The 56482-nt window shown below is 71.7% G+C and carries 50 protein-coding genes (2 of these 50 cut by a window edge); 21 read left to right on the forward strand and 29 right to left on the reverse strand.

From position 1 onward, the window contains the following. On the reverse strand, window positions 1-81 hold the 5' portion of the coding sequence (locus tag MNY62_RS04755) for a GFA family protein (protein ID WP_242342960.1). The gene continues 348 nt to the left of window position 1, outside the view; 81 of the gene's 429 nt are visible here — the first part of the coding sequence; the start codon lies at window positions 79-81; its stop codon lies off the left edge, out of view. 441 nt (window positions 82-522) lie between these two features. On the opposite strand from MNY62_RS04755, the gene MNY62_RS04760 reads away from it, so the two are divergent. Further along, window positions 523-852, forward strand: coding sequence for a hypothetical protein (locus MNY62_RS04760; RefSeq protein ID WP_242342961.1), 330 nt, complete (start codon window positions 523-525; stop codon window positions 850-852). Window positions 853-914: 62 nt separating this feature from the next. After that, window positions 915-1541, forward strand: a complete 627-nt coding sequence (locus MNY62_RS04765; protein ID WP_242342962.1) for a hypothetical protein — start codon at window positions 915-917, stop codon at window positions 1539-1541. Between the two features lie 119 nt (window positions 1542-1660). On the opposite strand, the gene MNY62_RS04770 is transcribed toward MNY62_RS04765, so the two are convergent. After that, on the reverse strand, window positions 1661-1885 hold the full coding sequence (locus tag MNY62_RS04770; RefSeq protein ID WP_242342963.1) for a hypothetical protein: 225 nt from the start codon (window positions 1883-1885) through the stop codon (window positions 1661-1663). Between the two features lie 98 nt (window positions 1886-1983). After that, entirely contained in the window at window positions 1984-2175 is a 192-nt protein-coding gene (locus MNY62_RS04775; protein WP_242342964.1) for a hypothetical protein, read from the reverse strand. Between the two features lie 266 nt (window positions 2176-2441). Here MNY62_RS04775 and MNY62_RS04780 point away from each other — a divergent pair, with 266 nt between their 5' ends. Then, window positions 2442-3539, forward strand: a complete 1098-nt coding sequence (locus MNY62_RS04780) for a sensor histidine kinase (protein ID WP_242342965.1) — start codon at window positions 2442-2444, stop codon at window positions 3537-3539. 94 nt (window positions 3540-3633) lie between these two features. Here the strand turns inward: MNY62_RS04780 and MNY62_RS04785 are convergent, their stop codons facing one another. The 3 genes from MNY62_RS04785 to MNY62_RS04795 all read right to left on the reverse strand — a co-directional run bounded on the left by MNY62_RS04785 (window position 3634) and on the right by MNY62_RS04795 (window position 5729). Beyond that, the gene (locus MNY62_RS04785) at window positions 3634-4746 is read right to left on the reverse strand and encodes a fatty acid desaturase family protein (RefSeq protein ID WP_242342966.1); all 1113 of its coding nucleotides are present in this window, start codon (window positions 4744-4746) and stop codon (window positions 3634-3636) included. Window positions 4747-5023: 277 nt separating this feature from the next. Next, window positions 5024-5326: a PRC-barrel domain-containing protein gene (locus tag MNY62_RS04790; protein WP_242342967.1), complete on the reverse strand. Its 303-nt coding sequence runs from the start codon at window positions 5324-5326 to the stop codon at window positions 5024-5026. Between the two features lie 103 nt (window positions 5327-5429). Next, the gene (locus MNY62_RS04795; protein ID WP_242342968.1) at window positions 5430-5729 is read right to left on the reverse strand and encodes an AtpZ/AtpI family protein; all 300 of its coding nucleotides are present in this window, start codon (window positions 5727-5729) and stop codon (window positions 5430-5432) included. A gap of 270 nt (window positions 5730-5999) precedes the next feature. Between MNY62_RS04795 and MNY62_RS04800 the strand changes: the two genes are divergently transcribed. Both MNY62_RS04800 and MNY62_RS04805 read left to right on the forward strand, forming a co-directional pair. Further along, window positions 6000-9737 carry a chemotaxis protein CheB gene (locus MNY62_RS04800; RefSeq protein ID WP_242342969.1) on the forward strand — a complete coding sequence of 1246 codons (3738 nt, stop codon included), beginning with the start codon at window positions 6000-6002 and terminating at the stop codon, window positions 9735-9737. 143 nt (window positions 9738-9880) lie between these two features. After that, window positions 9881-11443, forward strand: a complete 1563-nt coding sequence (locus tag MNY62_RS04805; protein WP_242342970.1) for a B12-binding domain-containing radical SAM protein — start codon at window positions 9881-9883, stop codon at window positions 11441-11443. Between the two features lie 25 nt (window positions 11444-11468). Here MNY62_RS04805 and MNY62_RS04810 read toward each other — a convergent pair whose 3' ends face one another. Together MNY62_RS04810 and MNY62_RS04815 are read right to left on the reverse strand one after the other, a co-directional pair. Further along, a complete protein-coding gene (locus MNY62_RS04810; protein WP_242342971.1) occupies window positions 11469-12605 on the reverse strand; it encodes a fatty acid desaturase family protein in 1137 nt (378 codons plus the stop codon). 284 nt (window positions 12606-12889) lie between these two features. Continuing rightward, window positions 12890-13096, reverse strand: coding sequence for a cold-shock protein (locus MNY62_RS04815; RefSeq protein ID WP_242336721.1), 207 nt, complete (start codon window positions 13094-13096; stop codon window positions 12890-12892). A 346-nt stretch (window positions 13097-13442) separates the two neighbouring features. On the opposite strand from MNY62_RS04815, the gene MNY62_RS04820 reads away from it, so the two are divergent. Together MNY62_RS04820 and MNY62_RS04825 are read left to right on the forward strand one after the other, a co-directional pair. After that, window positions 13443-14390, forward strand: coding sequence for a hypothetical protein (locus MNY62_RS04820; protein WP_242342972.1), 948 nt, complete (start codon window positions 13443-13445; stop codon window positions 14388-14390). Window positions 14391-14427: 37 nt separating this feature from the next. Continuing rightward, on the forward strand, window positions 14428-14670 hold the full coding sequence (locus MNY62_RS04825) for a hypothetical protein (protein ID WP_242342973.1): 243 nt from the start codon (window positions 14428-14430) through the stop codon (window positions 14668-14670). Between the two features lie 123 nt (window positions 14671-14793). On the opposite strand, the gene MNY62_RS04830 is transcribed toward MNY62_RS04825, so the two are convergent. Beyond that, on the reverse strand, window positions 14794-15981 hold the full coding sequence (locus MNY62_RS04830) for a thiolase family protein (RefSeq protein ID WP_242342974.1): 1188 nt from the start codon (window positions 15979-15981) through the stop codon (window positions 14794-14796). Window positions 15982-16460: 479 nt separating this feature from the next. On the opposite strand from MNY62_RS04830, the gene MNY62_RS04835 reads away from it, so the two are divergent. The 8 genes from MNY62_RS04835 to MNY62_RS04870 all read left to right on the forward strand — a co-directional run bounded on the left by MNY62_RS04835 (window position 16461) and on the right by MNY62_RS04870 (window position 27717). Further along, window positions 16461-17222 carry an ABC transporter substrate-binding protein gene (locus MNY62_RS04835; protein WP_242342975.1) on the forward strand — a complete coding sequence of 254 codons (762 nt, stop codon included), beginning with the start codon at window positions 16461-16463 and terminating at the stop codon, window positions 17220-17222. Window positions 17223-17255: 33 nt separating this feature from the next. Further along, window positions 17256-18047, forward strand: a complete 792-nt coding sequence (locus MNY62_RS04840; RefSeq protein ID WP_242342976.1) for an amino acid ABC transporter permease — start codon at window positions 17256-17258, stop codon at window positions 18045-18047. 12 nt (window positions 18048-18059) lie between these two features. After that, complete coding sequence (locus MNY62_RS04845; protein ID WP_242342977.1) at window positions 18060-18860, forward strand: amino acid ABC transporter ATP-binding protein; 801 nt, start codon at window positions 18060-18062, stop codon at window positions 18858-18860. Between the two features lie 37 nt (window positions 18861-18897). Beyond that, window positions 18898-20358: a DcaP family trimeric outer membrane transporter gene (locus MNY62_RS04850; protein ID WP_242342978.1), complete on the forward strand. Its 1461-nt coding sequence runs from the start codon at window positions 18898-18900 to the stop codon at window positions 20356-20358. A gap of 256 nt (window positions 20359-20614) precedes the next feature. Beyond that, window positions 20615-21595 (forward strand): arginase, encoded by a 981-nt coding sequence (rocF, locus tag MNY62_RS04855; protein ID WP_242342979.1) that lies wholly within the window; start codon window positions 20615-20617, stop codon window positions 21593-21595. A gap of 158 nt (window positions 21596-21753) precedes the next feature. Continuing rightward, on the forward strand, window positions 21754-22989 hold the full coding sequence (gene rocD / locus MNY62_RS04860; protein ID WP_242342980.1) for an ornithine--oxo-acid transaminase: 1236 nt from the start codon (window positions 21754-21756) through the stop codon (window positions 22987-22989). Window positions 22990-23122: 133 nt separating this feature from the next. After that, window positions 23123-24760, forward strand: coding sequence for an L-glutamate gamma-semialdehyde dehydrogenase (gene pruA, locus MNY62_RS04865; RefSeq protein WP_242342981.1), 1638 nt, complete (start codon window positions 23123-23125; stop codon window positions 24758-24760). Between the two features lie 2 nt (window positions 24761-24762). Next, window positions 24763-27717 carry an NAD-glutamate dehydrogenase domain-containing protein gene (locus MNY62_RS04870; RefSeq protein ID WP_242342982.1) on the forward strand — a complete coding sequence of 985 codons (2955 nt, stop codon included), beginning with the start codon at window positions 24763-24765 and terminating at the stop codon, window positions 27715-27717. Window positions 27718-27784: 67 nt separating this feature from the next. Here MNY62_RS04870 and MNY62_RS04875 read toward each other — a convergent pair whose 3' ends face one another. From MNY62_RS04875 to MNY62_RS04900, 6 genes are all read right to left on the reverse strand, one after another. Next, window positions 27785-28285 carry an Lrp/AsnC family transcriptional regulator gene (locus MNY62_RS04875; RefSeq protein ID WP_242342983.1) on the reverse strand — a complete coding sequence of 167 codons (501 nt, stop codon included), beginning with the start codon at window positions 28283-28285 and terminating at the stop codon, window positions 27785-27787. Further along, window positions 28278-29633: an aminotransferase family protein gene (locus tag MNY62_RS04880; protein ID WP_242342984.1), complete on the reverse strand. Its 1356-nt coding sequence runs from the start codon at window positions 29631-29633 to the stop codon at window positions 28278-28280. The genes MNY62_RS04875 and MNY62_RS04880 overlap by 8 nt, the downstream gene beginning before the upstream one ends. After that, entirely contained in the window at window positions 29630-30397 is a 768-nt protein-coding gene (locus MNY62_RS04885) for a CoA-transferase subunit beta (protein WP_242342985.1), read from the reverse strand. The genes MNY62_RS04880 and MNY62_RS04885 overlap by 4 nt, the downstream gene beginning before the upstream one ends. Beyond that, the gene (locus tag MNY62_RS04890) at window positions 30387-31292 is read right to left on the reverse strand and encodes a CoA transferase subunit A (RefSeq protein WP_242342986.1); all 906 of its coding nucleotides are present in this window, start codon (window positions 31290-31292) and stop codon (window positions 30387-30389) included. Before MNY62_RS04890 ends, MNY62_RS04885 begins: the two co-directional genes overlap by 11 nt. A gap of 51 nt (window positions 31293-31343) precedes the next feature. Continuing rightward, entirely contained in the window at window positions 31344-32012 is a 669-nt protein-coding gene (locus tag MNY62_RS04895) for a GntR family transcriptional regulator (protein WP_242342987.1), read from the reverse strand. Between the two features lie 86 nt (window positions 32013-32098). Next, window positions 32099-33688: an aldehyde dehydrogenase family protein gene (locus MNY62_RS04900; protein WP_242342988.1), complete on the reverse strand. Its 1590-nt coding sequence runs from the start codon at window positions 33686-33688 to the stop codon at window positions 32099-32101. A gap of 111 nt (window positions 33689-33799) precedes the next feature. Between MNY62_RS04900 and MNY62_RS04905 the strand changes: the two genes are divergently transcribed. From MNY62_RS04905 to MNY62_RS04920, 4 genes are all read left to right on the forward strand, one after another. After that, a complete protein-coding gene (locus MNY62_RS04905) occupies window positions 33800-35206 on the forward strand; it encodes a KamA family radical SAM protein (protein WP_242342989.1) in 1407 nt (468 codons plus the stop codon). Between the two features lie 9 nt (window positions 35207-35215). Then, a complete protein-coding gene (locus tag MNY62_RS04910; RefSeq protein WP_242342990.1) occupies window positions 35216-36541 on the forward strand; it encodes an acetyl ornithine aminotransferase family protein in 1326 nt (441 codons plus the stop codon). A 170-nt stretch (window positions 36542-36711) separates the two neighbouring features. Beyond that, on the forward strand, window positions 36712-36966 hold the full coding sequence (locus MNY62_RS04915; RefSeq protein WP_242342991.1) for a TIGR04563 family protein: 255 nt from the start codon (window positions 36712-36714) through the stop codon (window positions 36964-36966). Window positions 36967-36973: 7 nt separating this feature from the next. After that, complete coding sequence (locus tag MNY62_RS04920) at window positions 36974-37897, forward strand: lysophospholipid acyltransferase family protein (RefSeq protein ID WP_242342992.1); 924 nt, start codon at window positions 36974-36976, stop codon at window positions 37895-37897. A gap of 11 nt (window positions 37898-37908) precedes the next feature. Here MNY62_RS04920 and MNY62_RS04925 read toward each other — a convergent pair whose 3' ends face one another. The 5 genes from MNY62_RS04925 to MNY62_RS04945 all read right to left on the reverse strand — a co-directional run bounded on the left by MNY62_RS04925 (window position 37909) and on the right by MNY62_RS04945 (window position 42254). Then, a complete protein-coding gene (locus MNY62_RS04925) occupies window positions 37909-38208 on the reverse strand; it encodes a hypothetical protein (RefSeq protein WP_242342993.1) in 300 nt (99 codons plus the stop codon). 99 nt (window positions 38209-38307) lie between these two features. Next, complete coding sequence (locus tag MNY62_RS04930) at window positions 38308-39768, reverse strand: DegQ family serine endoprotease (protein WP_242342994.1); 1461 nt, start codon at window positions 39766-39768, stop codon at window positions 38308-38310. A 73-nt stretch (window positions 39769-39841) separates the two neighbouring features. After that, the gene (locus MNY62_RS04935; protein WP_242342995.1) at window positions 39842-41215 is read right to left on the reverse strand and encodes an ATP-binding protein; all 1374 of its coding nucleotides are present in this window, start codon (window positions 41213-41215) and stop codon (window positions 39842-39844) included. Then, window positions 41212-41874, reverse strand: a complete 663-nt coding sequence (locus MNY62_RS04940; RefSeq protein ID WP_242342996.1) for a response regulator — start codon at window positions 41872-41874, stop codon at window positions 41212-41214. The genes MNY62_RS04935 and MNY62_RS04940 overlap by 4 nt, the downstream gene beginning before the upstream one ends. Before the next feature lie 50 nt (window positions 41875-41924). After that, the gene (locus MNY62_RS04945; protein WP_242342997.1) at window positions 41925-42254 is read right to left on the reverse strand and encodes a DUF2917 domain-containing protein; all 330 of its coding nucleotides are present in this window, start codon (window positions 42252-42254) and stop codon (window positions 41925-41927) included. Window positions 42255-42414: 160 nt separating this feature from the next. Between MNY62_RS04945 and MNY62_RS04950 the strand changes: the two genes are divergently transcribed. Together MNY62_RS04950 and MNY62_RS04955 are read left to right on the forward strand one after the other, a co-directional pair. Continuing rightward, complete coding sequence (locus MNY62_RS04950) at window positions 42415-42891, forward strand: Lrp/AsnC family transcriptional regulator (RefSeq protein WP_242342998.1); 477 nt, start codon at window positions 42415-42417, stop codon at window positions 42889-42891. 143 nt (window positions 42892-43034) lie between these two features. After that, window positions 43035-44711: a sensor histidine kinase gene (locus tag MNY62_RS04955; protein WP_242342999.1), complete on the forward strand. Its 1677-nt coding sequence runs from the start codon at window positions 43035-43037 to the stop codon at window positions 44709-44711. Here the strand turns inward: MNY62_RS04955 and MNY62_RS04960 are convergent. From MNY62_RS04960 to MNY62_RS05000, 9 genes are all read right to left on the reverse strand, one after another. Then, the gene (locus MNY62_RS04960; protein WP_242343000.1) at window positions 44669-45937 is read right to left on the reverse strand and encodes an MFS transporter; all 1269 of its coding nucleotides are present in this window, start codon (window positions 45935-45937) and stop codon (window positions 44669-44671) included. The genes MNY62_RS04955 and MNY62_RS04960 overlap by 43 nt on opposite strands. Window positions 45938-46073: 136 nt before the next feature. Beyond that, complete coding sequence (locus MNY62_RS04965; RefSeq protein ID WP_242343001.1) at window positions 46074-46877, reverse strand: polyphosphate kinase 2 family protein; 804 nt, start codon at window positions 46875-46877, stop codon at window positions 46074-46076. 56 nt (window positions 46878-46933) lie between these two features. After that, complete coding sequence (locus MNY62_RS04970; protein ID WP_242343002.1) at window positions 46934-47911, reverse strand: ATP-binding protein; 978 nt, start codon at window positions 47909-47911, stop codon at window positions 46934-46936. Window positions 47912-48028: 117 nt separating this feature from the next. Continuing rightward, window positions 48029-51211, reverse strand: a complete 3183-nt coding sequence (locus MNY62_RS04975) for an efflux RND transporter permease subunit (RefSeq protein ID WP_242343003.1) — start codon at window positions 51209-51211, stop codon at window positions 48029-48031. A gap of 15 nt (window positions 51212-51226) precedes the next feature. Further along, window positions 51227-52363 carry an efflux RND transporter periplasmic adaptor subunit gene (locus MNY62_RS04980; RefSeq protein WP_242343004.1) on the reverse strand — a complete coding sequence of 379 codons (1137 nt, stop codon included), beginning with the start codon at window positions 52361-52363 and terminating at the stop codon, window positions 51227-51229. Between the two features lie 164 nt (window positions 52364-52527). Further along, window positions 52528-53832: a TolC family protein gene (locus MNY62_RS04985; RefSeq protein WP_242343005.1), complete on the reverse strand. Its 1305-nt coding sequence runs from the start codon at window positions 53830-53832 to the stop codon at window positions 52528-52530. A 214-nt stretch (window positions 53833-54046) separates the two neighbouring features. Beyond that, window positions 54047-54667 carry a hypothetical protein gene (locus tag MNY62_RS04990; protein WP_242343006.1) on the reverse strand — a complete coding sequence of 207 codons (621 nt, stop codon included), beginning with the start codon at window positions 54665-54667 and terminating at the stop codon, window positions 54047-54049. 324 nt (window positions 54668-54991) lie between these two features. Further along, window positions 54992-55561, reverse strand: coding sequence for a hypothetical protein (locus tag MNY62_RS04995; protein WP_242343007.1), 570 nt, complete (start codon window positions 55559-55561; stop codon window positions 54992-54994). Between the two features lie 167 nt (window positions 55562-55728). Then, window positions 55729-56482 carry the 3' portion of a sigma-54-dependent transcriptional regulator gene (locus tag MNY62_RS05000; protein ID WP_242343008.1) on the reverse strand. It continues 671 nt past the right edge of the window, so 754 of the gene's 1425 nt are visible here — the last part of the coding sequence; its start codon lies beyond the right edge, outside the window — the gene reads right to left on this strand; it ends in the stop codon at window positions 55729-55731.

Genomic DNA, 56482 nt, shown 5'->3' on the forward strand with positions numbered 1-56482 from the left:
CAGCACGAGCGCCTCGGGCCGCTGCGACGTGTGGAACGTGACCTCGAGATTTCCGCAGTGACATCGTCCTTCGAATCGCATGAGCTCGGTCATAGAAGATTCCGCCGTGTCGCGCACGGCGGCGCGAGCTCCGGACCGGCCCGGGGGCGCGAAGGAGTAGAAGAGGCAGGCCTGCTCACGCGCTGAGCGACCCGTCCGCCGTCGCCGCTCACGCGTTGCGTATGAGTTGTCATCGGGTCACTATCCGTGTAGGTTTCAATTTCTTGTAGTGCGGCAGCGGCCTCGCTGCGCACGACCCACTCCAGGGGGGAACCGGACATGACACGTGCAACCGGAACCGCGGTCCTCATCGCGTCACTCGTGCTTGCGGGATGCGGCGGGGGCGACTCGAGCAGTTCACCCACGGACTACTCGGGTATCTTCGTGGGGAGGTGGGAGGGCCTGTCGAGCTTCACGTTCGGGGGCCAGAGCAGCTCGTCGCAGACCTACATTCCGATCACGTCCGCTGGTACGAACTCCGTCGTGCTCCGTGAGTTCTGCGGAGACGGCACCGGCCCGCGCGCCGAGATCCTCTCGAGCAGCTCGTTGCACATCCAGGGGCTGACGTGCCCCGCCCAGGCAATCGGAACCTGCGCAGCCGTCACGTTCGTGGTGAATCCGGGCGGGACGGGAAACCTCGCGAATGGTCAGCTGGCGATCCGCTTCTCCGGGTCGGCGACGGGTTGCGGACAGACGTTCTCGTACACGTCGACGTTCGACGGTCAAAGAACGTCTACCAATCCCCAGGCGCTCACGGCTGAGCTCGGGACGGTCGGCGCCGCACTCGAGTCGGAGCTCGCGCGTTCGTTCTGATCGACGGGAGACCCTCGCGACCCGGCTGCGCGTCCCGAGATCTTCGGAGACGTGTAGGGCCAATGACACGGAGCCAGCCCCAGGTGACGAACGGCACGACCCGGACCATGATGGCGGCCACGTTCGCGGTCGTCATCCTGGCCTCGTTCCCCCTGCACGAGCTCGGGCACTGGGTCGGCTTCTCGCTCGCCGGCATCCCGGCCGCGATCTCGCTCAACCACACGTACTTCACCGAGCGCTGGGAGCCGTCGCTCGCAGGTGCCGCGGGCGGGCCCGTCGCCACGATCGCCCTCGCCTGGATCGGGGTGTACCTCGTCCTTCGGCGTGGCCGACTGCAGCCGCTGGGCTTCGCCTTGGCCGTCGTGATGCCGTTCACGCGTCTCGCGACGTACGCGATCTGCGCAGCCATCCCCCGCGCCATGGCCATCAACGACGAGGGCGTCATGGCCCTGGACTGCGGCTGGCCGACCTGGAGCTGGGTCTGGATCCTGTTGCCGTTCCTCGTCGCGCCCTGGGTGGTCGCCTGGCGCGCCGCGCCGGGATCACCGGTCCGTAAGCTCGGCCGCTTCGGCGGAACGGCCGTCGCCTGGGTGGTCCTCGGCCTCGTCCTCGAGGCCGGCGTGCTCGATCCCCGGCTCTTCCCGGACGCGGCCGCGCGCGAGCTGGTGATGCCGCACGCGCCGCGGTGAGGCGCCCACGTGCGCCGCGAGCACGGGACTGGGATCCTGCGTACGCCCGCACCCTCGAGCCTGCGCGGTGATCGTTCGGCCCTTCGACGGAGTCTGCGTCCGTGCCCGCCAGCGCCCGCTCAGCGCGCGTGAGGCCGGCGACGCAGATCCACCAGCTCCTTGCCGGCCATGACGAGCAGGAGCCCGCCGATCGCCAGGAGCACGACGGCGATCACGATGACCAGGGTCTCCGGAGTTGCGGCGCCGCCCGGTGACCCGCCCGCTACACCTGGCAATGCACGCCGGACGTCGAGCAGCATCGCGCTTCCCAGGAAGGCGACCACGGCGGCCAGCGAGAACGCCATCGCGCTCCTCGTCTCCCGCGTCGGGTGCCACATGACGCCCTCCCTGGCGTGTCAGCCTCTACGACCCAAGGAGCGGCCTCGCGCGACGAACGTCCACGTCACGCCTTCTTCCGCGTCGGGGTCCGCACCCTGCGCAGCACCTCGTCCGTGAGCGCGGTCAGCGCGCCCGCCGCGGCGGTCAACGTCGTGCTCGCCGCGTTGAGCAGCGTGCGCGCAAGCTCCAGGAACGCACCCCGGACGGCCTTGAGCTCGTCGAGCGCCGTGGACTCGCGCTTCGTCCTGGTTGCCATGGATCGACCTCCCCCTGTGCATATATGCGGACGCCGTCCCGGCAGACCGAGGCGTTCAGGGCTGACACGAAGGAGCCTGCCGCCCGAGCGCACGCGCGCCGGCGCACGGCTGACGCAAACGGAGCGTCCGCGCGCGATGTTGCGGGAGAGCGCGATCGCGAGCGTTCGCTCGTGTTCCAGGCGTCGGTCCCCAGCCCTCCCAGCCAGGCGGGGCTCCTGGCACGATGCCGAAGCGCTCCAGCGGCCGCGCCTTAACACTTGGGAGCATGCTCTTTGAGTTCCTGCAGGAGCACCGCGCCGCGATCGTGGAGCGAGCCCGCGCGAGGGTCGCCTCGAGGCGCGTGCCTCTCGCCTCGCCGGCGGAGGTCGCCGACGGCGTCCCGCTGTTCCTCACGCACCTCACCGATCTGCTGCGCGAAGAGCACCGGGAGGCGCCACACCCGCTGGTGCCCACGACGGACGAGCGGGTCAACGAGGCGCTCGGGCTGAACGCAGACCAGCGCGGCGACGAGATGCTGCGCGAAGGCCTGACCGTCGCGCAGGTCATCGAGGGCTACGGTGACGTCTGCCAGGCGATCACCGAACACGCCGTCCACCAGAACGTGAACATCACCGCCGACGAGTACCGTACGCTGAACCTGTGCCTCGACGTCGCGACCGCGAGGGCGGTGACCGCGTTCTCGCTCGGGCGCGACCGTTCGATGAACAGGCAGAGCACCGAACGTCTGGGGATGCTCGCGCACGAGCTGCGGAACCTCCTCTCGACCGCGTTCCTGTCCTTCGAGGCGATGAAGCGAGGGACCGTCGGCACCGAGAGCCGCACCGGCGCCTTGCTCGGACGGAGCCTTCAAGGCCTTCGAGATGTCATCGACCGATCGCTGGCCGAGGTCCGCCTCGCGGCCACCCTCAACAGCCCGCAACGCGTCGTCCTCGCCCAGCTCATCGAGGACATCGAGGTCGGTGCCGCCCTCGACGCGAAAGCCCGAGACGTGGAGCTGAGCGCACCGGCCGTCGACTACGCTCTCGCAGTCGTCGTGGATCGTCCGCTCCTCGCGTCCGCGGTGGCAAACCTGCTCCAGAACGCCATCAAGTTCACCCCTCCCGGCGGTCGCGTCTCGCTCACCACCCGGCGTGCGTCGGGGCACGTCCTCATCGAGGTCGCGGACCAGTGTGGCGGCCTCCCGCCCGGCAAGGCGGAGGAGTTGTTCCGGCCGTTCGAGCGCCACGGCGCGGATCGGACGGGGCTCGGTCTCGGCCTCAAGATCAGCCTCGATGCCGTGAGGGCGAACGGCGGCGAAATCCGGGTCCGCAACCTCCCCGGCGAGGGCTGCGTCTTCACCATCGAGCTGCCGGTGGCTTCCTAGGCTCGTACATCGCTCACCGCCGCGCGCGAGAGCGAGTCGTCGACCCCTGCATCGTCCTCCGACCTGGAGCCCGTGATTTGCGCCGCCTCGCGCGTCACGCCGCGCTGGCGGCGGCCTCGGTCCCGCCGCCACGCTCCGCGCCGCGCGGGATGGCGAACCGGACGAGCCGGCGCATCGCGCTCGCGAACTGCGATGCCAGCGAGCCGGTCGTGTACGGGACCCCGTGGCGCTCGCAGATCGCGCGCACGCGAGGGGCCATCTCCGGATAGCGCCAGGCCGGGATGTTCGGAAAGAGGTGGTGCTCGATCTGGAACCCCAGGTGACCGCTGAGCACGTGGCCGAGCCTTCCGGTCTCGAAGTTGCTGCTGCCCATGACCTGACGGACGTACCACCCGGCGCGATCCTCGCCCGCGAGATCCTCCTCGCGGAACGTCGCCGTCCGCTCCGTGAGGTGGCCGCAGTAGATGACGGCGTACGCCCAGCCGTTTCGCAGCGTGTTCGCGAGCACGTTCCCGGCGAGGACCTTCACCCCAAGCGGACCCGCGAGGGCGGGATAGAACACGTACTCGACGAACCCCTTCCGCGCGGCCTTTCGCGCGAAGGCCCAGAGATCGCGGGCCACCTCGCGACGAGGACGCCGCCTTCTGGCCGCTTCGCTCGACGCCGGGCCGAGCCCATCGAGGAGGCCGAGGTCGTAGGCGCCGATGGAGTACTCGAAGAAGAGTCCGCTGAGCGGGCTCACCAGCGGCTGGAGCAGGTGGATCGGCTTCCAGGGCACCTCACCGGAGAAGCGGAAGGCGTTGTAGCCGAAGTCGCGATCTCGCCCGATGACGTTGGTGAAGACGTGGTGCGTGGCGTTGTGGGCCCGCTTCCAGCTCTTCGCCGTGCCGACCATGTCCCACTCGTAGGTCGCCGAGCTGAGCGATGGGTCGTGCATGAAGTCGTACTGACCGTGCAGCACGTTGTGGCCGATCTCCATGTTCTCGAGCACCTTGTAGGTGCCGAGCGCGCAGACGCCGGCCGCCCAGCTGATCGGCTCCAGGCTGAAGTGGATGAGGAGGCGCCCCGCGACGCGGGAGATGCGCGCGACCGCCCTGACGGTCCGGATGTAGTCGGCGTCGCGCGCGCCGATCTTCGCCACGTACTCCTGCCGGAGCGCATCGAGCTCCGCACGCAAGGACTGCGACTGCTTTGCTGACAAGGTCACCCGTTCCCCCATCCCCGCGGTGCCGCCGCGAGCCTCGTGATCTGTGCGCTCGTTGTCATGAGCGGGTCACGAAGGCTTCCGGGCGAAGCCGGCGGTGTGCGGGAGGAGCGCGGCGCGCGGGAGCTCGCGCCGTTATGTCCTGCTTGCAGAGGCGGCCGTTCCAGTCGATGACTGGAGACTTCCAGTCGGGCTCGAGTGACCCGTTGGACGCGCCCGCCAGCGGACCCTCGGCCACCTGGGCCAACGCCCCGGTGACCGACAGCCCGTGTACTCGGGCTCAGTGGGCGGAAGCGGACTCGCCCTCGCCAGGCAGCACCTCGCGGAGCCCGTCGACCGGTACCGAGAGCACGACGGCGTCGCCGACCGACTGGATGAGTCGGATCGGGATCTCGACCGTCCCGGCGTGGAACATCGTCCGCGACGCGCCCAGCTGGTCGGCGACGTCCTTTCGCAGCTTCACCCGGAGCGACTCCACGCTCCACGCGTCGCTGTCCAGGAAGAGCGCTGCGATCTCGCCGACCGCCCGCCCGTCCGCGCCGATGACCGTCCGTCCCCGCAGGTTCTCGTCAGATAGCCGCATGCCGCTGCTCTCTTTCCAGTTTCCTGGAAGGTAAGGCTCCCCTGGCGAGCAGACGGCGCCGACTACGGGGCTCGCGTGACGGCTCGGCCTCGTCGACCTGTCCTCACGTACGATGGTCGGCGCGCGTCGCTGCCGCGATCTTCGTGAAGAAGGCGGTGAACCCCACCGCGATGCCGACCACCGCCCCCACGACGAGCATCCACTGCACCGAGTGCCCCAGCCAGCGGTCGAGCCCATAGCCGAGGAGCGTGAAGACCGCGACGGAGGCGAGCAGCGTGCTCGACGCGGCCATGTACGGCTCGGCCTTCCGGTACCCCGCCGCGAGGCTCGAGAGCCCGTGCGCGGGGTCCGCCGCACCACCACCGCCCGGCTCGCCGGTCGGCTCGCGCGCTCGCTGTGCCATTCGGCTCTCCCCTCTCGACCCTTTCGACGTGGACGTCGGCGGAGCGGTTCAGAGGCGCGGAGTCGGACGCGGCTCGGCGCAGGAGCCGGATCGCCGAGGAGGACGTCACCGCTCGGTCGAGAAGAACGTAACGGGCGCGACCTTCCCGCGCGCGATTGTCCCGCCCCATCGCTCCGACGAACCCGACGATCGCACGGCCTGTCTAACGCCCCTCGGGTCCAATAGAGGGCCCGGGGCATCCGAACCTGCTACACAGCCGGTAGAGGTTCCATGCCCGACCGCAAGTCCGTACCGCCCCATCCGAGCGACGAGCATGAAGCCGACTGGCGCGCTCGGGAAGGCGAGCGTCTCCTCATCGTGGGCGTCGGCGCCTCGGCAGGCGGCCTCGAGGCGTTCGAGCGCTTCCTCGGCCAGCTCCCGTCGGACAGCGGGCTGGCGTACGTCCTCGTCCAGCACCTCTCTCCCGAGCACGAGAGCAGCCTCGTCGACATCCTGTCCCGCGCCACGAAGCTTCCGGTGGAGACCGCGCGCGAAGGGCAGCGCATCGAGCGCGACCACGTGTACGTCATCCCACCGGGGACGGGCCTCAGCGTCGAGGGCGGCGCCCTGCGCCTCGTCCCGGCGGAGTCGAAGGGCACTCGCCTGCTGGTGAACGCGTTCCTGACGTCGCTCGCGGAGGACCAGCGTGAGAACGCCGTCGGCGTCGTGCTCTCCGGAACCGGCTCCGACGGCGCGCTCGGCATCGCCGCCGTGAGGCGACACGGGGGCAGGACGTTCGCGCAGCTCCCCGGCGACGCGCGGTACGAGAGCATGCCTGCCGCCGCGATCGCGACGGGGATGGTGGAGCAGGTCCTCCCAGCGAGCGAGATCCCGGCGGCGCTCGCCGAGCTCGCCGCCGAGCGACGGCGCCACCCGCCCGAGAGCGTGCGGGGCGAGGCGGAGGGGCTCCACCGGGCCCTCGAGGTGATCGGGCGGACGACCGGCCACGACTTCAGCCGGTACAAGCGCAGCACGATCCTCCGCCGGTTCCACCGGCGCATGGGAGCGACCGGGACTGCCACCGTCCGTGACTACGCCACCCTGCTCGAGGGCAACGCCGACGAGGTCCGCCGCCTCGCCGAGGACCTGACCATCAACGTGACGAGCTTCTTCCGCGACGAGGGGCCGTTCCGGATCCTCGAGCAGATCGTGGTCCCCGACCTCCTGAAGCGGCGTGCCGCCGACGGGATCCGCGTCTGGGTGCCGGCCTGCTCCTCCGGAGAGGAGGCCTACTCGCTCGCGATGCTGCTCTGCGAGGGCTGCGGCGAGCTCCAGCGTCCGCCGCAGCTCCAGGTCTTCGCGACGGACATCGACGCGTCCGCCCTCGCGGAGGCGCGGCGAGGCCAGTACACGAGCGTCGTCGAGCGGCAGGTGAGCCCCGCGCGGCTGGAGCGGTTCTTCACGAGGCGCGGGGACTCGTACACGGTCACGAAGCCCCTCCGCGACCTCTGCATCTTCACGGAGCACGATCTCGTCAAGGATCCGCCGTTCTCGCGGATGGACCTCGTGTCCTGCCGCAACCTGCTCATCTACCTGGAGCCCGACCTCCAGAAGCGAATCATCGGGCTCCTCCACTACGCGCTCCGGCCGGGCGGCTACCTGCTCCTCGGCAAGGCCGAGATGATCGACGCGCGCGAGCTGGAGCTGTTCGAGGCCGTGGACAAGACGGAGCGCGTGTTCCGGCGGCGCGAGGTGGATCGGCGTCCGGCGATCCTGCCTCCCGGGCGGCGGGCGCCTCCCCTCGAGCTGGCGCCGCCCGGCCGGCGGGTCGATCCCGAGGTGAAGAGCGCCGCCGATCGCTCGCGAAGGATCGTGCTCGAGGAGTACGCGCCGGCGTCGGTGGTGGTCGATGCGCGCGGCGAGATCCGGTACTACTGGGGGACGAAGCTGTCAGTCTTCCTGCCGCCCCGCGCCGGCGCACCCGCGACGAACCTGATGCACCTCGCCCGGCGTGAGCTCCGGGTCGAGCTCTCCGCCGCCCTCCACAACGCGGCGCGCCACGGGAAGGCGGTCACGTACAAGGACGTGGTGGTCGAGGCGGAGGGCGTCCAGCGTCGCCTGAACCTCGTCGTCCGGCCGCTCCCGCCCACGGACCAGGATCCGGACGCGCTGTTCCTCGTCGTCTTCGAGGAGCTGCAGGCCTCTCCCATCGCGCACGGCACGCCGCTCGACGCGCCGACCCTGGAGCGCCACCGGCAGCTGCAGCGCGATCTCGAGAGCACCCAGGAGCGGCTCCAGGTCACCATCGAGGAGCTCGAGAACGCGAACGAGGCGCTCCGCACGTCCAACGAGCAGCTGCAGTCCATGAACGAGGAGATGCACTCGTCCAACGAGGAGCTGCAGACCTCGCAGGAGGAGCTGCAGTCGGTGAACGAGGAGCTCAACACGCTGAACAATGAGCTCAGCAAGAAGGTGGACGAGCTCGAGCTGCTCTACGGCGACCTCCAGAACCTGTTCCAGAGCACGCAGATCGCGACCATCTTCCTCGATCGCGAGTCCCGGATCTCGCGTTTCACGCCGGCGGCGACATCGGTCTTCCGGCTCGCCGACGGCGACGTGGGGAGGCCGCTCTCGGACTTCGCCGCGCTGTTCGACGCCCAGGACGTGCCCCAGGAGGTGCAGCGGGTCCTCGCGACGCTCGAGCCCGTCGAGCGCACGGTGGGCCTCGCGGAGGGAGGGCGCTGGTTCCTCATGCGCATGAACCCGTACCGCACGCCGTCCAACGTCATCGCGGGCGTGGTGGTCTCCTTCATCGACGTCACGAGGCTGAAGGAGGCGGAGGCGGCCCTGCGGCAGGCCGTGGGGGAGCGGGAGCGAGCCGAGGCGGCCCTGCGGGACGCGGACCGACGGAAGGACGAGTTCCTCGCCGTCCTGTCCCACGAGCTGCGGAACCCGCTCGCGCCCATCCGGAGCAGCCTCCACGTCCTCGAGCGCGCGCCCGCGGACACGGACGCGGCGGCGCGAGCGCACCAGATCATCGCTCGCCAGGTGGCGCACCTCGCGCGGCTCGTCGACGACCTGCTCGACGTGACGCGCATCGCGAACGGCAAGCTCCAGGTCGAACGCCGGCCGGTGGACCTCCGGGGCCTCTCGCAGCGCACGGCCGACGACCACCGGAGCCTCTTCACCTCGCGCGAGGTCGCGCTGGAGGTCGCGCTCCCGGACGAGCCCCTGTGGGTCGAAGGCGACGCGACGCGCCTCGCGCAGGCGATCGGGAACCTGCTCCAGAACTCGGCCAAGTTCACCTCCGGCGGCGACTCGGTCCGGCTGTCACTCGACGCGGTGGATGGCTTTGCGGTGCTGCGCGTGCGTGACAACGGCATCGGCATCGAGCCTGCGATGGTCCCGCGCCTCTTCCAGCCGTTCGCGCAGGCCGACGCGACCCTCAATCGCCGCCTCGGCGGGCTCGGTCTCGGTCTCGCGCTCGTGAAGGGACTCGTCGAGACGCACGGCGGCACGGTCGAGGCGAGGAGCGGCGGCAAGGGCGCAGGCACCGAGTTCATCGTGCGGCTGCCGCTCTCGGTGGCGCCCGCGAAGATCGAGGTCGCGCCGGCGCCACCTCCGCGCCCGCGCCGTGTGCTCGTCATCGAGGACAACCTCGACGCCGCCGAGAGCCTGCAGCTCGCGCTGGAGATGGAGGGCCACGAGGTCTTCCTGGCGCACGACGGTCCGAAGGGGGTCGAGCGAGCCCGGGAGCTCACGCCCGACGTGGTGCTCTGCGACGTCGGGCTCCCGGGCATGGACGGCTACGCGGTGGCGAGGGCGCTCCGAGGCGAACCCGGCCTGCGGGACACCTTCGTCGTCGCGCTCACGGGATACGCCCTTCCAGAGGATCAGCGGCGCGCCGCGGAGGCGGGGTTCGACGCGCACCTGACCAAGCCCGCGACGGTCGAGGACCTCCAGGAGGCGATGGACCGTGCGCCGCGCCGGACGCCCCCGCGCGGCGCCGGCCCGGTCGCGACGAGGTGACGCCGGTCACCGCAGCTCGCGCCCCGAACGTTGCGCACCCACCGTGTTCGACGATGTGCGCGGCGCGCGACTCGATCGAGGCACCCTGCCGCGCCCCACGCGCGATGACGACGCCGTGACCGGGGGCGGCGCAGGATCGCGCCATGCGCGCACTGCTCGTGCAGGCCCGCTCGCCGCGCAGCTACTGGAGCTTCGAGCGAAGCCTTCCCTTCATCCGCAAGGCGGCGACGATGCCGCCGCTCGGGCTGGCCACGCTCGCGGCGCACCTGCCGCAGCACTGGGAGCTCCGGCTGCGGGACCTCGAGGTCGCCCCGCTCGACGACGCCGACCTGCGCTGGGCGGACGCCGTCCTCGTGTCCGGGATGCTCGTGCAGGCGGAGTCGATGCGCGCGGTGCTCCTCCGGGCCCGCGCCCTCGGCCGGCGCACGGTCGCCGGTGGCGCGGGGCCGAGCCTCGTGCCCGAGCGCTTCCCGGAGGCCGATCACGTCTTCCGCGGAGAGGCCGAGGGTCGCCTGGAGCTCCTCGCGCGCGTCCTAGAAGGACGGGAGAAACCGGCGCCTCGACTCCTCTCGCCCGAGGGCGACGACCGGCCCGACCTCGAGCTCGCGCGCGTGCCCCGCTTCGATCTCCTCGACCTCCCACGCTACGCCAATCACGCCCTGCAGTACTCGCGCGGCTGCCCGTTCCGCTGCGAGTTCTGCGACATCATCGAGCTGTTCGGGCGCGTGCCGCGGGTGAAGTCGCCGGAGCAGGTCGTGGCGGAGCTCGACGCGCTCTACGCGCGCGGGGCACGCGGGGCGCTCTTCTTCGTGGACGACAACTTCGTCGGCAACCGGCGCGAGGTGGCCCGCCTGCTCCCGGTGCTCCGCGCCTGGCAGGAGCGGCACGGGTTCCCGTTCCAGCTCTGCACGGAGGCGAGCCTCGACCTCGCCAGCGCTCCGGAGCTCGTGGCCGAGATGGTCGCGGCCGGCTTCCAGGAGGTGTTCCTCGGGATCGAGACGCCCTCCGCCGCCGCGCTCGCGGAGACCGGCAAGAGCCAGAACCTCCGCATGCCCGCGGCCCGCGCCGTCGAGACGCTCACGCGCGCCGGGCTCGAGGTGTTCTCCGGCTTCATCGTGGGCTTCGACAGCGAGGGGCCGGACATCTTCGATCGACAGCTCGAGCTCATCTCCGGGCTCCCGGTCCCCAGGGCGATGGTCGGGCTGCTCGTCGCGATGCCAGGCACGCGCCTCTGGCGGCGCCTCGAGCAGGAGGGCCGGCTGCGCGGCGACGGGAGCGGCGACGCCTTCGAGCGGCCGAACTTCGTGCCTGCCCAGGACGAGCGGGTCCTGCTCGCGGGATACCGCCGCCTCGTGGCGGCGCTCTACGCGCCGGAGCGCTACTACGCGCGGTGCGCCCTCGCCATCGACCAGCTGCCGCTCCGCCCCCGCGCCGCCGCGGACGCCGGCGCCGCCGAGGGCTCGCTCGCTGCGGTCGCACGGATCGCGTGGGGCATCGGCGTCCGCAGCCCGCGCCGCCTCCAGTTCTGGCGTCTCGTCGGACACGCGCTGCGGCGGGGCGCAGGCGCCCTCCCGCGCGCGCTGGCGCTCGCGGTGATCGGCGAGAGCCTCATCCCGTACACGTACGACGTGGTCCTGCCGCGCCTCGACCGGTCACTCGCCGAGCTCGCGGCGGGCGACGCGACGCGCCCCTCCGCATCCGCCTAGGGACTCCGGTCGCCCTCTCCTCGCCTCACGACGAAGAGGGAGCAGCCAGGACGGCCAGGCGTGAGCCCGAGGCCGCCTCCGCGCCGCGCCGGCCGAGCGCGCGCAGGAACCGGTAGTGAGCCGCGATCGCGGCGCGGAGCGTCGGGTGCGTGTGGTGAGGCACGCCGTGCGCGCGGCACGCCGCCTCGACGCTCGCGACGAGCGCCGGATAGTGCACGTGGCACACGTCCGGGAGGAGGTGGTGCTCGATCTGGAAGTTGAGCCCGCCGACGTACCAGCCGAGGAGCCGGTTCGAGGGCGCGAAGTCCACGGTGGCGCGCACCTGGTGCTCCGCCCAGCCGGTCGGCATCCGCTGGTCGCCGGACCGGGCGGCGTGGAACTCCGCCTCCGGCACCGCGTGCGCGAGCTGGAACACCGTCGACAGCACCACCCCCAGGGTGAGCGCGCCGAGCAGGAACAGGGGCGCGACCCAGCCGCTGCGGAAGACGAGCACCGGGACGACCACCGCCCAGGCGAGGAACACCGCCTTGCCGACGAGGAACGCGGCGAGCTCGCCGCGCCGCGGGCGCGGGAACGGGAGCTGCCCGATGCGGCCACGCGCGAGGTCGAGCACGTCGTCCACGAACCACCACTTCACCGCCAGCACGCCGTAGAGCAGCCAGCCATAGAGGTGCTGGTAGCGATGGAACGGGCGGAGCCGCTGCGACGGCGCGAGCCGGAGGAACGGCTCGGCGTCGATGTCCGCGTCCATCCCGTCGACGTTGGCGTAGGTGTGGTGGTGCACGTTGTGCTTGAAGCGCCAGAGGTACGAGCTCGCCCCGACGAAATCCAGCGCGAGCCCCCACGCACGGTTCACGCGCGCGGAGCGCGCGTAGGCGCCGTGGTTGGCGTCGTGCATGACGGAGAAGCCGATCCCCGCGGTCGCGAGCGCCACCGACACCGTCAGCGCCACCGCCAGCACGGGAGACGTGCCGCCGAGGAGCAGGAGCAGCGCGTAGGAGGCCGCGAACCAGCCCAGGATGACGCCCGTCTTCGCGTGCATCGCGCTGCCGCCCCAGCGTGCCAGGCCCGTGGCCTCGAGGTGCGCGCCGGCGCGGCGCTTCACCTCGGCGTGAAAGCCGTCGTCGCGGGGAAACCGGACGCGGGGAGGCGTGGAGTTCATGCCCAGGATGTAGGCACCCCGAATCACGAAGATGTCACCGCGGACGGTGCAACCCGGAAATCGCCCGCGACCGACCGCAGGGGTCGAGGGCGAGGGCGGGTCCGGTCGAGGTCGCCGGCCCGCGAAGCGTGCTCACGGCGCGCGGGCGCGTGGACGGCGCGCGGGCGCGTGGGACGAGGCTGACGATCCCCCGGGGTGCGCCGTTCGGCGCCGGCCTCCGGAACGTGAAAAGCCCGGCCTCGAGGAGGCCGGGCTCTCATTGCCTGAGGGTCGCGACGACGCGACTAGGCGACCGGGCGGACGTTCGCCGCCTGCAGGCCCTTCGGGCCCTTCGTCACTTCGAACTCCACCTTCTGACCCTCGGCGAGGGAGCGGAACCCATCCGTCTGGATCGCGGTGTGGTGGCAGAAGACATCCTCGCCCCCGTCCGCCTGGGTGATGAAGCCGAAGCCCTTCGCGTCGTTGAACCACTTCACGGTACCGGCTGCCATTTGCTGTAGGTGCTCTTTTCTCTCTGTGAACGCGCGGCAGTGAGTGCCGCGCGAACCTTCTTCCCTCCCGGAGCGGGAGAGAAGGGATGTTGGTAGTCGAATCGCGCGAAGAAGTCGAGCCCGGGGCCCACAATGCCCGCGGCAGCCTGACGAGCGCGCGCGGGTGCGCGGTGATATACGATGGTTACCCGGCGAACGCGGCCGGCCCTCCACGCCGCCGTGAGCGACACGGCGGGATCTCACCCGCGCCACCCTTTCGTCCCCCGACGTGCCCCCTGCGCGCCCCCTCGTGCGCGTGTCGCGAGGCGTGTGCGAGCGCGTGGACCTCGACTGGAAAGAGCCGAACATGAGCAGTCTCGAGAACGGAATGCTGGTGCAGCACGCCTCGCTGGGGGTCGGCAAGATCGTCGCGCTCGAGCAGAAGGCGGTGCATGTGTTCTTCGCGACGAGCGACGCGCGGTTCGCGACGAAGCTGAGGCTGCCGATGGCCCTGCCGCTCCTCACCCCCGCCACGAGCCCGAACGCCTGGCTCTCCGCGCTGTCCGGCTTCGCGCTCGACGCGAAGACCGGCCGGTACGGCCGCGCCGGCGCGTGGCTCTCCCACGCCGACGCCGTGGCGCGCTTCGTCGAGTCGTTCCCGCAGGGGTTCGCGGACCCGAAGTACGTCGGGGCCGGCAAGGAGCGGGGAGAGCCGCGTGCGAGCAAATGGCGCCGGGCCCACGAGATGTTCGTCGAGACGCTCGGGAACGGCGAAGGTGAGCGGCTCCTCGCGGCGGGCGACCTCGGCGGACTCGTCGAGCGGACGCTCCGGATCGAGCGGCACGTGCGCACGCTGCACCGGGACACGGAGAGGACGTCGCTCGAGGAGGGCCTGAAGGATCCGGCCGCGGCGCACGCGTTCTTCGCTGCGCTGTTCGAGCTCCTGGCGACGGCCACGCCCGAGCAGTCCCGGTTCGAGGCGCTCGCCGCCGCGGTCGCGACGCTCGTGCCGGGCGCGGCGCAGGAGTCCCTCTGGCCGATCGTCACGCTCCTGCCGTTCGTCGCGCGGCCGGATCTCCACATGCTGCTCCGCCCCCGCTTCGCCTGCGACGTGGCGCAGCGGCTCGGGCTCGAGCTCGCCTACGACGCCGTGCCCAACTGGTCCACCTACTCCGCCCTCCTCGGCTCGGCCGAACTGCTCCTCGAGAAGCTCCGGCCGCTCGGCGCGCGCGACCACGTCGACGTCGAGGCGTTCATGCACGTGAGCACGGCGAAGCCACCCCGCCCGCGCGCGCAGCCGGAGCTCGTGACGTGAGCGGCCGAACGGACCCGGGTCGAAGGGAGTCGAGATCATGAAGGTGACGGCGTTCCTCGCTGCGGTGCAGAGACAGCTCGTCGATGCGTTCCGGACGGGCGCGCCCTGGACGCGGTCGGCGTGGTGCCGCAGCCAGCGGCGCCACCTGAGCGTCCCCGGCGGCTCGGTGGTGTGGGTCCGCGGCGACGCGCTGCCGTGGGCGGAGTGGGGCGCCCGCCGCGGCTACTTCGAGGTCCAGTACATGGACGGGCTGCCCTACCTCCGCGCCCGCGGAGCCTGAGCCGCGATCGATCGGCGGCCGCGGCCTGCAGCGAACCCATCCTGCTCGTGACCGGGGTCTCGCTGCCGGCGGCCGCCTCAGCGTGAACAGGGGCCCGACGCCGCCCTCCTCGCGGAGCCCGTTCTAGCGCTCCACCACCATCGCGATCCCCTGCCCCACGCCGATGCACATCGACGCGAGCCCGAGCTGCTTTCCGGTGCGGCGCAGGCCGTGCGCCAGCGTCGTGAGGATCCGCGCCCCGGAGCAGCCGAGCGGGTGACCGAGCGCGATCGCGCCGCCGCTCGCGTTGACGCGGGGGTCCTCCGCGTCGAGCCCCCAGCCGGCGAGCACCGCGAGCGACTGCGCCGCGAACGCCTCGTTCAGCTCGATGAGCTCGACGTCGCGCATCGTCGCCCGGGCGCGCTCGAGCGCCTTGCGCGCGGCCGGCACCGGGCCGATGCCCATGACCCGCGGCGGGACGCCCGCGACCGCTACGGAGCGTACGCGGACGAGAGGCTCGAGCCCGTGCGCCTGCGCGTACTCGCGAGACGTGACGAGGACCGCGGCGGCGCCGTCGTTGAGCGGGCTCGAGTTCCCCGCCGTGACGGTCCCGCCGGCGCGGAAGGCGGGCGCGAGGCCCGAGAGCCGCTCGAGCGAAGTGTCGCGCCGGGGACACTCGTCCGCCTCCGCGGCGCCTCTCCCGAGTGGCACCGCCACGAGCTCCGCCCGGAAGTGGCCCGCGTCGATCGCGGCCACCGCCTTGCGGTGGCTCGCGAGCGCGAAGCGGTCCTGGGCGTCGCGCCCGATTGAGAGCTCGGAGGCGAGGTTCTCGGCGGTCTGACCGAGCGACTCCGTGTGCCCGAGCGCCTCCATGCGCGGGTTCACGAAGCGCCAGCCGAGCGCGGTGTCGTACGCGGTGACGTTGCCGCGCGGCAGCGCCCGCTCCGGCTTGGGCATCGCCCACGGGGCTCGCGACATCGACTCGACGCCGCCGCCGACGTAGACGTGGGCCTCTCCCGCGAGCACCGCCCGCACCGAAGCAGCGATCGCCTCGAGGCCGGACCCGCACAGCCGGTTCACGGTGCAGCCGGCGACGTGGTCCGGAAAGCCCGCGAGCAGCGCGCTCATGCGGGCGACGTTGCGGTTGTCCTCGCCCGCCTGGTTCGCGCAGCCGAGGTAGACGTCCTCGACCTCCGTGGCCGGCACGCCGGTGCGCGCGACGAGCGCCTTCAGGACGACGGCGGCGAGGTCGTCGGGACGGACCGCGCCGAGCATGCCGCCGTGCCGGCCGATCGGCGTGCGGACCGCATCGATGATCCAGGCTTCCGTCATGTCGATCTCCTCGCTGCCTCGCAGCCGAGGCCTCTCGGCCGATCGAGCCGGAGGCGTGGTTGGGTGCTCATCTACATCGATCCGCGCGGCGGGAGCGAGCGCCGCTCCGCGCCCTCGGGTGATACCTCGTTTCAGCCCGCGGTTCGTTCCTTGATCCAGGTCGACCGACGACAGACTCGGCTGCGCGCCGGCGCGCAGCCTCGTTCCATTGGCTGAGGCGCGCGCAAATTTCAACCGCAAATGTCGCGCATGCGCGGGTAAAGTTTGCGCCAACAACGAGAGAGCAGAACCAATCATATTTCCGAGCGGTAGGGGACTTCGACCTGGCCGGGCTTTCCCGGACCGCGATGGACGGCTGTATCCAGACGAGGCCGTCGGCGACCGGGCCAGGCTCGCCGGCCCACCTCGCGCAGGAGCGGGCTCGCAAGCCCGTCGAGACCGTGTCGCAGTAATAGTTCCTTAATTGCCTGAGGATTGACATGAGACCGTCACGCCTGCTGCTCGCCTCGATGCTCGTGCTCCTCGCCTCCTCCGCCGAGGCTCGGACCCTCGATGACATCAAGAAGAACGGCAAGATCGTCATCGCGACCGAAGGCGCGTTCCCGCCCTTCAACTTCTTCCGCGGGCCCGTCCTCACCGGGTTCGAGGTGGACCTGGCAGAGGCGATGGCGAAGAGGATGGGGGTCGCCATCGAATGGCGGGCGCTCTCGTTCGACGCGCTGCTGGCCGGACTCCGCCAGGACCGCTGGGACCTCGTCATCGCGTCCTTCGGCATCACCGAGGAGCGATCGAAGGCGGTCACCTTCACGAACCCTCACTACTGCTCTGGCGGGATCGTGGTGTCGAAGGATCCCGCCATTCGCACGCCGGCCGACCTCGTCGGGAAGACCGTCGCCGTCCAGACGGGGAGCACCTACCTCGAGAACGTGTCGAAGCTCACGGGCCTGAAGGAGGTGAAGAACTTTCCCAAGGACACGGACTGCCGCTCGGCGCTCGTGAACGGCCGGGTCGACGCGTGGGTCACCGACCGGTTCGTCGCCAAGGCAGCGCTCGCCTCGAGCGCCTCGGCGGGCCTCAGGGCGGGCGACTTCGTCTTCGTGGAGCGCATCGCCTGTGCGGTGAAGCAGGGGAACGCCTCGCTTGCACAGGCCGTGAATGAGGCCCTCGCGGGGCTCATGGCCGACGGCACCTACGAGGCGATCTCGAGGAAGTGGATGAACGAGGACATCCGCTGCCGGTGACCCGGCTTCTTCGCCGCCTGCCGGAGCCCCGCCATGACGTCCCTCGTCCTCGCCGCCTGGCCGGATAGCTGGTCGCGTGAGCAGCGGTGCAGCGCGACCATGATCGCCGCGGGCGTCGTGCTCGTGCTCTTCATGTGGCTCCTCGCGACTCCGCTCGCGGCGATGCCCGAGCCGGTCGGCCCCGCGGCCCAGCAGTTCGCGGAGGGCTCCCGGGTCACCGTCGAGCTCACGCTCGTCTCGGGGCTGCTCGGCGTCCTCTTCGGCGTGCTGGCCGCGGTCGGGAAGCTGGCGCGCTTCGCGCCCCTGCGCTGGGCCGCCAGCTTCTACATCTGGGCGATCCGCGGCACGCCGCTCCTCGTCCAGATGCTGTTCGTGTTTCTCGCGCTGCCGATGATCGCGCCGGGCCTGGCGCTGTCGGACTTCAACTCCGCGGCGCTCGCGCTCGCCTTCAACGTGGGCGCGTACAACGCGGAGGCGATCCGGGCCGGGATCCTGGCGGTGCCGAAGGGGCAGACGGAGGCGTCGAGATCGCTGGGGCTCTCGCCGTTCCAGACCTTCCGAGACGTGGTGTTCCCGCAGAGCTTCAAGATCGCGCTGCCCCCGCTCGTGAACAACATCGTCGCGCTGCTCAAGGACTCGTCGCTCGCGTACGTCATCGGCGTGGTCGAGCTCTCCAACGTCGGCAACCGGGTGCAGGCGGCGACGTTCCAGCCGGTCCCGGTGTTCGTCGCGACGGCCAGCATCTACCTCATCCTCACCACCGTGCTGACGCAGATCTCGGGCGCGATCGAGGCCCGGCTCGACGTCGAGCAGCGGCAGCACTGACCCGAGCGAACGATGTCACACTCAACCCCGCAGGCAATCGGCGCGGTGCGCGCGCCGCTCCCCAACCCCGCTCTGGTCCGCGAGCCGCTCATCCGCGCGGAGGGCGTGAACAAGCACTTCGGCGTGGCGCACGTCCTCCGGGACGTGACCACCCGCTTCTTCCAGAGCGAGGTGGCGGTGATCATCGGCGCCTCCGGCTCGGGCAAGTCCACCTTCCTGCGCACCCTGAATCGGCTCGAGGCGCACGACTCGGGGCGGATCGTGGTCGACGGGATCGAGCTGAACGACGCGGTGACGAACCTCGACGCCATCCGACGCGAGGTGGGGATGGTATTCCAGCAGTTCAACCTCTTCCCGCACCTCACGGTGCTCGACAACGTCACGCTCGCGCCGCGCCGCGTGCGCGGGGTGAGGCGTGAAGAGGCAGACGCGGCGGCGATGGAGCTGCTCACGCGGGTGGGCCTGGAGGACCACGCGCACAAGCACCCCTTCGCGCTCTCGGGCGGCCAGCAGCAGCGCGTCGCGATCGCGCGGTCGCTGGCGATGAGCCCGCGAGTGCTGCTCTTCGACGAGCCCACGAGCGCGCTCGACCCCGAGATGATCGGAGAGGTCCTGGACGTGATGAAGGACCTCGCCCGCTCCGGCATGACGATGATCGTGGTCACCCACGAGATGAGCTTCGCGCGTGAGGTGGGCGACCGGATCGTGTTCTTCGACCACGGGCGCATCCTGCAGGAGGCGCCACCTGACCAGTTCTTCGAAGGGCAGCAGAACGAGCGGATCCGGGCCTTTCTCGGCCAGATCGTGCACTGACTGCGCGCGGCGGCGCGCGCGAGAGGAGACGAGCCACATGAATCGCATCGTTATCGGTGTCACCGCAGCGGCGCTGCTGCTCGCCGGCGGATCGGCCTCGGCCCAGGCGAAGGTGAGCGAGACGGAGGAGCTGCGCGCCGAGGTGAAGCGGCTCTCGGACGAGGTCGCCGCGATGAAGGCGAAGCTGGCGAAGGGCGCGGCCGTGCCGGCCTCGTTGACCGTGGCCCCTGCGGCGGCCGCGACGGCGGCGGCCACCGAGGCGGTCGCCGAGCGGATCGAGCTCCTCGAGATCAAGCAGAAGGACGCGGTGGTCGCGGGCGACATCCCGGGAGCCTTCCGCGTCCCCGGGACCGAGCTCTCGCTGCGCCTGTACGGGTTCGCCGAGCTGAACTGGGTGCACGACTTCGGCGCCGACAACTCGGACCAGGACTACTCGACCTTCGCGCCGTACATGCCGCTCGAGGGCACGGCGGAGGGCAACCGCAAGAACCGCGACTACCTCACTGGGCGCACCTCGCGGCTCGGCATCGAGGCGGCCACGCCGACCCGGTTCGGCGCACTAGGCGTGAAGCTCGAAGGCGACTTCAACAACGAGCCGCGCACCGGCAACTCCGCCACGTACGGCGACGCGCGCAACGTCTTCACGCAGCAGTCGACCAACAGCTATGGCTTCCGCCTGCGCCACCTGTACGGCCAGGTCGGCGGGCTCCTCGTCGGGCAGACGTGGTCGACCTTCATGGACGTCGACAACTACCCCGAAACGACCGACTTCAACGGGCCAATCGGCGCGACCTTCATCCGCCAGCCGCAGATCCGGTTCGCGTACGGGACGGCGGGCTGGGGCACCTTCACGGCCGCGCTCGAGAACTCGTCGTCGTACGTGCTCGACGAGACCGGCGCGGTGTTCGGCTCGAGCCTCTCGCGCGTTCCGGACGCGATCGTTCGCTGGGACAAGGGGTTCGACTGGGGCGCGGTGAGCCTCCGCGGGATCACGCAGGAGCTGCGGTTCGACGACGGCGACGGCACGAAGGCGGCCAAGCGCGGGTGGGGCGCCGCGGCGAGCGCGTCGTTCAAGGTGCGGGGGGCCGACTTTCTCGCGCTGCAGGTCACGGGCGGCGACGGCATCGGCCGCTACCTGAACTACATCGAGGGCGCCATCTACGACAGCGCGACCGACGCGATCCGCGTCGAGCGCGCGGTCGGCGCGATCGCCGGCTACCAGCTCAAGGCGACCGACTGGGTCCGCGTGAACTTCGTCTACGGCATGACCCGGAACTTCGACAACGCCTACACGCGGCTCGCCGCCGCGAGCGGTCTCGACGCGGGCCGCTTCGGCGTGAACCGCACCGTCCAGCAGGCGCACGTGGGCCCGATCTTCACGCCGGTGAAGGGCATCGACCTCGGCCTCGAGGGCATCTGGGCGCAGCGGAAGACGCTCGCGGGCGAGAAGGGCGAGGACGTACGCGTGAACTTCTCCGCGAAGTACTACATCAACTGAGACGAGCAGCCCGCGCGGGGAGCGGTCGGCGGGGGCGGGGCGGCGCGGCGCCTCGCCCCCGCTCCGTTTCGCGACGTCGGGCGCGCCCGCTGGAGCGGCGCGGCAGATTCGGCTTCAGCGCGCGCGGGAGGCCGGGTGTCGTGCTGCGAGCGCGCCAATCTTCGACCGTACGTGTCGTCGCTCCCCGGCTATCCATTGGTCACGTCCGGCCGGCCGGGTGCCAATCGACGATTGGTCGGCCGATGGAGAGGAATCGATGAGATCGGTTGCAGGCGGGCCAAGTGCCCATGAGCCCGTCCACGCCGCTCGCCGCGGGTCGCTCGTGGAGTTCTCCCGGGTCGCCCTCATCGGGGCTCCGACCGACGTGGGCGCCGGCGCGCGCGGCGGCTCGATGGGCCCCGAGGCCCTCCGCGTCGCGGGGCTGCAGGACGCGCTGGAGTCGCTCGGGCTCACCGTCGTCGATCGCGGGGACGTGGCCGGCCCGAGGAACCCGGTGAAGCCGCCGAGGGAGGGCTACCGTCACCTCGACGAGGTGGCGGCGTGGTGCCATGCGGTCCGTGAGGCGGTCGGCGCGGCGCTCGACATGGGCGAGCTACCGCTCGTCCTCGGCGGCGATCACTCGCTCGCCATCGGCTCCATCGCCGCCGTGGCCCGGTGGTGCCGGCGCCGCGGGAAGGGGCTGTACGTGCTGTGGCTCGACGCGCACGCCGACTACAACGTCCCGGCCACCTCACCGTCGGGGAACATCCACGGGATGCCCGCCGCGGTCATCTCGGGGCACGGGCACCCGAAGCTCCTGGCCCTCGGCGACGCGTGTCCCATCGTTGCGCCCGCCTCGATCGTGCAGATCGGCGTGCGCTCGGTGGACGCCCACGAGAAGGCGCTCGTCGTCCGGAACGGCTCGGTGACGTTCGACATGCGCCAGGTCGACGAGCTCGGGATGCGGCGGATCATGGAGCGCGCGCTCGAGCGCGTGGTCCGCGAGGACGCCCACCTGCACGTCAGCTTCGACGTCGACTTCCTCGACCCGGCCATCGCTCCTGGCGTCGCCACGGTGGTGCCGGGCGGCCCGAATTACCGCGAGGCGCAGCTCTGCATGGAGATGCTGCACGACTCGGGGCGGGTGGGCTCCGTCGACGTGGTCGAGCTGAACCCCGCGGCGGACGAGAAGAACCGCTCCGCACGGCTCGCGGTCGAGCTCGTGCAGAGCCTCTTCGGCAAGCGGATCCTGGCGTGACGCCCCTTCGCGAGACGCCACGCCGCGGCGCGCGACAGATTCGGCTCGGATTGCCGCCGACGCGAGTGTGATTGGCTGCGCTGGAGGCAATCTTCGACAGCCGATGCCGGCGCGTTTTCGATAGTCATTGCCGAGACCGTCTCAAGAGGAGGACGCGGATGAAGCCCATGGAGCTCGAGAAGCGGTACTGCCCCCAGAACTACCGTCCGTTGCCCGTGACGCTCGTGCGGGGCGAGGGCGCGTGGGTGTGGGACGACGGCGGCCGGAAGTACCTGGACATGATGAGCGCCTACTCCGCGGTGAGCCACGGCCACTCGCATCCCCGGCTGGTGAAGGTCCTCCAGGAGCAGGCGGCGAAGCTCGCCATCGTCTCGCGCGCCTTCCACTCGGACACGCTCGGCCCCTTCCTCGCGACCCTGTGCGCCCGTACCGGGTTCGAGCAGGCGTTGCCGATGAACACCGGAGCCGAGGCGGTGGAGACCGCGATCAAGGCCGCGCGGCGCTGGGGACACCAGGTGAAGGGCATCCCGGAGGGCGAGGCCGAGATCGTCGTCGCGAGGGGGAACTTCCACGGCCGCACGACGACGATCGTCGGGTTCTCCTCCGAGCCGGAGTACCGCCGCGGCTTCGGCCCCTTCGCTCCGGGGTTCCGCGCAGTGCCGTTCGGCGACGCGCGCGCGATGGCGGCGGCGGTGAACGAGCGCACCTGCGCCGTGCTGGTCGAGCCGATCCAGGGTGAGTCGGGCATCGTCGTGCCGCCGCAGGGATGGCTGCGCGAGGTCCGCCAGCTGTGCGACGAACGCAACGCGCTGCTCGTCCTCGATGAGATCCAGTCGGGGCTCGGGCGTACCGGGCGGTGGTTCGCCTTCGAGCACGAGCGCATCCGGCCGGACGGGCTCATCCTCGGGAAGGCGCTCGGGGGCGGGCTCCTGCCCGTGTCCGCTTTCTGCGCCGACCGCGAGGTGATGGACGTCTTCGGCCCGGGGAGCCACGGCTCGACGTTCGGCGGGAATGCGCTCGCCGCCGCCGTCGGGCTCGAGGCGCTCAAGGTGCTCGACGAGGAGAAGCTGGTGGAGCGGAGCGCGTCCGGGGGGGCGTACATGCTCGAGCGGCTGCGCGCGATGCGGTCCCCGGCGCTGAAGGAGGTGCGCGGGCGAGGCCTCTGGGTCGGGGTCGAGCTCGATCCCGCGCGCGCCGACGCGCGCGACGTCTGCGAGCGCCTCGCCATGCTCGGCGTCCTCACGAAGGAGACGCACGACACCGTGATCCGGCTCGCGCCCCCGCTGGTGGTGAACACGACGGAGCTCGACTGGGCGCTCGATCGGCTCCAGTCGGTCCTGGACGAGCTCGCGCCGCGGAGGACGACGCGGTCCACCGTGGCAGGAAACGGCTAGCGGGAGCGCAGCGGCGCGGCTGCCTTTTCCGCGCACCCAGGATCCAGATCCGAACGGCTCACGCGGGCGCCGCGGAGGGCGCCGCCGTCCGCCCTTGGCGCAGGCGCATGCAATGGCAATGGAGGAGAAACCCATGTCGCGAGGCATCTTCCGGATCCCAGAGCCGCACAACGAGCCGGTGCTGAGCCACGCGCCCGGCTCCGCCGAGCGCGTGGCGCTCCGGGCCCGGATCGCCGAGCTCGCCGCCGCCGAGCTCGAGATCCCGATCGTCATCGGCGGCCGCCACGTACGGACCGGGAAGCTCGCCGACGCGCGCGCCCCGCACCGCCGCGATCAGCTGCTGGCGCGCTGGCACGAAGCTGGCGCGGCCGAGGTGAGCGCAGCGATAGACGCCGCGCGCGCGGCGCGGCACGACTGGGCGGCGCTCCCCTACCACGACCGGGCGGCCGTCTTCCTCAGGGCCGCCGACATGCTCGCGGGCCGCTGGCGGCCGACGCTGAACGGCGCCACCATGCTGGGCCAGTCGAAGACCGTGCAACAGGCCGAGATCGACTCGGCCTGCGAGATCATCGACTTCTGGCGCTTCAACGCGCGCTTCGGCGAGCGGATCCTCGAGGAGCAGCCGCTCTCGCCTCCGGGGACGTGGAACCGCTGCGAGTACCGGCCGCTGGAGGGCTTCGTCTTCGCGGTGACGCCCTTCAACTTCACCTCCATCGCCGCGAACCTCGCCACCGCGCCGGCGCTCATGGGCAACACGGTCGTCTGGAAGCCCGCCTCGAGCGCGGTCTACTCCGCCTTCTGGGTCCTCCAGCTGCTCGAGGCGGCAGGCCTGCCGCCGGGCGTCATCAACTTCGTGCCGGGCCCCGGCCGCACGGTGGGCGCTCCGGCGCTGGCGAGCCCCGCCCTTGCCGGGCTGCACTTCACGGGAGGTACGGCGACGTTCCAGAGCATGTGGCGGACCATCGCCGAGAACCTGCCGCGCTACCGCACCTACCCGCGCATCGTCGGCGAGACCGGCGGCAAGGACTTCGTGTTCGCCCACGCGTCCGCCGACGTCGACGCCCTTGCGACGGCGCTCACCCGCGGTGCCTTCGAGAACCAGGGACAGAAGTGCTCCGCCGCGTCGCGCGCCTACCTCCCCGAGAGCCTGTGGCCCGCGGTGAAGGAGCGGCTGCTCGCTCAGGTCGCGTCCATCGGGATCGGTGATCCGACCGAGGACTTCGGCGTCTTCATGGGCGCCGTCATCGACGAGGGCGCGTTCGAGACCATCCGCGGCTACCTCGAGCTCGCGTGGCGCTCGCCCGACGCACGCGTCCTGATCGGCGGCGAGTGCGACGCGTCCACGGGCTGGTTCGTCCAGCCCACGGTCGTCCAGGTGACGGACCCCAGGCACCGGTTGATGCAGGAGGAGATCTTCGGTCCGGTCCTCACCGTGTTCGTCTACCCGGACGCGAGCGAGGACGACGCGCTCGCGCTGTGCGACGAGACCTCGCCGTACGCCCTCACTGGCGCCGTGTTCGCGCAGGAGCGCGGCTTCATCGAGAAGGCGAGCCGGCGGCTCTCCGACGCCGCCGGCAACTTCTACGTGAACGACAAGCCGACCGGCGCCGTGGTCGGGCAGCAGCCGTTCGGCGGCGCCCGGGCGTCCGGCACCAACGACAAGGCGGGCTCGATGTGGAACTTGATCCGCTGGGTCTCGCCACGCACGGTCAAGGAGACCTTCGTGCCGCCGACCCGTCACGAATACCCGCACATGGACGGGAGGGGCTAGCCATGGCATCGCGCGCCCTCGAGTTGCTGGACCAGGCCGGCGAGAACCTCCGCTGGCTCGAGGAGAAGCTCCCGTCGCTGTTCAGCGGCACGCTCCGGGCGGACGGCGACGCCATCTCGGCGCTCGCGATCGGGCTCGGCCGGCTCCGGAGCGACCGGCAGCTCGTGCTCGCCGACCGAGCCCACGAGCTCATCCTGGCGAAGCTCGACGTCCCCGGCTCGATCTTCGAGACGCTGCGCCAGATCCAGGACCGGGACATCTCGCGGGCGGAGATCTCCCACTCTCGCGTTGCGGTGCCCGGCAACGAGCGCGCGCTCGAGCTCCAGCGCTACGTGTTCGATCGGAAACCGGACGCGCTCGTCCGGCAGGCGGGCGCGCCGGGCATGCCGGAGCGCGTTCGCCGGGACGTCCTCGCCGCGCTCTCGGACCTGGACCCGGCGCTCGGGCCGGAGGCGCAGGAAGAGCTCCTCCGCGTCCTGTGGCTCAACGATCCGCGCTACGTCCACGCCGCGCCGCCGCCGGAGGTGGCGCGGATGCTGCGGCTGCTGCACCAGGGGCGGTCGAACGCGGGCTTCTTCCTCGGCGTGGAGCCGCCGGAAGACGGGGACGCCGAGCCGAACGAGGTGAACATCCTGTTCGCGGTGGAGAGCCCGCCGCCGCGCGACCACCTCACCCAGCTGGTGGAGGTCCTCCACGGGCTCGACCTCGGCGTGCGCCGTTTGCTCGCGATGACGGTCAGCACCGGTGGCCACCCGTTCTTCCTGGGCAGCTTCCACGTGGCGCACCGGCGCGGCGCTCCCCTGCGGGAGGGCACCGAGCTCTTCTGGAGGCTGCGGCGGCTCCTCTACAACACGCAGATCCTCGCGACCGAGTCGGCCGCCTACCAGGACTTCGTGCTCACGGGGGTGATGAACGGCGAGGAGGCCTCGCTCGTCAACGCCTTCATCGGCTTCTGCCACACGAACTGCGCTCACAACCAGCCCCACCGCTACACGCTCGAAGACGTGGTGCGCGCCTTCCGCTCCCACCCGGACATGGCGCTCCGGCTCGTGCGGCTCTTCGAGGCGCGCTTCGACCCGAACGTCGCGGACCGTGAGGCGCGTTACGCCGCGGAGCTGGAGGGGGTCGAGCGGGAGGTCCACGCCTACAACACCGGCCACCGGCAGCTCGACGACTTCCGCCGGACGCTCTTCCGGACCGCGCTCGTGTTCGTGCGCCGGACGCTCAAGACCAACTTCTTCGTGGCGGAGAAGCACGCGCTCGCGTTCCGGCTCGACCCGGCCTATCTCGACGACCTCGGCCCGACGTTCACCGGCGACCTTCCGCAGCAGCCACCCTTCCGCGTCACGTTCTTCTTCGGCCGCAGCGGGCTCGGCTACCACATCGGGTTTGCCGACATCGCGCGTGGAGGGTGGCGCACCGTCTTCGCCAAGACCCGCGACGACTACGTCACCGTGGCAAACACGATCTTCCGCGAGAACTACGTCCTCGCCCACACCCAGCACCTGAAGAACAAGGACATCTACGAGGGCGGGTCGAAGATGGTGTGCGTCCTCCACGCGAGCGACGTGGAGACCCGAGAGCAGCTCGTCCAGCGGCTGCACAAGCTGCAGTGGGAGTTCGCGAACGCGTTCCTCGACGTCTTCGTCACGGAGGGCGGCAGGCCGAAGGATGCGCGGGTGGTGGACTACTACGGGGAGGAGGAGCCCATCGAGCTCGGCCCCGACGAGAACATGCACGACGAGATGATCGAGGCGATCGCCGAGCTCTCGGTCCGCCGCGGCTACGTGCTCGGAAGCGGCATCATGTCGAGCAAGAGGGTGGGCATCAACCACAAGCAGTACGGCGTGACCTCGCTCGGCATCGTGACCTTCGCCGAGATCGCCATGCGCGAGCAGGGCGTCGACATCCGCCGCGACCCGTTCACCGTGAAGCTCTCCGGTGGCCCGAACGGCGACGTCGCCGGGAACGGGCTGCGCTTGCTCCTCGAGCGGTGCCCGCGCGCGAGCATCAGGCTCATCGTGGACGGGACGGCGGCGCTCTTCGATCCGGCGGGGCTCGATCGCGAGGCCCTGCGGCAGATCGTGCTGCGCGCCGACGCGGACGCGTTCGACCCCGCGCGCCTCTCGCCGGGAGGGTTCGTCCTCTACCGCAGCGCGCGCCGGACCGAGGGCCTGCGCGATCTGTTCCGCCGCGTCGAGCAGACCGCGTCCGGTCCGCAGGAGGACTGGGTGACGGTCGACGAGTTCCACAAGGAGTTCGACGGGCTGCTGTTCGAGGTGCAGGCGGACCTCTTCATCCCGGCGGGCGGGCGGCCCGAGACCATCGACGGGGACAACTGGCGCCGGTTCCTCGGACCCGACGGGAAGCCGTCCGCGCGCGTCATCGTCGAGGGCGCGAACTCGTTCCTCACGCCCGAGGCCCGCCTGCGGCTCCAGGAGACCGGCGCCGTGGTGCTCCGCGACGCGTCCGCCAACAAGTGCGGCGTCATCTCGTCGTCATACGAGATCATCGGCAACCTGCTCTTCTCCGCCGCCGAGTTCCTGGAGCACAAGGAGAGGTACGTCCGGGACGTGCTCGAGATCCTCGAGCGGCGCGCCGCGGACGAGGCGCGGCTCATCATGCGCCGGCATCGGGAGGGGGCGGGCAACCGCAGCTTCACCGAGATCTCCGACGCGGTGAGCCTCGAGATCAACGCGAACAAGGCCCGCCTCTTCGCCTTCTTCCAGTCGCGGCCCGAGCTCGCCGGACGCCCGCTCTACCGCAAGGCGCTCCTCGCGCACCTGCCGCGCCTCGTCCGCGAGACCCCTCCCCTTCGCGATCGCATCGATCGCCTGCCGCCCAAGTACCGCTCGGCCATCCTCGCGGCGGAGATCGGCGCGGCCATGGTCTACCGGCGTTCGCTCGAGCCCGACTTCGCGGCGGCGCTCGAGGACTACGTGTCCGGGATGGTCTGACGGGCGCTGCCCCGAGGCTGATGCCCGCTGCGGCGCGCGCTGGGGTCCGCGCGCTCGCGCCGGCGACTCACCCCTCGTCGGCGGCCGTGACCGGGTACCCGCCGAACTCGCGGACGGGGCTCAGCACGATGCTCGTCGAGATGCGGGCAACCGGGAGCCTCGGATCGTCGATCCAGGAGGCCGTCAGCTCGCGATAGCGATCGAGGCTGGGGCAGACGATGCGCGCGACGTAGTCGATCTGCCCGCTCACCAGGTAGCAGTCGATGACCTCCGGGCAGGCGCGGAGCACCTTGTCGAACGCCGCCTGGGCGGCCTGGGTCTGGTCGCGGAGCGTGATCTCCGCGAAGAAGGTCGTCTGCCCGGAGACCGCCTTGAAGTCGACGATCGCCATGTAGCGCCGGATGTAGCTCTCGCGCTCGAGCCGGTTCACCCGCTCGAGGCAAGGCCGGGGCGAGAGGCCCACCAGCTCGGAGAGCCGCTGGTTCGTGATGCGGCCGTCGCTCTGCAGGATGGTGAGGATCTTCGCGTCGATCTGATCCAGCTTCCGCGACTTCGTGCCGTCAGCCATGGCGCACCCTCTCGACCGCCTGATTCAGCGCCACCGTGAACCGCTCCGTCAAGTCGTCGATTTCGGAATCGCTGATCACGAACGGCGGAGCGAGGCAGCAGACGTCGCCGTCGACGCCATTCGCCTGCCCGACGTTCGTCCAGGTCATGAGCCCGGCGCGCAGCGCGGCGTCCGAGAGCGTCTCCGCGAACCTGAGCCTGCGCGGGAAGGGGGCGCGGGTGGCCTTGTCCGCGACGAGCTCGACGCCGGCCAGGAGCCCGCGCCCGCGAACGTCGCCCACGTACGGCAGCTCGCGGAGCGCCTCGAGGCGCGCGTGCAAGAGCGCGCCCATCCGCCGGCAGCGCTCGACGAGGCCGTGCCGCTCGACGTGGCGGACCGCGGCGAGCCCGGCCGCCGCCAGCACCGGATGGTGGCTGAAGGTCTGCGCATGGAGCATCGCACCCGAGCCCTTCGCGATCGGGTCGATCACCCGACGCGAGGTGGCGACCGCGGAAAGGGGCGCGTAGCCGCCGGTGATCCCCTTGCCGAGGACCATGATGTCGGGAGCGACGCCGAACTGCTCGATGGCCCACCAGGTACCCGTCCGCCCGGCCCCCACCAGGACCTCGTCCGCGATGAAGAGGATCTCCCGCCGATCGCAGATCTCCCGGATGCGGCGGAAGTAGTCGCCGCGAGGGACCGAGTGTCCGGTCGAGCTCCCGCCGACGGGCTCTGCGATGAAGGCCGCCACCTGGTCCGCGCCCAGCTCGTCGAGCGCCACCTCGAGCACCGAGCCATCGCAGACCGCGCAGGGCTCGCTCGGGACGCCGCCGCACCGGCAGCGATACGCGTACGGAGCCGGGATGCGGTGCACGTCGACGAGCCACTCGCGGTAGCAGGTCTTGTAGTGCTCGCGCGCCGAGGCAGAGAGCGCGAGCAGCGTGTTGCCGTGGTACGCGGGCGTGAGCGCGATGATCTTGTGCTTCGACGGCCGGCCGACCTCGACCCAGTGCTGCCGGGCCAGCTTGAGGGCCGCCTCCACCGCCTCGGAGCCGCTGCAGAGGAAGTAGAGCTTGTCGAGTGGCGGCGGCAAGAGCCGCGAGAGCTCCGCGGCGAGCGCCTCCACCGGCTCGGTGGTGAAGGCAGTGCCGTTCACGTAGGCGATCTGCGCGGCCTGCTCCGCCATCGCCTCGCCGATCTCCCGGACGCCGTGCCCGAGGTTCGCGACGAACGCGCCGCCCGATGCGTCGAGGTAGCGCCGCCCCTCCGAGTCGACGAGCCACGCCCCCTCGCCACGCACCACGAGCGGATAGCTCCGGCCGAGCTTCCGGTAGAAGACGTTCGACTCGGGATAGCGGAACGCGCTCACGAGAGGTACAGCCCCCGCGGATCGAGGACTTCCCGGAGCAGCCGGAGCTCCTCGCCCGTCGGTCCCGCCACGGTGTCGAGGGCGGCGCCCACGCGCAGCGGCCAGCCGACGCCGCGCTCCACGTCCTCGACGGCGACGCCGGGGTAGAGCGCGGTGAGGACCATCTCGCCGGTGGACGGATCGGACTCCAGGATGGCCTTGTCGGTGACCACCTTCACTGGGCCGGCGCCAGGCATCCCGAGCTCCCGGCGCGATCGCCCGTGGCTCCGCTGGCCGGGGCTCGTGACGAAGTCCACCTCCGCCGGGAACGAGCGCGCGCTGAGGCGGCTGATCACGAGCACGCGCCGGGCGTGGACGGCGATCTCGGGCGCGCCGCCGGCGCCTGGCAGGCGGACCTTCGGCTCGCGGTAGCTCCCGACCACGGTCGTGTTGATGTTTCCCCACCGGTCGATCTGCGCCCCGCCGAGGAAGCCCACCCCGACGCGGCCGTTCTGCAGGAACAGCTGGAACACGTCCGCCATCGGGCAGACCATGAGGCTGCCCGTGACGAGCGACGGATCGCCGATCGAGACCGGCAGCCGGTCCGGCGCCGCGCCTATGGCGCCGGACTCGTAGATGAGGACCAGGTTGGGAGCGTGCAGCGCGCGCGCGAGGTTGCACGCAAGGTTCGGCAGGCCGATGCCCACGAACGTCACCTCGCCGTCACGGAGCTCCCGGGCGGCGACCGCGGCCATCATCTCGGAAGGCGTGTAGTCAGTAGCCATAGCTCACCCCGGCGCAGATCCGCGGGCGCGCCCCGAGCCGCTCCGCGAGGGCTGGCTGGCGCCGCATGTACTCGGCCCGGTCCGTCACCCCGTACACGTGCTCGTCGAGGTAGGCGCGGAGCCGGCCCGGGTCGCGCGAGATCTCCTCCCACGCGACATAGAACTCGTTGTCGCGATCGTAGTGGCCCTGCGCGTACGACGGGTGACAGCCCCACGGCTCGACCACCACCGCGTCGACGATCAGGCCGGGGATGAGCGTGCGGTTGGGATCGGCGCGGATGACGCTCTCGTCGACGAGCTCCTCCACCACCACGATCACCCGCTTCGAGGCGAACGCCGCCTCCTTCTGCACGCCCATGAGGCCCCACACCTGGGCGTTGCCGTGGTGGTCGGCGCGCTGGGCGTGGACGATGGTGACGTCGGGGTTGAGCGCCGGGACCGCCGCCAGCGTCTCGCCGGTGAACGGGCAGTTGACCGTCCGGATGAGCGGGTTCGCCGCGGGGAGGTCCGTGCCCATGTAGTTGCGCATCACGCCGAAGGGCAGCCGGGCAGCGCCCGCCGAGAGGCGCGTCACCATCCCGAAGTGGCTGTACTCCTCGAGCTCGAGCTCGGCCGGCCTCGCCTCGACCGCGCGGCGGAACGCGTGCAGCGAGCCGGCGCCGGGGTTGCCCGCCCAGGAGAAGATCAGCTTCCGGGCGCAGCCCGCGGCGATCATCTGGTCGTAGATCACGTCCGGCGTCAGCCGCGCGAGCGTCAACTCACGGCGCCGCTGTCGAATGACCTCGTGCGCGGCGGCGAAGCAGATGAGGTGGGTGAAGCCCTCGATGACGAGGGTGTCCCCGTCCCGGACGTGGGCGGCGATCGCGTCCTTCATCGTGACGACCTTCGAGTGCATGCGTCACCCTCGCGTGGCGCGGCCGGAGGCGCGTCCAGCCGCGGCGGTGGGCTACCGATCCAGCGCCGAGACCAGGAGCTCGGCGGCGCCGGTGAGGTGGCGCTCGAGCAGCTTCGCCGCCCGGTCGCCGTCGCGCGCGCGCAGCGCCGCGAAGAGCTTCCGGTGCTCGGCCTCGAACTCGCGACGGTGCTTCAGCATCAGGCCGTGGACGCGCCAGTAGCGATCCACGCGCCGCAGGAGGCCATCGATGAGCTCCCGCAGCCGCGGGCGGCTGTCGAGGTCGTAGACGAGGCGGTGGAAGTCGAGGTCGTACGAGCCCCAGGTGGCGTCGTCCCGCGCACGCTCCGTCAGCTTCAGGAGCTCCTCGGCTCGGGCGAGGGCCGCGTCCGTGAGCCGTGGGGCCGCGCGGCGCACCGCGGCGGTCTCTAGGATCGCGCGGATCTCGTAGATCTCCCGGATCTCGTCGGGGGTGTGCGCCGTCACCGTGGCGCCGTGGTTCGGCTGGTAGGTGACGAGGCCCTCCGACTGGAGCTGCCGGAGCGCCTCGCGCACCGGGATGTGGCTGACCTCGAGCTGGGCCGCGATCTCCTGCTGCGGGAGCGGGTCGTTGGCCTTCAGGTGCCCGCTGGTGATCGCCTCCCGGAGCACCTCCGCGACGAGCTCGTGGGTGGAGAGCCTACGCGAGGTGGGCAGGCGGTCGAGGATCCGATCGAGTTGCACGCCACCTGTCATAGAGCAGGCGGCGCGCGGTGTCCAAGGCCCGGGCGCCAGGTCGTGGGCGGCGGCGTCGAGCGCGCCTGCCGCGATCATGCGCCCACCACCGTGCGGCTCTGTTCGCGCACGAACTGCTGCACGTACCAGGGTCCGCAGCCGCCCTTGCCGCTCGCGCCGCTGCCCTTCCAGCCGCAGAAGGGCTGAGCTCCGGGCCAGGCGCCGGTGGTGGCACCGGAGCGCTTGTTGACGTAGCAGACCCCCGCCTCCACCTCTTCGAAGAAGCGATCGACCTCCTCTCGCGCGCCGGAGAAGAGTCCGGCGGTCAGCCCGTACTCCACCTTGTTGGCCTCGGCGAGGGCCTCGTCGAAGCCACTCACCACGCCGACCGAGAGGAACGGTGCGAACAGCTCCTCCTCGAAGAGCCCGCTCCCGAGCGGCAGCTCCGCGATGGTCGGCGCGACGAAGTGGCCTCGATCGAACACGCCGCCCCGGAGCCGCTCGCCGCCGAGGAGGAGCCTGCCCTCGCGCGCGCCCTGCTCCACCGCGCGCTCCCACCGCTTCACCGCGCGCTCGTTGATGACCGGGCCGAACCAGACGTCGCGCTGCGTGACGTCGCCCATCCGGATGGCGCGCGTCCGCTCGACGAGCCGCTCGGCGAACGACGCGGCGACGGAGCCGTAGACGTAGACGCGGCTCGTCGCGCTGCACTTCTGGTTCTGGAGGCCGAACGCCGAGCGCATCACGCCCTCGGCGGCGGCGTCGAGGTCGGCGCTGTCCGTGACGATGACGGCGTTCTTGCCGCCGAGCTCCAGCAGGCACGGCTTCACCCAGCGCTCCGAGAGGCCGTGGAAGATGCGCATCCCGACGTCCTTCGAGCCGGTGAAGACGACGCCATCGATGAGCGGGTGGTGCCAGAGCGCGTCGCCCATCTCGCGACCGCGGCCGCTCAGGTACTGGAACACGCCCGGCGGCACCCCGGCGTCGCGGTAGACGTCGTGCAGCGCGAGGCCGGTCCAGGGAGCGTCCTCGGCTGGCTTGTAGACGACGGCATTGCCGGTCATCAGCGCCGCCGAGGACATCCCGGTCGAGAGGGCGAGCGGGAAGTTGAATGGGGCGATGCAGGCGAAGACGCCGTAGGGGCGAAGCGTCTCGACGTTGTGCTCGATCGGCGTCAACCGGGCCATGTCGCGGACGAAGCCGTCGTGCTCCTCCACCTGCTGACAGTAATAGTCGACGAGGTCGGCGGACTCCTCCGCGTCGCCCATCGCCTCGAGGCGGTTCTTCCCGACCTCGATGGCCATGATCGCCGCGAGCAGGAACTTCCGCTCGCGGATGAGCTCCGCCGCACGCCGCAGGATCCGCACGCGCTCCCGCCACGGCAGCGCGGCCCAGCGCCGCTGCTGCGTCTTCGCGGACCGCACCGCCCGGTCCACCTCGTCCGGGCCCGCCGCTGCGAACGTGCCGAGCACGACGCTCGTGTCGATGGGCGAGACGTCGACGATCGGCGGGCGGTCCGGACGGACGGGCTCGCCGTCGACGTGGAGCGGATGGGACTGGCCCATCCGTGCGCGCACCTCGGCGAGCGCAGCGTCGAAGGCTCGGTGGAAGGCGTCGAGATCGACGTTCGCGGAGGTGTACGTGATCTTCTGCGGCTGATGCTGAGACGGAGCGCTGGTGGTCATCGCGGCCTCGGGGGTCAGCGGGCTTGCGAAAGAATATATAGTATATTATCTCTGCCGAGCGCAAGCACGCCCGGCTCCTCGCGAGCCGTTTCACCCACCGTCGAGGTCGCCATGCGGAGCACGATGAGCCCGGCCCTGGGGCCGGAGAAGGCCGAGCAGCCCCTCCTCTATGCCTATGCTCCGGCGCGCGAACGATCCGAGCCGGACTGGACCCGCATCCCCGGCTTCCGCGGCGTGAGCCGGGCCGAGTGGGAAGACGCCACCTGGCAGCGCCGGCACACGGTGAAGAGCGTGCGCGAGCTGAAGGGCGCGCTCGGAGCGCTCCTCCCCGACGATCTCGCCGAGGGCATCGCGCTCGATCAGGCGAGGCGGGCGACGATGTCGATCCTGATCCCGCCGCACATGCTGAACACGATGGACGTCGCGGAGCTGTGGAGCGATCCCGTGCGGCGCTACATGCTGCCCGCCCTGGCGGATCGGCGGGCGGACTGGCCCGACCACCCGAGGGCGTCGCGCGACAGCCTGCACGAGCACGACATGTGGGTCGCGGAGGGGCTCACCCACCGTTACCCTACGAAGGTCCTCGCGGAGCTCGTCGCGACGTGCCCGCAATATTGCGGTCACTGCACGCGGATGGACCTCGTGGGGAACGACGTGCCGGCGGTGACGAAGCTCCGGTTCGAGCTGCCGCAGCAGCGTCGATTCGGGGCGATGCTCGACTATCTCCGGAGGACACCGACGGTGCGGGACGTCGTGGTCTCCGGCGGAGACATCGCGAACCTGCACATCACCCAGCTCGAGCCCTTCGTCAGCGCGCTGCTCGACATCCCGAGCATCCGCGACATTCGGCTCGCCTCGAAGGCCCTCGCCGGCCTGCCCCAGCACTACCTGCAGGACGACGTCCTCGCGGGCCTGGAGCGGCTCTCGAGGAAGGCGTTCGAGCGCGGCGTGGATCTCGCCATCCATACCCACGTCAACACCGCCCAGCAGGTGACCCCGCTCCTCGCGAAGGCGACCCGGAAGCTGCTCGAGATGGGCTTCCGCGACGTGCGGAACCAGGGCGTGCTGCTACGCGGCGTGAACGCTACGTCGAAGGATCTGCTGGACCTCTGCTTCGCGCTGCTCGATCACGCCAACGTCCTTCCGTACTACTTCTACATGTGCGACATGCTGCCGAACAGCGAGCACTGGCGCGTGGCGCTCTTCGAGGCGCAGCAGCTGCAGCACGACATCATGGGCTATCTGCCCGGCTTCGCGACGCCGCGTATCGTCTGCGACGTCCCGTTCGTCGGCAAACGCTGGGTCCACCAGGTCGCAGAGTACGACCGAGAGAAGGGCATCAGCCGCTGGACCAAGAATTACCTCACGCCCCTCGAGCGGGGCGACCCCGAGGCGATGCGCCGTCGGTACGACTACTACGACCCGATCTACACCCTCCCCGAGTCAGGGCAGGCCTGGTGGCGGCGGCAGGCGAGGGCTGGCGAGCACGCCGAGTCGCACGGCGCGCTGGACGCTTAGGAGGCGCCGATGGAGACCCGAAGCTACCCGCGCGTGGCGACGCCCCTCCCCGGCCCGAAGGGCAGGGCCATCATCGAGCGTGACGCTCAGTTCACGTCCACGTCGTACATCAAGGAGTATCCGCTCGTGATGAGCGGCGGCTCCGGCGCGATGGTCGAGGACGCCGACGGCAACCGGTTCATCGACTTCATGGCGGGGATCGCGGTCTCCGCGACCGGCTACAACCACCCGGAGGTCGTCGGCGCCGTGTGCCGGCAGGCGGAGCGGTTCTTCCACATCTGCGGGACGGACTTCTACTACGACGTCTTCGCCCGGCTCGCCGAGCGGCTGGCGCGGCTCGCGCCCGGCCCGAGCCGCAAGCGCGCGTTCCTGACCAACTCCGGCACCGAGGCCATCGAGGGCGCCATCAAGCTGGCGCGCTTCCACACGCGGCGGCCGGCGCTCATCGCCTTCCACGGCGCGTTCCACGGCCGGAGCTACGGCGCGATGAGCCTCACCTCGAGCAAGGCGAAGCAGCACCAGCACTTCGGTCCCTTCCTGCCAGACGTGCACCATGTGCCGTACTGCAACCCTTACCGCAGCTCTGCGAGCGATCCTGCGGAGTGCGTGCGCGCGACGATCCGCGCGATCGAAGAGGACCTCTTCACGCGGCACGTGGCCCCGGAGGACGTCGCGGCCATCTTCGTCGAGCCTCTCCAGGGCGAGGGCGGCTACGTGGTCCCGCCGGACGGCTTCCTGCGCGCGCTGAGGCAGCTCTGCGATCGGCACGGGATACTGCTCGTCGCGGACGAGGTGCAGAGCGGCGTGGGCCGGACCGGCAAGATGTGGGCCTGCGAGTGGGAGGACGTCGAGCCGGACATCCTCGTCACGGCCAAGGGCCTGGGCTCTGGCATGCCGATCGGAGCCCTCGTCGCGAAGGACGCGGTCATGAGCTGGAAGGCGGGCTCACATGGGTCGACGTTCGGTGGGAACGCGGTCTCCTGTGCGGCGGCGCTTGCCACGCTCGACGTCGTGGAGCGGACGCTGCCCCGCGTGCGCGCCATGGGAGAGCGGATGCTGTCCCGCGCGCGCCAGATCATGGACCGGTGCCCCATCGTCGGTGACGTGCGCGGGCGAGGACTGATGATCGGGGTCGAGCTCGTGAAGGACCGCCGAACGAAGGAGCCGCACGAGGACGCCATCGACCGGATCACGCAGCGCGCGTTCCGCAACGGGCTCCTGCTGCTCGCGTGCGGCAGGAGCACCTTCCGCCTCGCGCCCCCGCTCGTGCTCGACGAGTACGACGTGGACGTGGGCATGGACATCTTCGAGAAGTGCCTGCGGGAGGAGTCCTGATCTACGGGCGGGCGAGCGGCGGGGCTCGCCGTGCGCGAGCTCCGCGCTCCCGTCCGGCAGCCGAGACGCGGCACGTCCGCTGCGACCGCGCCGCTTTCGAGCACGGCGCGCCACGGCGCGATCGTTCCGGCGACCCTTCCCCTGCCCGCTCGTGCGGCGTACAAGAGGCGATGTCCGACGCGCGCAAGCAGTCGCTGTACTTCCCGGAGGAGATGCTCCAGCAGGTGCAGGAGGAGGCGATCCGGCAGGACCGATCGCTCTCCTGGATCGTGCAGCACGCGTGGCGGCTCGCGCGGGAGCGGATCTCGCGGCTGCCCAGCAGTGGCGTCGCCATGCCCGCCCCGTCACCGATCGTGGAGGCCGTGAGCGAGCTCGCGACCGGCGCGCCCGCCCAGTCTGCCTCCGGCGACGCGGCGAAGGGCTAGCGCGCGCGTGGCAGCCACCGGCTGGAAGCGCGTGCGCCGCGCCGCGCGCGCGGCGGTGATCCTCGCGTTCGTCCGCGCCCTGACGATCATGCCGCTCGGGCTCGGACTCGCGCTCGGCGGCGCGCTCGGCCGGCTCGCCTGGCACCTCTCCCCCCGGATGCGGCGCGAGATGCGGGCGAGCCTCGCCGCGGCCTTCCCGGCGAAGGACGACGCGGAGCGCGACGCCATCGCGCGCGCCAGCCTCGTGCACCTGGGCTGGCTCGGCGGCGAGGTGATCACGCTGCGGAGGTGGGCGCCGCGGATGGACGACTACGTCGAGGCGTCCGCCGAGGCGATCTCGACGCTGGAGCGCGCGCTGGCGCGGGGCAAGGGGATCATCCTCGTGCTCGGGCACATCGGGAACTGGGAGCTCACCTGCCGGCTCTCCCGGTACGTGCAGCCGAACGCCGCCATCGCGAAGCGAAGCTGGCACGCGAGCATCGACGCGCTGGCGGCGCGGGCCCGCGCCGAGCACGGCGTCGAGACCTTCTGGCGGGACGACCCGGCGACGGGCCGCGCCATGCTGAAGCTCTTCAAGCAGGGCGGCACGCTCGGCATCCTGATCGATCAGGACATCCGCGACGTGCAGAGCGTCTTCGTCCCGTTCTTCGGACGCGCCGCCGCGACCCCTCGCGCGCCGGCCGACCTCGCGCTGCGCTTCGGGGCGGCCGTCCTGGTCGTGACCTGCCATCGGCGCGGCGCGCGCCCGGGGGACGGTCACCGCCTCGAGGTGACGGAGGTCCCGTACGACCGAGAGCCCACGGATCGCGAGGCGGAGGTGGTCCGGCTCACCGGCGCGTGCGTCGCGCTGCAGGAGGAGGCCATCCGCCGTCATCCCGCCGAGTGGGTCTGGATGCACCAGCGGTGGAAGTCGGCGCCGCCCAGCGCGTAGGGGGCGCAGCTCTAGCTGTCCCCGGCCCTCGCCCCGCCGCCGTGGGGATCCACGCCGTCGTGGGCGTGCCGTTGATGGCGCATCAGCGCGTCGGCCAGGGACAGCGGCCCGGAGGCGACGTCGTCGTCGTCGATGACGATGACGTCAGGCGACGTGGGCGGGGGAAGATTCGCCGCCGCGACGACCAGCAGCGCGGCCGGGACGAGCTGCCGAAGCCAGCCGAGGATGGAGCGCGTCCGCCTCCCGGGCTGGACCACGATCACGAGCTTCGGGGGTCTTGAATCCAGCCACTGCTCTCCGAGTGCGCTCATGGACTGCCTCCGCCTCGCGGCCTGCGCGTCATCGGCGTCGGGCCCCGCGCACCTCGCTCACCGGCTCCCGGCGGGCGGTGCGCGGGGCGTGCTCCCGGCTCAACCCAGGTCGATCGGAACGAAGATGCGCGCCTCACCCCGCTCCACGAGCAGGGCCACGTGCTTGTCGGCCTTCGCGGCGAGCCCCCGGAGCTGCTCCACGCTCGTGACCGGAGTGCCGTTCAGGGCGAGCACCACGTCGCCGGGCTGGATGCCCGCGCGGGCGGCGGGACCCTGGACCTCTTCCACCACCGCCCCGCCCGTCACGCCCACCTGCTGCGCCTCCTCGGGGGTCAGCGGCCGGACCGCGAGACCGAGCCGCCCGCGGGAGTCGTGCTCCGGCGTGGCCGCCGCGGTGGCGTCCTTCGCCTCCCCCACCTGGACCTCGAGCTCGCGCCGCCGGCGGTCGCGCCAGACCTCCAGCTTCGCGCGGGTTCCGGGCGGGAGATCGGCGATGCGCGGAGGAAGGTCGGACGAGCCGGAGACCTCCTTCCCGTCGAGCGCCAGGATGACGTCGCCGGCCTTCAGGCCCGCCTTCGCCGCCGGGCTCCCGTTCTCGACGGAGCTCACCAGGGCGCCGCCGGGCTTCGGCAGCCCGAAGGACTCGCCCAGCGACTGGTCCACGTCCTGGACCGTCACGCCCAGCCGGCCGCGGGTGACCTTGCCGTGGGCGAGGAGCTGCTGCTCGACCTTCATCGCGACGTCGATCGGGATGGCGAAGGACAGGCCCATGTAGCCGCCCGACTGCGAGTAGATCTGGGAGTTGATCCCGATGACGTCGCCCGCGGTGTCGAAGAGCGGGCCCCCCGAGTTGCCGGGGTTGACCGCCACGTCGGTCTGGAGGAACTGGACGTACCCCTCGCCGGGGAGCGAACGGGACTGCCCCGACACGATCCCGGCGGTCGCGCTGTTCTCGAAGCCGAAGGGTGAGCCGATGGCCAGGACCCACTGGCCGACGCGGGTCGGCGCGGGATCGCCGACCTTCACGGTGGGGAGGTCCTTCGCGTCGATCTTCAGCACCGCGACGTCGGTGGTCTTGTCGACGCCGATCACCTTCGCGGGGAACTCGCGCTTGTCGGTGAGCTTCACCTTCACCTCGCTGGCGCCGGCCACCACGTGGGCGTTGGTGAGGATGACGCCGTCGGCCTTCACGATGAAGCCGGAGCCCAGGCCGCGCGTGAGCAGGTGGTCGCCGCCCTCGGGCGGGTGGAAGCGCCTGAAGAACGGGTAGAGGGGATCGTTCGGATCCAGCTGCCCGAAGGGCGAGCCCGCCGCGGCGGTCTTCAGCGTGCCGGTCGTGCTCACGTTCACGACCGCCGGCCCGTACCGCTGCACGATGGCGCTGAAGTCCGGCAGCGCCGCGGCCGCGGCCGGCGCGGCGACGGGGACGGCCGGCGCGGGCTTCTCGACGCCGCCGGCCTCCGCGGAGGCCATCGCTCGGCCCCGGTACAGGTAGCCGCCGGCGAGCGCGGCGACGAGCGCGGCCGTCACGGCGGTGCCCTTGATGAGTCTGCGTGGCATGTCTGCTCCTTCCATTCGCGCCCTTCTCTCGAGGGCTCGGCACGAACGGTAAGGGGCGAGGCTTAAGGGGCGCTTAAGGCCGGGCGTCCTCGCTGGGTACCGCCGGCAGCGCCGGGGAGCGCGCCGCGGGAGACGCGTCCGTCGCGGAACGGTCAGGGAAGTCGACGCGGACCGTGAGGCCACCGCCGGGCGTGTCGTGGAGCACGACGCGCGCCGCGTGGCGCTCCGCGATGGCCTTCACGATGGCGAGCCCCAGGCCGCTGCCGGTGTCCGAGCCGGCGCGGCGATAGAAGCGGTCGAAGACCCGTTCGCGCTCGTCCTCGGGGATGCCGGGCCCGCGGTCCGACACCTCGAGGAAGGGGCGATCGGCCTCCACGCCAGCGTCGACGTCGACGCGCCCTCCCGCGGGCGAATGGCGGATCGCGTTCTCCACCAGGTTCGCGAGCAGCGTGCGAAGCGACGCCGGGTCTCCCCGCACGATCGCGTCCTCGGCGGCCCGCGCGGCGCCGAGATCGATCTGCTTCGCCTCCGCGAGGAGCGCGTGATCGGCGATCGCCTGCGCCACGAGCTCGGAGAGGCGCACCGGCTCGCCCGCGAGGTTCGCCTCGGCGTCGGGGCCCGTCCGCGCGAGCGTCAGGAGCTGCTGCACGACGTGCGTCATGCGCGAGAGGCCCGCGCGCAGCGCGGCGAGCGCCGTGGCGTGCTCCGCCGCGTCGGGGGCGCGCTCCACGAGCTGGACCTGGAGGTCGAGGGCGGCGAGCGGGGTCCGAAGCTCGTGCGCGGCGTCCGCGACGAAGGCGCGCTGCGCGGTCAGGGCCGCGCCCAGTCGGCCGAGGAGCGCGTTGAGCGCGCGCACGAGCGGGACGGCCTCCTCCGGGGCGCCGGTCTCGGGGATCGGCTCGAGCGCCGCCGGAGTCCGCGACGCCACCTCGCCCGCCAGCCGGTTCAGCGGCGCCAGCGCGCGCCCGACGATGTGCCAGATCAGCAGGGCGAGCAGGGGCAGCATGAGGAGGACCGGCGCGAGCGTCCGCGACGCCGCGGCGACCGCCAGCTCCTGCCGCACGCGCACCGGCTGGGCGACCTGGATGACGAGGTCCGCCAGCTCGACGGAGTAGACGCGCCAGTCCCCGCTCCGCGCGCGCACCGTCGAGAACCCCAGCGCGGCGCTCTCCGGCAGGCCTGCGTCGAGCCTGGAGCGGTACAGCCTCCTGCCCTCGAGGTCCCAGATCTGGATGACGAAATCGAGCTCGGCGTCCCCTCCACCCACCACCGCGCCACCCAGGGGCGCCCGGTCGCGCAGCGTGAGGGCGATCTGGCGAAGGTGGTAGTCGGAGACGGCGTCGATCTCCTCGCGCGCCATCCGGTAGACGACGAGCGCGGCGGCGAGCGTGACCGTCGCGACCGACGCGAGGAGCGCCACCAGCAGCCTCCGGCGGAGCGATCTCACATTCGCCTCGGGACCATGTAGCCCACCCCGCGCAGCGTCTTGATCCACTCGGCGCCCAGCTTGCGGCGCAGCGCGTGGACGTGGACCTCGACGGCGTTGCTCGCGACCTGCTCCTCCCACCCGTAGAGCCGCTCCTCGAGCCGCGCGCGGGAGATGGGCCGGCCCGGGTGCTCGAGCAGCGCCTGCAGCAGGGCGAACTCGCGGGCCGACAGCGCGACGGGCGCGCCGGCGAGGAAGACCTCGTGCGAGGCGGGGTTCAGCGTGAGGGGGCCGTGCTCGACGAGGGGTTCCGCGCGTCCGCTGCTGCGGCGCTGGACCGCCCGGACGCGCGCCGCCAGCTCGTCGAGATCGAACGGCTTCACCAGGTAGTCGTCGGCCCCCGCGTCGAGCCCCGCCACACGCTGCGAGACCGCGTCCTGGGCCGTGATGATGACGACGGGTACGCCGCGGCCGCGCCGGCGCAGGTCCCGGAGCACGTCCAGGCCTCCCTTGCCCGGCAGGCCCAGATCGAGGAGGACGACGTCGTACGGCTCGCCTGCCAGCGCGAGATCGGCCTCGGCTCCGTCCCGGACCCAGTCCACGGCGTGCCCGAGCTGCCGGAGCCCGCGCCGGACCCCGTCGCCCAGCATCGCATCGTCTTCGACCACGAGGACGCGCACCGGCTCATCATAGCCAGCGACGATCCCGGGGAGACGGGCGAGTGCGGCGTCTACCGAGGTGCGACGCGCGCGCGGCTCGGGCAGAGCGCCGAGACGACGTGGTGCCCGCGGCGCCGCGTGACGTAGGTCTCGCCGCGGCCGACGACGTGGTCCTCGGGGTCGCCTTCGCACGTGACGAGCAGCTCGCCCTCGAGGCAGGTGACCGCCACCGGAGCCGATCCGACCCGGACGCTCCGCGCGTCCGTGAGCTCCAGCCTCAGCTCGAGCGGCGCGCTGGGGGCGCTTCGCGAGGAGAGCTGCTGCTCCCACGCTCGCCCCCACGTCCACTCCCACATCCTAGGGTTCAGTCGTGCAATCGCCGTCGCCCGTGCAGCCTTCATCGCCGTCTCCTCCGCAAGGAACCGGGACGATGATGCGGCGAGTCATCGAGGGAACACCATTCCGTTATATCGGCCGAAACCTTCCTGAATGATGCTGCGACAACTCGCCTCCAGAATCTGATTAGGCGGCGAGCCGAGACGGCGGCTAAAATGGAAAGCGATGGCCCGAACCCCGTGGAATCTCGACGAGATCGACCTGAAGATTCTGAAGTTCCTCCAGGTGAACAACCGAATTTCCAATCAGGAGCTCGCCGGGAAGATCGGGCTGTCGCCGCCCGCCTGCCTTGCGCGTTGCCGCCGGCTCCGCGAGCAGGGCGTCATCAAGGGGGACGTCTCCCTGGTCGATCCTGCCGCACTCGGGTACAGCGTGTTCGTCCTGATGCGGATCGCGCTCGAGCGTCCCCGCGAGGACCTGCTGGCCGCTTTCGAGAAGAAGGTCCGGGACTTGCCCGAGGTGCTGCAGTGCTGGACGGTGACGGGTGACGTGGACTTCGTGCTGCTCGTCTGCGCGGCCTCGATCGAGGACTACCAGCGCTTCGCCCGGACGGTCGTCGCCGCCGAGCACAACATCAAGAGCTACGCGAGCGACGTGATCCTCTCGACGACGAAATCCAGTTTCGCCTTGCCGATCCCCTGAGGAGGCGGCGCCCCGCGCAGCCGGGCCTCTCGCGCGCGCCCGCTCGACCCTTCGCTCGAGTCGACTGGTGGCGCGGCGCGGGGACCGCTATCAAACCGCGGGCTCCGTGGTGCCAGGGCACCGCGACTCCGGGGAGCTGAGCGGTGGAGGTTGGCGATCAGAGCTGCAAGTTCGTCGCGCGGCTGACCCTCCTCTCCAAGGTGGGCGCGCTGGCCGCGACCCTCGACTACGAGGAGGCGCTCTCCGCGGTCGCGCGGCTGTCGATCCCGGAGCTCGCCGACTGGTGCATCGTCGACGTCGTCGAGGAGCGCGAGGTCCGCCGGATGGAGGTCGCGCACCGGGATCCCAGCCGGGCGCCGCTCGCCGCAGCGCTGCGCGGCTTCCCGCTCGATCACGCCGCCCGGCGCCGGCTCCCGGCGACGCGGGCGCTGCAGTCGGGCCGCCCCGTGCTCATCCCGGACTACGGCGACGACACGCTGCGAGCTGAGACGGAGGGTGAGTACCTCGCGCTCGCCCTGCAGCTCGGGGTTCGCTCCGTGCTCGTGGTGCCGGTCACCCTCTCGAGCTCGCTCGCGACCATGACCTTCCTCACCACGTCCGAGTCCGGGCGGAGGTACGGAGAGGAGGACGTCGCGCTCGCGGAGGAGCTCGTGAGGCGCGCCGCGCAGGTCGTCGAGAATGCGCGGGTGCACCAGAAGCTCCGGCGGACCGAGGAGCGGATCCGCGTCGCCCTCGCCCATTCCGACATCACCCTCTTCGAGCGTGACCTCGGGCTGCGTTATCGCTGGCTGTACAACCCGCCCTTCGGCTACCCCGCCGCCGAGATGCTGGGGCGGACCAACGCCGAGCTCATCCCGCCGGGCGAGGCCGCACGCATGGACGCGCTCGACCGCGTGGTCCTCCGGACCGGCGAGCGCGTCCAGGAGGAGCTGCAGGTCTCCGACCGGCGAGGCGGAGTGCACCACATGCTGGTCTCGGAGGAGCCGCTGCGCGACGCCTCGGGCGCGATCGTGGGCATCACCGGAGCGGCCAAGGACATCACCGATCAGCAGCGCGCACAGGAGCAGCTCGCGCGGGCGCTCGTCTTCCGCGAGCAGATGATGGGGGTCCTTGGCCACGACCTGCGGAACCCGCTCGGCGCGGTGCGCGCGCTCGTCTCGCTCCTCCTGCGGCGCGAGGATCTCGCGAAGAACGTGCGCGAGAGCCTCGAGGAGATCGACCGCGCGGGAGCGCGCATGCTCGAGCTCATCGGGACGCTCCTCGACTTCACCCACAGCCGCTTCAAGGGCGGCATGCCGATCGCGCCGGTGCGGACGGACCTGCACGCCCTGTGTCGCGGCGTCGTCTCCGAGCTGCTGGCCGCCGAGCCGGGCCGGACGATCGAGCTCGACCTGGAAGGAGACGGGCACGGCACCTGGGATCCGGGGCGGATGGCGCAGGTCGTGTCGAACCTCGTGGCGAACGCGCTCGAGCACGGCGCGAGGCACGGCTCGGTGCGACTCTCGGTCGGCGGCGACGAGGAGGAGGTGATCCTCCAGGTGCTGAACCAGGGACCCACCATTCCCCCCGAGCTCATGGCCGTGCTGTTCGAGCCCTTCTGCCGCGGCCCGGCCCGGCGGGAGGGCGCTCACGCCCGGGGGCTCGGGCTCGGCCTCTACATCGTCAGCCAGATCGTGACCGCGCACGGCGGGGCGGTCGGCGTGGAGTCCTCGTCCGAGCGCGGGACGACGTTCACGGTGCGTATACCAAGGACGAGCGGCGTATCCCTGGCCGAAGCTCACCGGGCGGCCTGGGACGAGGGAGCGGTGACGGGCGCGTGACGGCGGTCCGCCGAGAGCTCCTCCGCTCCCGCGTCGCGACCACGAACTCGCAGCTCCAGGAGCCACAGCAGGCCGGGCACGATGGCGGCCAGCGCCAGGGCGAGCCACGCCACGCGATCCATCCCCGCGAGCCGGCCGCCGGGGAGCTGCTGGAGCATGCTCGAGGCGAGCAACGCCCCGGTCGCCGATCCCAGGTGCTGGACGACCGACTGCGCCGACATGAAGCGCGCGCGCTCCTCCGGCGCGGGCACCCGGCTCGTGAGCGCCTGCATCGGCACCATGCGGAAGCTGCTCGCGGCCATGAAGGCCACGAAGAGCGCCAGCGCCTGCGGCGCGCGGCCGGGAAAGACGAAGGCGGCGAGCACCACGCCGACGTAGAGCGCGGTCCCTCCTGCCATGGTGACCGCGGCTCCGGCCCGATCGGCGAGGCGACCCGCGATGCGCATCACCGCGAAGCTCACCACGCCCCCCGCGATGAAGAGGAGGCCGAGGCGCTCGCGCGGGTAACCGAGGTTGAACTGCCAGTAGGCGGCGATGTTCGGGACGAGGGCGAACTGCGCGGTCATCACGGCCGCGGTGGCGGCCAGCGCGAGCGCGACGGTGGGGCGCCGCAGGAGCTCGCCCGGGCTCGAGGAGGTCCTCGAGCGCGCCCCGAGGTGGAGCCGCAACGGCGGCAGGACGGCGACGGCGGTCGCGGCGAGCCCTGCCCCGAGCGCCGCCACCGCGAAGAACGGCAATCTCCAGCCACCGATCCTCGCGAGCTCCAGGCCCGCCGGCACGCCCAGCACCGACGCCAGGGCGAAGGCGCCCATGACGGCCCCCATGGCGCGGCCGCGCCGTTCGGGCGGCACCACGTCCGAGACCACCGCGAGCGACAGCGACGTCGCCGGGCCGCCGAAGGCGCCGGCGAGGAGCCGCGCTGCCAGCATCGACTCGAGGCTCGTGGCGAACGCGCCGGCCGCCGTCCCGACCACGAGCCCGGCGAGCACCACGCCGAGCGCCTTGCGGCGGTCGAATCGATCGAGGACCAGCGCGCCCACGATCCCGGTGAGCGCCGCCGCGGCCGTGTAGCTCGCGCCGACCAGGCCGAGCTTCGCGTTTGGGATGCCGAGGGCCCGCGCGAAGTCGGGCCCGAGCGGCATCACCATCATGAAGTCGAGCACGTTGACGAACTGGATCGCGCCGATCACGAGGAGGAGCCGGCGCTCGGTGAGTCCTTGCCGCATGGGGGACGGTATTGCAGCCCACGGGCCAGGCTCCCACGTGGCTCCTCGACGGCTCGGGTCGGCTGCGTGGCGCGGGCTTCGCGCTCACGCCACCCTCGCCGGGGCGCGAGCGGCGCGCCCACATTGAGCGGTCCGCTCAGGACCTGAGCTTCTTCAGCTCCTTCTCCAGTCGTCGCGCCTGGGCCTTCTCGTGGACGCGCGCCTCCATCCACTCTCCATGTCGCGCGAGCCGATCGGTGACGATGCGCAGCACCCGCTCGCGCGCGTACCACTTGCGGTCCGCCGGGACGAGGTGCCACCGCGCCCTCGGCGTGTCGGTGCGCGCGAACATGTCGTCCACCGCGTCGACGTACTCGTCCCAGCGCTTCCGGGCGCGCACGTCGGCGTCGGCGAGCTTCCACTGCTTGTAGGGGTCCCTCAGCCGCTCCTCGAACCGGCGCAGCTGCTCGTCCTTGCTGATGCCGAGGAAGATCTTGACGACGTCGACCCCGTCGTCGACGAGCGAGCGCTCGAACTCGTTGATCTCGCGATAGGCGCGCTTCCACTCGGCCTTCTTCGCGAGCCCGTCCACGCGCTCCACGAGCACCCGGCCGTACCAGGTCCGGTCGAACACGGTGAGGGTCCCCGGGAGCGGCAGCTCGCGCCAGAAGCGATACAGCCAGTGCCGCCCCTGCTCGTCCGCCGCCGGCGGGCCGATGGGGACGACGCGGACGCCTCGTGGATCGACCGCCTCGGTGAGCCGCCGGATGGCGCCGCCCTTCCCGGCCGCGTCGAACCCTTCGAGCGCGACGATCGCGCGCCGGCGGGCGTGGAACATGCCCTGCTGGATGAGCAGCATGCGGCGCTGCAACTCCTCCAGCCGGCGCTCGTAGAGCTCCTTCGACGCGACCGCCGGGAACTCGTCCTTCGCGAGGAGACGGGACAGCGACGGATGGGCCATCGGAACCCTCGGAGAGCTCCGTCGAGCCTACCAGCCGCGGTCCGGCCTGGCCGCGCTCAGGCGGATTGTGGGAGGGCCGTGGCGCTCGCGTCGGGAGCGACCCGGCCGGGCAGGATCGCCCTGACCGTGGTCCCCCTCCCCGGCTCGCTCTCGTACTGCAGGGAGCCGCCGTGATCCGCGATCACCGCGCGCGCCAGCACCACGCCGAGCCCGGTGCCGTCCTCGCGCGTGGTGAAGAACGGGGTGCCGAGCCGCGCGAGGGTCTCGGAGGACATGCCGCGGCCCGTGTCGCGGACGGCGATCTCCGCCGCGTCACCCGTCTGGCGCACCTCGACCACCACCTCCCCGCCCGGCGGCGTGGCCTCGATCGCGTTCGCGACGAGGTTGAGGAGCGCCTCCTTGAGCCGGCGCGGGTCGCCGTCGACCGTGGCTTCCCCCCGCGCGCGGAGCCGGACCCGCGCCTCGCCCGCCAGCGCCGAGAGCGCGAGCAGTGCGTCGGCGACGACCGGCCCGAGCGCGACGCGCGGCGGCCTCGCGTCCTCGCGAGGCCGGGCCGACGAGAGGAAGCGCCGCAGGATCTCCTGCATCCGCGCGACCTCGCGCTCGATGAACACCAGGCGCTCGTGCGCGGGGGCCTCCGCCGGATTGCGCAGCCCGAGCTGCACGAGCGCCTTCACGCCGGCGAGCGGGTTCTTGAGCTCGTGCGCGACCTCGACGCCGAGCGGCTCGAGCTCTCCGGCGCGCTGGGGCGCCTCGTCTGCCCCCCGAGCGAGGACGCGGAGCCCCTCGCGCACCGAGATCGTCGCGGCGGTGAAGGCCCACGCCACCGCGAGCCCGCCGCGCGGCAGGACCAGCTCGTCACCGGGCTCGAGCACGTGGTCCTCGCGATCGCCGCCCCGCGTGACGAGCACCGTCCCGCGCTCGGCGCGCACGACCACGGCGACCCGCCGGCGCGGCAGCTTCAGGGTCGCGTTCTCCGCGAGATCCCAGCTCTCGCGGGGGGGCTTCTGGGTCGTCCGGTTCCTCGTGGCCATGTCAGCTTCCTTTCGCCTCTGACCGCTCCTCCGCGGCGGGAGGGATCATTCGCCGGAGACCCGCGGCCCGCACCGCGCGACCTTGCACTCCGGGCGGGCACGGATGCACGGGCCCATCTAGAACTCGGGCTCCGGCCGCTGCGGACCGCCCTCCGCGCCCTGGTAGGCGGCGCGGAGCGGCCCGTCCGGCGGATCGAGCTCCGCCTGCGGCTCGAGCGCGCTGCGCTCCGGGACGCGGCCCTCGGCGCGGTGATCCCGGGCGATGAGCAGGTAGATGGCGGGCACGAAGAAGAGCGTGAACGCCGTTCCGATCGTCATGCCCGCGACGAGCACGAGGCCGATGCTGTTGCGCGCCTGGGCGCCGGGGCCGCTCACGAGCGTCAGCGGGAAGTGGCCGAAGACCGTCGCGACGCTGGTCATGAGGATGGGCCGGAGCCGCGTGACCGCCGCGCCCTGGACCGCCTCGAGCTTCGAGAGCCCCTGCTCCTGCAGCTTGTTCGCGAACTCGACGATGAGGATGCCGTTCTTCGCGACGAGGCCGACGAGGGTGACGAGGCCGACCTGCGAGTAGACGTTGAGCGTCGTCGTCCAGCCGTCCGTGAAGAACCGGAGGGTCGGGTTCGGCATCTTGAGGAACATCATGACGAGCGCGCCGAACATGCCGAGCGGCACGGAGCCGGCCAGGATCACGAACGGATCGCGGAAGCTGTTGAACTGCGCGGCGAGCACCAGGAAGATGAGCACCACCGCGAGGAGGAACGCCGGCAGGAACTTGTTCCCCTCGGTGCGGAGCTGGCGCGACTCGCCCGTGTAGTCGAGCTTGTAGTTCGCGGGGAGGATCTTCGCGGCCTCCCCCTCCAGGTACCCGAGCGCCTGGTCGAGGGGGCGGATCGCGACGCCGCTGATCTTCACGGCGTTGAGCTGCTGGAAGCGGTTGAGCGACCGCGGGGTGACCGAGTCCCGCAGGCTCGCGATGGACGCGAGCGAGACGAGCTGCCCACCCGGGCCGGTGACGTAGACGTCCTTCAGCTGCTCCGGGTTCAGGCGCTCCGAGCGGAGGATCTGCGGGATGACCTTGTAGCTCCGCCCGTCGATGCTGAAGCGGTTCACGTAGTTCCCTCCGACCGCCGACGCGAGATCGCGCCCGACCGTCTGGAGATCGAGACCCAGCTCCGCCACCTTGTTGCGATCGAGCTCGATCTCCGTCGACGGCTGATCGATCTTCACGTCGAGGAGCGGCGGGAACGCGAACATCCCGCTCGCCGTCGCCTTCTCCTGGAGCTTCTTCGCGAAGTCCAGGATCTCGGAGCTCTCCGCGGTCGAGGCGATGACGAACTCGACCGGGAACTGGCCGCCGCCGGGGAGCGCGGGAGGCAGGATCGGGAACGCCTGGATGCCGGGGATGGCCGCGACCTTCTGCTGGATCTGCGGGAGGAGCTCGAACGCCGACCGCTTGCGGTCCTCCCACGGCTTGAAGACGGCACCCCAGAAGCCGTTGTTCGGGAAGGTGACCTGGAACGTGAACTGCGACTCCGGGAACGACATCACGCTCTCGTTCACCTTGTGCACCGACGGCACGAGCTGGTCGAGCGTCGAGTTCGCGGGCGTGTTGACGACGCCGAAGATGTAGCCCTGGTCCTCCGTCGGGGCGAGCTCCTTGGGCGCCTGCGTGAACATCGCGAGCGCGAGGAGGCTCACCACGATCCACGCCGTGTAGATGGAGCCGCGGGACCGCAGCGCTAGCTCGAGGTGGCGCGCGTAGATCGCCTTCAGGCGATCGAAGCCGCGGTTGATGCGCCCCGCGAGCCCGCGCTCCTCGCCCCCGCCGCGGAGCAGGTACGCGGACATCACCGGCGAGAGCGTCAGCGCCACGACGCCCGAGATGGTGACGGCGCCGGCGAGCGTGAGCGCGAACTCCCGGAACAGCGCGCCGGTGAGCCCGCCCTGGAAGGCGATCGGCGTGTACACCGCGGCGAGCGTGATGGTCATCGCGATGATGGGCCCGACGAGCTCGCGCGCGCCGCGGAGCGCCGCGTCGACGGGTCTCATCCCATCGCGCAGGTGGCGCTCGACGTTCTCCACCACGACGATGGCGTCGTCCACCACGAGGCCCACCGAGAGCACGATCGCGAGCAGCGTCAGGAGGTTCAGGGTGAACCCGAAGGCCTGCATCAGGAACACCGCCCCGATGAGCGACACCGGGATCGCGACCACCGGCACGAGCACCGAGCGCAGCGAGCCGAGGAACAGGAAGATGACGATCACGACGATGAGCAGCGTCTCGGCGAGCGTCCGCTCCACCTCGGTGATGGCGTCCCGGACGTAGGTGGTGGCGTCGAAGGCGATGCGGGCCTGGATCTGGTCCGGGATCTCCTTCTGCAGGGAGTCGAGCTCCACGCGCACGCGCTTGATGACGTCGAGCGAGTTCGCGTTCGGCAGGGCCCAGATCCCGATGAAGACCGCCGTCTGCCCGCTGAAGTTGGTGAGGGCGTCGTAGTCCTCCGCGCCGAGCACCACGTCGGCGACGTCGCCGAGCCGCACGACCGCGCCGCCCTGCTCGCGGATGGGGAGCTGCTGGAACTCCCGGGGCGACCTGAGGTCGGTGTTGGCGGTGAGGTTGACCTGGACGAGCGAGCCCTTCGTCTGGCCGACCGCGGCCTGGTAGTTGTTCCGCGAGAGCGCCTCCCGGATCTGGGCCGGGCTGACGTTCAGGGCCGCCATGCGGTCCGGCTTCAGCCAGATCCGCATCGCGAAGGTGCGGGCGCCCAGGATGTCGGCGCGCTGCACGCCCTCGACCGCGGAGAGCCGCGGCTGGACGACGCGGACGAGGTAGTCGGTGATCTCGTTCTGCTTGAGGGCGCTCGAGGCGAAGGAGAGGTACGCGGAGGCGAGCGCGCTGTCGGCGGACTCGATGGTGATGATCGGGACCTCCGCCTCGGGCGGGAGATCGCCGCGCACCTGGTCGACCTTGGAGCCGATCTCCGAGAGCGCCTTGGTCGCGTCGTAGTTGAGGCGCAGCCGCGCCCGGATGATGGAGACGTTCTGCTTGCTCTCGGACTCGATGTAGTCGATGCCGTCCGCCGCCGCGATCACGCGCTCGAGCGGCGTGGTGATGAACCCGCGCACCAGCGACGCGCTCGCCCCGACGTAGTTGGTGGTGACGATGATCTGCGCGTTCTCGCTGCGCGGGTACTGCCGGGCGTTGATCGTCCGGATCGCCTGGAGCCCCGCGATGACGATGACGAGGCTGACGACGATCGCGATGACGGGGCGGCGGATGAAGAGATCGGTGAACTTCATGAGGTGGCCTCCGGCTCACTCTTCGGTCGGCTTCGGCGCGAGCTGCGCGTCCGGTGCCAGGGAGTTGTTCACGGCGACCGAGGCGCCGTTGCGCAGCTTGAACGCCCCGCTGCTCACGACGGCCTCTCCCGCCTTCAGCCCGGAGGCGACGGCGACGACGTCTCCCCGCCGCTCCCCGGTGCGGACGAACTTCTGGCGGGCGACGGTGGTCGTCTTGCCCGCGGCATCCTTCTTCTCCTCGATCGCGAACACCGAGTCGCCATAGGGCGCGAAGATCACCGCGGTCGCGGGGATGACGAGCACGGGCCGCTTCTCCGAGGAGAGCACCTGCACGTTCGCGAACATGCCGGGGCGCAGCCGGCCGTCCCGGTTCTCGAACGTCGCGCGCACGCGGACGTTGCGCGTGGCCGGGTCGACCTCGGGGTTGATGGTGGTGATCTCGCCGTCCCACGCCGCGCCGTGGAAGGCGTCGACCTGGATGCGCGCCCGCTCGCCCGGCTTCAGCTCCGCGAGCGCCTGCTGGGGCAGCCAGAAGTCCGCGTAGATCGGGCTCACCGACTGAAGCGACGCGATGGGGGTCCCGGGCGAGACGACCTGGCCCAGCTCGACCTGACGGATCGCGATGCGCCCATCGAACGGGGCGCGGATGGTCTTCTTGGCGATGGTCGCCCGGAGGTTCGCGACCGTCGCGTCCGTCTGCTTCGCGCGCGCCTCGGCGGCGTCGAGATCGGCCTGCGCGTTGGCCTCGCCGTGGCGCAGCTGCTCCGCGCGCTTCAGGCTCACCCGCGCGAGCGACGCGTCGGCGACGGCCGCGGCGAGCTGCGCCTCCTCGGCGGAGGTGTCGAGCTTCACGAGCACCTGGCCGCGCTTCACCGCTGACCCCGACTCGAACGAGATCTCGCGGATGGTCCCTGGGAGCTCCGCGCCAAGGATCACGCCGCGCATCGCCACGAGGGATCCGATGGCGGCCCGCGTCCCCTCCCACTGGGCGGCCTCGACCTTGGCCGAGGTGACGGCCTCCGGAGGCGGCGCGAACGACTCGCTCGCCCTGACCATGGTGACGATCTGGCCGGCTTTCACACCGACGAGGACGCCCACCACGACGACCAAACCGACGATGACCAGAATCCACTGCGTACGCTTGCTCTTCATGCACTCTCCCGAAGGTCAGGTACGAACCGAAACGTGCAGCCGCCGGGCCACGCGCGGACCGCGGCTTTGCCAGCGCGACTTCCCGGCTCGCCGGCGGGCCACCCGGCCAGGCTGAGCGGATCGCTCAAGCCGTGAGCAGCGCGTGCCGCCCGGGACGGCGCGCCTCACGGCGCTCCCCTGGCCGGAGGCTCGAGGAGGCTCTCGCCCGCCGCGACCCGCAGCTGCGCGCGCGAGTTGACGAGATCGGCGTCCGCCTGGATGCGCGCGGCGTCGGCGCTGAACGCGTCGCGCTGCGCCTGGAGGAGGTCGAGCTGCGTCGCGGCGCCCGCCTGGTATCGCTCCAGCGCGAGGTCCGCCGCCCGCGTGCCGACCTCCGCCTGGACGCGCGCGGACCGGCTCCGCGCGATGTTCGTCCGGACCGTCATCCAAGCCCGGTGGATGTCGTCGCGCGCCGCGAGCCGCGCGCGCTCCTCCCGCGCCCGCGCCGCGTCTGCCGCCGCGTCCTGCGCGCGGATGCCCGCGAAGTTGGTGAGGTCGAGGGACCAGCTCAGGCCGACCACCGCCTGCCAGTAGGCGTCCCGACCGGCGAGGCCCTCGGCGCTCGTCACCCGCTCGGTGACGCTCGCGCTCAGGCTGGGGACGAGGGTGAGGCGCTGCGCCCGGGCCTGCTGCTCGGAGGCCGCGCGGCTCTGCATCGCCGCGGCGAGCGCAGGGATGGCCTCGTCGGGCACCTGGAACCGCTCGAGTGGTGGCTCCTCGTGGAGGTCGTCGACGAGCGCCCTGTCGGCGTCCAGCTCGGGGGTGAGGCCGGTGAGGGACTGGAGCGAGCGCGCCGCGAGCGAGACCTGGAGCTCGGCGCTCGCGAGCTGCTGCACGTTGCGCTCGACCTCGGCCCGGGCGCGATCCACGTCGAGGAGGCCGCTCGTGCCGGCCTGGTGCCGCTCGTCGGCGATCCGGAGGCTCGCCCTCGCCACGTCGAGCGCCCGGCGCGAGGCTCCGACGAGGGCGGCGTTCGCCACGAGCTGGTAGTAGCCCTGGGACACGAGCGCCTGGACGCGGAGCTCCGTGGAGGCCGCCTGCGTCGCCGAGGCGCGCGCGTCGGTCCGGGCCGCCCGGATCCGCGCGAAGCTCGCGAGGTCGACGAGCGGGACGTCGAGCGTGGCGGTGCCGTCGAGCTGATCCTTCGGCGTGATCGTGACGATCTCGGGGGGGCCTCCTCCCGGCGCCGGCAGCTGCAGCGTCGTGTCGAACTGGTTGCGGGCGTACTGTCCGTGCAGCGACAGGCGCGGCAGCGCGCGGCCGAGCGAGACGTCCGCCTCGGCGCCGAGCTGCCTGCGGACGGCGCGCGCCTCCGCGTTGTCCGTGCTGCTCGTCCGCGCGCCGCGCAGGAACTCCTCGAGCGGCTGGAGCGCGCTCGCCCGCCCTGCCACCCCGAGCCAGAGCGCCGCGAGCAAGACCTTCACCGGCATGACGACTCCTCCCACGCGACCGCCCCGCGATCGCAGCCTTCGCCGCGCGCCCGTCGCGCTCCGCGACGACCGCCGGCGGAAGCTGCGGCGCCGTCGTGTCGCGCGCGCTTCCGTGAGTTGAAGAGAGATGAAGGCCGGGAGGGCCCCGGCGACCGGGCCAGGGCCCTCCTCGGTCCGCGGTCCGCGCGGCGCGCGGTCCGCGGCCCCTTCCGCGTCAGAACTCGTACCCGATGGACGCACCGACCGACCACCGCTCCATGCTCACCGGGGCCTGGCTCGGCGCGAGCGGGAGGTCCTCGTTGAAGCTCGTACGGTAGGTGAACCGCGCGTCGAGGAGGAAGCGGTCGTAGCCGAACGTGATCCCTCCGCCGAACGGGACGACGCCGATGTCGTCCGTGTCCTTCTGACCCGGCGCGGCGTCCCGGAGCGACAGGTGGCTGAAGCCGATGCCGCCGAAGGCGAAGGGCTCGACGAGCCAGGCGCCCGCGGCGTACGGGTACTGGAGCCGCAGCACGGCCTCGGCGCCGTTCGTCAGGAGGTCGGAGCCCGACCCGGTGGCCTTGAGGGCGGAGCCGACGTAGCCCACCTCGGCGCCGACGAAGGAGCGGCTACCGATCCCGAGGCGGGCATCCCAGGTCCCGCCGACGTCGAAGCGGTCCTTCACCGCGCGCTCCTTGAAGTCGGTGACTCCGCCTCCGAAGAGGACGTACTCGCCCAGCGGCGTCAGGAGCCCGTCGGACCCGGCGGCTCGCCAGCCCTGGGCGCTCCCGATCCCCGGCGCGGCAGCGACGAGCAGCCCCGCGATGAACGCGAACCTCGATCTCTCAGCACGCATCTCCCATCTTCCTTCTCCGGCGATCGCCGGCGCTGTCCTGCGTTGAAGCGTCGGCCTCGCCGACACCCGGACACCGTTGCAGCCCGCGGGCCACGCCATCCACCCGCGGGAAAGGCCCAATCTCGCGCGGTGCGGACGCTCCGCTCACGACGGCTGCGCAGCGGCGGGTGCAGATCGCTCAAGCCCTGAGCACGCACGCGCGCTCGCGACGCCGCCGCTCGACACGCAGGCGCGCCGAGGCCGCGAGCGGATCGCCCGCGACCTCGGCGCGTGGAGAGGTGAGGATGGAGCGGAGTCGACGCGCCACGCGCCGCCCGCGAACGCTCAGGCGCCGGCGCCCGTCCCAGCGAGCCGCGTGCGGCGCGCGTCGCGAGGGATGCCGGCGGCGAGCCCTGCCACGACGGCAGCCGCCAGGATGACCCCCGAGCCGGCGGCCTCGGGCTTGACGGTCATGAGGGCCAGGATCCCGAGCCCGATCGCGATCCTCACCCGGAGTGATGCCGTGAGCGCGGCGCTCCCCCGGGCGTCCCGGAACGCGCTCGAGAGCGCCGTCCCGCTCTCGCCGGCGAGCGCGGCGCGGAGCCGCCGCATCGCGCGCCCCGTCACGCCGCCCCCCGCGATGGCCATCCCGACCATGCCCAGGAAGGCGCCGAGGATCCAGGGCTGGCGTCCCCAGGCCGTCGCCATCATCCACGCGCCGGAGGCGAGCGCCGTGATCATCGCCGCCGGGCCGAGGCGCCGGGGCACCGCGTGCAGGCGGAGCCAGACGCCGGCGTCGCCCGGAGTCTCCGCCCGCCGGAGGCCTCCGAGCGCGACGGCCTCGATGCCGAGCGCGACGTAGACGCCGACACCGCCGAGGACGTGGACGAACACCAGGATCGAGTACGTGCTCATGGGGGCACCGCCTTTCCTGCGCACCCCGCTGCACGCGGCGGGCCACGCTCGCGGTGCGCAGGCTCGGGCGCGCTCCGCGGAAGACACCGCCAGTGGCACCGGCGGCGGGCGCGCGGATCGCTCCATCCCTGAGCACCCGCCGCTCGGGCGAGGCGCGGCCGGCGCCGTCAGCTCGCGGCGCCAGCGCCGAAGTCGGCCGCGATCTCGTAACGGCGGAGGCGCTCGGTGAGCGTGTTGCGGCTGATGCCGAGCCGGCGGGCGGCCTCGGACTGGTTGCCGCGGACCGCGGTCATCGTCCGTGCGATGACGCTCCGCTCGAGCGCGTCGAGCTGCTCTCGCAGGGTCTGGGCGCCCGCCTCCGCGCGGTCCCCGCCGTTCCGTGGCGCGAGGGACTCCGCGGACGCTGGCTCCGCGGACGCTGGCTCCGCGGACGCTGGCTCCGCGGACGTGGTCCCGGCGAGCCCGCCCGGCCCGATCTCGCCGCCGCCGCTCAGCGCCACCATGCGCGCCACCACGTTCTCGAGCTGGCGCACGTTGCCCGGCCAGTCGGCGGCCACGAGCCGCTCGACGAGCGCGGGAGCGAGGCGGACCTCCTCGGCCCCGAACCGCTCCGCGTAGCGGTGCGCGAACTCGTGCGCGAGCGCCGGGATGTCCTCCCGCCGCTCGCGCAGCGGCGGGACCACGAGCTCGACGACGGCCAGACGGTAATAGAGGTCCTCGCGGAAGCGGCCGGCGTGGATCTCGGCGAGGAGATCGCGGTTGGTGCACGCGACGATGCGCACGTCCACCTTCTCGACGCGCCCCGAGCCGACCGGCTGGATCTCGCCGTCCTGCAGCGCCCGCAGGAGCTTCGCCTGGATGGCGAGGGGCAGCTCGCCCACCTCGTCGAGGACGAGCGTGCCCCGGTTCGCCTCGGCGAAG

It is taken from the genome of Anaeromyxobacter terrae (genome assembly GCF_022690685.1).
Taxonomy (GTDB): Bacteria; Myxococcota; Myxococcia; order Myxococcales; family Anaeromyxobacteraceae; genus Anaeromyxobacter; species Anaeromyxobacter terrae.

What these genes read in the sequence shown, in the direction of transcription:
- MNY62_RS04765 (WP_242342962.1), top strand. Translation starts at nt 915, where the DNA reads ATGACACGGAGCCAGCCCCAGGTGACGAACGGCACGACCCGGACCATG.
- MNY62_RS04770 (WP_242342963.1), bottom strand. Translation starts at nt 1,885, where the DNA reads ATGGCGTTCTCGCTGGCCGCCGTGGTCGCCTTCCTGGGAAGCGCGATG.
- MNY62_RS04775 (WP_242342964.1), bottom strand. Translation starts at nt 2,175, where the DNA reads ATGGCAACCAGGACGAAGCGCGAGTCCACGGCGCTCGACGAGCTCAAG.
- MNY62_RS04780 (WP_242342965.1), top strand. Translation starts at nt 2,442, where the DNA reads ATGCTCTTTGAGTTCCTGCAGGAGCACCGCGCCGCGATCGTGGAGCGA.
- MNY62_RS04790 (WP_242342967.1), bottom strand. Translation starts at nt 5,326, where the DNA reads ATGCGGCTATCTGACGAGAACCTGCGGGGACGGACGGTCATCGGCGCG.
- MNY62_RS04795 (WP_242342968.1), bottom strand. Translation starts at nt 5,729, where the DNA reads ATGGCACAGCGAGCGCGCGAGCCGACCGGCGAGCCGGGCGGTGGTGGT.
- MNY62_RS04800 (WP_242342969.1), top strand. Translation starts at nt 6,000, where the DNA reads ATGCCCGACCGCAAGTCCGTACCGCCCCATCCGAGCGACGAGCATGAA.
- MNY62_RS04805 (WP_242342970.1), top strand. Translation starts at nt 9,881, where the DNA reads ATGCGCGCACTGCTCGTGCAGGCCCGCTCGCCGCGCAGCTACTGGAGC.
- MNY62_RS04810 (WP_242342971.1), bottom strand. Translation starts at nt 12,605, where the DNA reads ATGAACTCCACGCCTCCCCGCGTCCGGTTTCCCCGCGACGACGGCTTT.
- MNY62_RS04815 (WP_242336721.1), bottom strand. Translation starts at nt 13,096, where the DNA reads ATGGCAGCCGGTACCGTGAAGTGGTTCAACGACGCGAAGGGCTTCGGC.
- MNY62_RS04820 (WP_242342972.1), top strand. Translation starts at nt 13,443, where the DNA reads ATGAGCAGTCTCGAGAACGGAATGCTGGTGCAGCACGCCTCGCTGGGG.
- MNY62_RS04825 (WP_242342973.1), top strand. Translation starts at nt 14,428, where the DNA reads ATGAAGGTGACGGCGTTCCTCGCTGCGGTGCAGAGACAGCTCGTCGAT.
- MNY62_RS04830 (WP_242342974.1), bottom strand. Translation starts at nt 15,981, where the DNA reads ATGACGGAAGCCTGGATCATCGATGCGGTCCGCACGCCGATCGGCCGG.
- MNY62_RS04835 (WP_242342975.1), top strand. Translation starts at nt 16,461, where the DNA reads ATGAGACCGTCACGCCTGCTGCTCGCCTCGATGCTCGTGCTCCTCGCC.
- MNY62_RS04840 (WP_242342976.1), top strand. Translation starts at nt 17,256, where the DNA reads ATGACGTCCCTCGTCCTCGCCGCCTGGCCGGATAGCTGGTCGCGTGAG.
- MNY62_RS04845 (WP_242342977.1), top strand. Translation starts at nt 18,060, where the DNA reads ATGTCACACTCAACCCCGCAGGCAATCGGCGCGGTGCGCGCGCCGCTC.
- MNY62_RS04850 (WP_242342978.1), top strand. Translation starts at nt 18,898, where the DNA reads ATGAATCGCATCGTTATCGGTGTCACCGCAGCGGCGCTGCTGCTCGCC.
- rocF (WP_242342979.1), top strand. Translation starts at nt 20,615, where the DNA reads ATGAGATCGGTTGCAGGCGGGCCAAGTGCCCATGAGCCCGTCCACGCC.
- rocD (WP_242342980.1), top strand. Translation starts at nt 21,754, where the DNA reads ATGAAGCCCATGGAGCTCGAGAAGCGGTACTGCCCCCAGAACTACCGT.
- pruA (WP_242342981.1), top strand. Translation starts at nt 23,123, where the DNA reads ATGTCGCGAGGCATCTTCCGGATCCCAGAGCCGCACAACGAGCCGGTG.
- MNY62_RS04870 (WP_242342982.1), top strand. Translation starts at nt 24,763, where the DNA reads ATGGCATCGCGCGCCCTCGAGTTGCTGGACCAGGCCGGCGAGAACCTC.
- MNY62_RS04875 (WP_242342983.1), bottom strand. Translation starts at nt 28,285, where the DNA reads ATGGCTGACGGCACGAAGTCGCGGAAGCTGGATCAGATCGACGCGAAG.
- MNY62_RS04885 (WP_242342985.1), bottom strand. Translation starts at nt 30,397, where the DNA reads ATGGCTACTGACTACACGCCTTCCGAGATGATGGCCGCGGTCGCCGCC.
- MNY62_RS04890 (WP_242342986.1), bottom strand. Translation starts at nt 31,292, where the DNA reads ATGCACTCGAAGGTCGTCACGATGAAGGACGCGATCGCCGCCCACGTC.
- MNY62_RS04900 (WP_242342988.1), bottom strand. Translation starts at nt 33,688, where the DNA reads ATGACCACCAGCGCTCCGTCTCAGCATCAGCCGCAGAAGATCACGTAC.
- MNY62_RS04905 (WP_242342989.1), top strand. Translation starts at nt 33,800, where the DNA reads ATGCGGAGCACGATGAGCCCGGCCCTGGGGCCGGAGAAGGCCGAGCAG.
- MNY62_RS04910 (WP_242342990.1), top strand. Translation starts at nt 35,216, where the DNA reads ATGGAGACCCGAAGCTACCCGCGCGTGGCGACGCCCCTCCCCGGCCCG.
- MNY62_RS04915 (WP_242342991.1), top strand. Translation starts at nt 36,712, where the DNA reads ATGTCCGACGCGCGCAAGCAGTCGCTGTACTTCCCGGAGGAGATGCTC.
- MNY62_RS04925 (WP_242342993.1), bottom strand. Translation starts at nt 38,208, where the DNA reads ATGAGCGCACTCGGAGAGCAGTGGCTGGATTCAAGACCCCCGAAGCTC.
- MNY62_RS04930 (WP_242342994.1), bottom strand. Translation starts at nt 39,768, where the DNA reads ATGCCACGCAGACTCATCAAGGGCACCGCCGTGACGGCCGCGCTCGTC.
- MNY62_RS04945 (WP_242342997.1), bottom strand. Translation starts at nt 42,254, where the DNA reads ATGAAGGCTGCACGGGCGACGGCGATTGCACGACTGAACCCTAGGATG.
- MNY62_RS04950 (WP_242342998.1), top strand. Translation starts at nt 42,415, where the DNA reads ATGGCCCGAACCCCGTGGAATCTCGACGAGATCGACCTGAAGATTCTG.
- MNY62_RS04960 (WP_242343000.1), bottom strand. Translation starts at nt 45,937, where the DNA reads ATGCGGCAAGGACTCACCGAGCGCCGGCTCCTCCTCGTGATCGGCGCG.
- MNY62_RS04965 (WP_242343001.1), bottom strand. Translation starts at nt 46,877, where the DNA reads ATGGCCCATCCGTCGCTGTCCCGTCTCCTCGCGAAGGACGAGTTCCCG.
- MNY62_RS04970 (WP_242343002.1), bottom strand. Translation starts at nt 47,911, where the DNA reads ATGGCCACGAGGAACCGGACGACCCAGAAGCCCCCCCGCGAGAGCTGG.
- MNY62_RS04975 (WP_242343003.1), bottom strand. Translation starts at nt 51,211, where the DNA reads ATGAAGTTCACCGATCTCTTCATCCGCCGCCCCGTCATCGCGATCGTC.
- MNY62_RS04980 (WP_242343004.1), bottom strand. Translation starts at nt 52,363, where the DNA reads ATGAAGAGCAAGCGTACGCAGTGGATTCTGGTCATCGTCGGTTTGGTC.
- MNY62_RS04985 (WP_242343005.1), bottom strand. Translation starts at nt 53,832, where the DNA reads ATGCCGGTGAAGGTCTTGCTCGCGGCGCTCTGGCTCGGGGTGGCAGGG.
- MNY62_RS04990 (WP_242343006.1), bottom strand. Translation starts at nt 54,667, where the DNA reads ATGCGTGCTGAGAGATCGAGGTTCGCGTTCATCGCGGGGCTGCTCGTC.
- MNY62_RS04995 (WP_242343007.1), bottom strand. Translation starts at nt 55,561, where the DNA reads ATGAGCACGTACTCGATCCTGGTGTTCGTCCACGTCCTCGGCGGTGTC.